Raw genomic sequence first — 56933 nt, forward strand, 5'->3', positions numbered from 1 at the left:
AAGTTCCACAACGGCAACTCCTTCACCGCTGACGACGTGATCGCTTCTCTGGAGCGGGTGACGCACGAGACCTCGCCGCTCAAGGGCAATTTGCCGGCCTACAAATCCTCGAAGAAGGTCGACGACTACACCGTCGAGATCGAGGTCAATGGCCCCTATCCGCTGCTGCTGAACGACCTGACCAACATCTTCATCTTCGACAAGGAGTGGATGGAGGCGAACAACAGCCTGTTGCCGACGGATTCCGGCAAGGGCGTCAAGGGCTACGCCACCGACAACGCCAACGGCACCGGCCCGTTCTCGGTCGAGAGCCGCCGCGCCGATTCCAAGACGGTCTACGTCAAGAACCCGGCCTGGTGGGACAAGCCGCAGCACAACATCGATCGCATCGAGTTCACGCCGATCACCTCGGCCTCGACCCGCGTCGCGGCGCTGCTCTCCGGCGAGATCGACTTCACCAACGTCGCGCCGCTGCAGGACCTGCCGAGGCTTTCGGCCTCGCCCGACGTCAAGGTTCTGCAGACCAACGAGCTGCGCTCGGTCTTCTTCGCCTTCAACCTCAAGGACTCGCTGTTCGAGAGCGATGTGAAGGACAAGAACCCGCTCAAGGACATCCGCGTCCGCGAGGCGCTCTACCGCGCGATCGATATCGATGCGGTCCAGAAGCGGGCGATGCGCGGCCTCTCGCGCAATACCGGCGCGCTCGTCGCCCCGGCTATTCCCGGTTACGAGCCCTCGCAGGATGTGCGGCTGCCTTTCGATCTCGACGGCGCCAAGAAGCTGCTCGCGGCGGCGGGCTATCCCAACGGCTTCTCCTTCCAGTTCAACTGCCAGAGCGACTCCCTCGTCAACGAGGAGGAGTTCTGCCAGGCGGTGGCCTCGATGTGGTCTCGCGCTGGACTCAAGCCCAATCTCAGCCTGGCGCCGCGCAGCCAGCAGGCTCCCAAGCGGGTGAAGGGCGATTTCGACGTCATCTCCTTCGGCTGGGCCAACGAGCCGATGATCGACGCCTATTCACTGCTGGTGCAGGTGCTGCGTTCCAGGAGCGGCACGGGCGGCGTGTTCAACTGGGGCAATTGGGGCGATCCGCGCATCGACGCGCTGATCGACAAGGCCGGCGTCGAGCTCGACACGCCCAAGCGCATCGCGATGATGCAGGAGGCGCTGAAGATCGCGAAGGCCGAGCACCTCTTCGTGCCGCTGCATCAGCAGCCGATGGCCTGGGCGATGCGCTCGACGGTGGCGAACACGGTGCAGGCCTCGGACAACAAGCCGCGGCTCTGGCTGACGACGATGAAGTGAGGCGCTGAAGAGCGCACCCCTCTCAGCCCGCATCCTTTGAGGCGCGCTTCTGCGAAGCGCTCCTCAGGATGGGGGCTGAGAGGAAAACCGGCCGACTGGGAGCAGACCCATGCCCGCCTTCCTCCTGAAGCGCCTGATCAACGCGGCCGGCGTCATGCTCGCCGTGGCGTTCATCGCCTTCCTGATCTTCCGCTTCGTCGGGGATCCGGTGGAGCTGATGCTGAACGAGCAGGCGAGCCAGCAGCAGCGCGACGAGCTGCGGGTCCGGCTCGGCCTCGACAAGGGCTTCGTGCTGCAGTTCGCGACCTTCGTCGGCAATGCCGTGCGCGGCGATTTCGGCATCTCCTACCGCAACCAGCAGGAGGTGTTCACGCTGATCGCCGAGCGCTTCCCGGCGACCTTCGAGCTCGTGCTGGTCGCAACCTTCCTCTCGCTGGCAGTCGGCATTCCGCTCGGCGTCTATACCGCGATCCGGCGCGACAGCGTCCTGGCCAGGACGCTGGAGTTCGTCTCCGTGCTCGGCGTTTCGCTCCCGAGCTTCGCACTCGGCATCCTGTTCATCCTGGTCTTCTCGGTCTCGCTGCAATGGCTGCCGGCCTTCGGCCGCGGCGAGATCGTCCAGATCGGCTGGTGGAGTACCGGCTTCCTGACGCCTTCGGGGCGCAAGGCGCTGATCCTGCCCTCGATCACGCTCTCGCTCTTCCAGATCACGCTGGTGATGCGCCTCGTGCGCGCCGAGATGCTGGAGACGATGCGCACCGACTTCATCCGCTTCGCCCGCGCCCGCGGCCTGCCGGCGCGCGCCGTCCATTTCGGCCATGCGCTGCGCAATTGCCTGATGCCGGTCATCACCGTCACCGGCCTGCAGATCGGCAACCTGATCGCCTTCGCGCTGGTCACCGAGACGGTGTTCCAGTGGCCGGGCATGGGCATGCTTTTTGTCCAGGCCGTGACCTTCGTCGATATCCCGGTGATGGCCGCCTATCTGATCGTCGTCTCCTTCATCTTCGTCTCACTCAACACACTGGTGGACCTGACCTATGCCTGGGTCGATCCGCGCCTGCGGGATGATGCCCTGACGGGAGCGGCCAATGCTCGCTGAGAAGATTCGGCCCGCTGAGACCGCGCCTCGCCAACCTGGCCGGCTGCGCCGCTTCCTCGACAGCGACATCGGCTGGAGCTTCCGCACCACGCCGGCTGCCTGGCTCTCGGCGCTGGTGCTGGCGTTGCTGGTGCTGACGGCCATCCTCGCGCCGCTGATCGCACCGCAGAACCCCTACGACCTCAGCCAGATCTTCATCGACAAAGCCGAGATCCCGCCGATCTGGCAGGATGGCGGCGAATGGCCCTTCCTGCTCGGCACCGATCCGCAGGGGCGCGACGTGCTCTCCGCCATCCTCTACGGCTCGCGCGTCTCGCTGATCATCGGCTTCGCCGCCGTCATCGTCTCGATGCTGGTCGGCGTCTCGATCGGGCTCGCGGCCGGCTTCTATGGCGGGCGCATCGACAACCTGCTGATGCGGCTGGGCGACACCGTGCTCTCGATCCCGACGCTGCTGATGGCGATCCTCGTCTCGGCGATCTTCCGCGAGATGCTGCCGCCCTCGCTGCGCGAGCCCTTTGCCGCGGTGGTGCTGGTGCTGTCGATCGCATTGACGAGCTGGGTGCAGTACGCCCGCACCGTGCGGGCGCTGACCATGGTCGAGCGCCGCAAGGAATATGTGCTCGCCGCCCGCATCATCCGCGTGCCGGCCTCGCGGATCATGGCCCGCCACATCCTGCCCAACACCATGACGCCGGTGCTGGTTGCGGCTACGCTCAATCTCGGCCTCGCCATCCTCTCGGAGGCGACGCTTTCCTTCCTCGGCGTCGGCATGCCGATCACCCAGCCCTCGCTGGGCACGCTGATCCGCATCGGCAACCAGTATCTTTTCTCCGGCTCCTGGTGGCTCGTCGTCTTCCCGTCGCTGCAGCTCGGGCTGATCGTGCTGAGCGTGAACCTGCTTGGCGACTGGCTGCGCGACGCGCTGAACCCGAAACTCCGCTGACAAGAAACGATGAGGATACGCCTGCGATGACCGCTTCCCTGCTGATCCGCAATGTCCGTCCCATGGCTGGTGCGACCGTCGACATCCTGGTCGAGAACGGCCGCATCGCCCGCATCGGCAAGGACCTCGCCGCGCCTGCCGGCGTGGCTGTCGAGGACGGGCGGGGCGAGATCGCCGTTCCCGGCCTCGTCGAGGCGCACACCCATCTCGACAAGAGCCTCTGGGGCCTGCCCTGGTATACCAACGAGGTTGGTCCCAGGCTGCTCGACAAGATCGACAACGAGCGTGAGAACAAGAAGCGGCTGAACATCGACCCCGCCCGCCAGTCGGCCCGGCAGTCGATCCAGTCCTCCCTGATGGGCTCGACCCATATCCGCAGCCATGTCGACGTCGATACCGAGCACGGGCTCTGGGGCGTCGAGGGCGTGATGCAGACCGCCGCGGACTACCGCGACATCGTCGACATCGAGCTGGTCGCCTTCCCGCAGTCCGGCCTGCTGCGCCGGCCGGGCACGCTAGAGCTGATGGACCAGGCGATGAAGGCCGGCTGCGAGATCGTCGGCGGGCTCGACCCCTGCACCATCGACCGCGACCCCAAGGGACATCTCGATGCGGTCTTCGGCCTCTGCCAGAAATACGGCAAGCCGCTCGACATCCATCTGCACGAGCCCGGCGAGATAGGGCTGTTTTCCTTCGACCTCATCATCGAACGCACCCGCGCACTCGGCATGAAGGGCAAGGTGACGGTCAGCCACGCCTTCTGCCTCGGCGTCGAGCCCGCGCTGGTCGATCCCGTCATCGAGCAATTGGCCGAGCTCGACATCGCCATCATGACGACCGCGCCGGCGAGCCGCCCCGCACCGCCGGTGAAGAAGCTGCTCGCCGCCGGTATCCGCGTCTGCTCGGGCTCGGACGGCATCCGCGACACCTGGGGGCCCTATGGCAATGCCGACATGCTGGAGCGTGCCGTGTTCGTCGGGCTGCGCAATAATTTCCGCCGCGACGACGAGCTGAAGCTCGCGCTCGACGTCTGCACCACGGAAGGCGCGCGGGTGATGGAGATCGCGGATTACGGGCTCGCCGAGGGCAAGGCCGCCGATCTCGTCCTCCTGCCGGGCGCGAGCTTGGCGGAAGCGATCGTCACCCGCTCGCCGAAGCGCCGCGTCGTCAAGCGCGGCAAGGTCGTCGCCCGCGACGGCGTCTCGATCAGGACGGCGCCGTGACGCTGCAGCCCGCCCGGCGCCCGGAAGGGCGCATCCTGATGACGGCGCGCTGGCTGGTGGGCCACGCGCAGGGCCGTCATCGGCTCTATGAGAACGGCGAGATCGTCTTCGAGGACGGCGCCGTGGTCTTCGTCGGCCATGGCTTTCCGGGCGAGGTCGCGCGCCGCATCGACTACGGCAACGCGCTGATCGGGCCGGGCTTCGTCGATTGCGACGCGCTCTCTGATCTCGACACGACCATCCTTGCCTACGACAACCAGCCGGCCTGGAAGAAGGGCCGCGTCTGGCCGCGCAGCTATCTCGATGCCGGCCCCTATGAGATGTATTCCCGCGAGGAGCTGGCTTTCCAGAAGAAGCACGCCTTCGCCTCGCTGATCCGCAACGGCATCACCACCGCCCTGCCGATCGCTTCGCTGTTCTACCGCGCCTGGGGCGAGACGGTGCAGGAGTTCGAGGATGCGGCGGAGGCCGCTGCATCGTTGGGCATGCGCGCCTATCTCGGCCCGGCCTATCGCACCGGCAACCAGCTCGTCGAGACGGACGGCCGCGTCGTCACCCATTACGACGAGCCGCGCGGCCTCGCCGAGCTCGATGCGGCCATCGACTTCGCGAAGCGCCATGAGGGCGCGGCCGGCGGATTGATCCGCGCCATGCTGGCGCCGGACCGCATCGAGACCTCGACGGCGGAGCTTTTGCGCCGCACGGCGGCCGCCTCGCGCGATCTCGACATCCCCGTGCGTCTGCATTGCTGCCAGTCGAAGATCGAATACGAACTCGTCCTGGCGCAGCATGGTCTCAGCCCGCCGGAATGGCTGCAGAGCCTCGGCTTCCTGAGCGAGCGCTCCCTGCTGCCGCATGGGACGGTCGTTTCGGGCAGCCGCCTGATCAACCGCCCGGGCCGCGATCTCGAGATCATCCGCGATGCGGGCGCGAGTATCGTCCACTGCCCGCTGGTCTCAGGCCGGCACGGCAACGCCATCGACCATTTCGGCCGCTACCGCGCCATGGGGCTCAACATCGCCATGGGCACGGACACCAGCCCGCCCGACATGGTGATGAACCTGCAGACCGGCATGATCCTCGCCCGCACCATGGCCGGCAATGTCGGCGCCGTCCGGTCCGAGGACTATTACGACGCCGCCACCGTCGGCGGCGCCGATGCGTTGCGCCGGCCCGATCTCGGCAGGCTTCAGCCGGGCGCCCGCGCCGATATCACCGTCTTCGAACTCGACCGGCCCCATAGCGGACAGGTCATCGACCCGGTCCAGACCATGATGCTGACCGGCCATGGCCGCGATTTCTCGACGGTGGTGATCGATGGCCGCTTCGTCATGGAGGATCGTGTCATCCCCGGCATCGACGAGGCGGCCGACAACGCCCGCGCCCAGCGCCAGTTCGAGGGCGTGATGGCGCGCTATCCCGAGCGGACGCTCGGCCATCCGCCGATGAGCGAGATCTTCTCGTCGAGCTACCCGATCGAACATTCCGGAGGGTCTGCATGAGCGCGCCGCTCCTTTCCGTCCGCGACCTGCGCATCGTCTTCGACGGCCGCCACGGCCCGCTGACGGCGCTGGACGGCGTCTCCTTCGACATCGCGCCGGGCGAAATCCTTGGCGTGGTCGGCGAGTCCGGCGCCGGCAAGTCGCTGACGGGGACGGCGGTGATCGGCCTGCTCGATCCGCCGGGCCGCATCGCCGGCGGCGAGATCCATCTCTCCGGCCAGCGCATCGACAATTTGCCGCCCGAGCCGATGCGCAGGCTGCGCGGCCGGCGCATCGGCGCGATCTTCCAGGACCCGCTGACCTCCCTGCATCCGCTGCTGACCGTGGGCGACCAGCTCGCCGAGACGATCACCACCCATCTGCCGGTCGGCCGCACTGAAGCGCGCCGGCGCGCGCTCGACCTGCTGAAGGAGGTCGGCATCCCGGCGGCAGAGACGCGCATCGACCACTACCCACATCAGTTCTCCGGCGGCATGCGCCAGCGCGTCGTCATCGCGCTCGCGCTCTGCGCCGAGCCCTCGCTCATCATCGCCGACGAGCCGACGACGGCGCTCGACGTCTCCATCCAGGCGCAGATCACCACGCTGCTGAAGCGGCTCTGCCGCGAGCACGGCACTTCGATCATGTTGGTGACGCACGACATGGGCGTCATCGCCGAGACAGCCGACCGGGTCGCGGTGATGTATGCCGGACGCATCATCGAGATCGGCCCGGTCGAGGAGGTGACGCGCCGCCCGCATCACCCCTACACCGCCGGGCTGATGGCCTCGATCCCGAGCGTCCACGCCCGCCACGCCACTCTCAACCAGATCGATGGCGCCATGCCGCGCCTCAACGCGATACCGCCCGGCTGCGCCTTCAACCCGCGCTGCGGCCGGGCCGACGACATTTGCCGCGAGCGCAAGCCCGGCCTGCCACCGTCAGCCCATGCCGCCGCCTGCCATTTCCCCTTGAAGGAACTGGTCCATGCGTGAGCAGATGGAGGCCGTCATGCCGAGCCCTCATCGGGACGAGCCGCGTAGCGGCGCAAAGGACGGGCCGGCGCAAGCCGGAACCGGCGACATCATCCTCGACGTCGCCGCAGCCTCCTGCCGCTTCGATGTCTCGGCCTCCGGCCTGTCCCGACTGATCGCCCGCCAGCCACGGCGCATCCTGCGGGCGGTCGAGGACGTGTCCTTCACCGTCCGGCGCGGCACCACCTTCAGCATCGTCGGCGAGTCCGGCTGCGGAAAGTCGACGCTGGCACGCATGGTCGTCGGCCTGCAGCGCCCGACCGAGGGGATGCTGAACTTCCGCGACATCCGCCGCGCCGATGGCTCCTTCGGTCCGCCGCGCGTGCAGATGATCTTCCAGGACCCCTATGCCTCGCTCAACCCGCGCTGGCGCGTCGGCGACATCATCGCCGAGCCGATCCGCGAGCTGAAGCTGAGGCCGGACGAGAACAGCACGAAGGCCCGCGTTGGCGATCTGCTGGAAGTCGTCGGCCTCTCGCGCAGCGATGCGAGCCGCTACCCGCATGCCTTCTCCGGCGGCCAGCGTCAGCGCATCTCGATCGCGCGTGCGCTTGCGACGGAGGCAGACTTCCTCGTCTGCGACGAGCCGACCTCGGCGCTCGACGTCTCGGTGCAGGCGCAGATTCTCAACCTGATGGTGAAGCTGCAGCAGGAATTCGGGCTGACCTATCTCTTCATCAGCCATAATCTCTCGGTCGTCCGGCACATGTCGGACGATCTCGCCATCATGTATCTCGGGCGCTTCGTCGAGGCCGGCCCGGCCGAGCAGGTTTTCACCCGGCCGCGCCACCCCTATACGCGTCTGCTGCTGGACACGATCCCCGATGTCGAGCGGCCGAACCGGGAGCGCCGGCCGATGTCGGGCGAGGTGCCGAGCCCGATTGCTCCGCCGCCGGGCTGCAGCTTCAACCCGCGCTGCTCGCTCGCCGCCGACATCTGCCGCGCCGAGCGGCCGGAGCTGAGGCAAATGGGCGAGGTCCGGATCGCCTGCCATTTCGCCTGAACCAGCCTTGTCATTCCGGGGCGCGCCACAGGCGCGAACCCGGAACCCACGACTGGGTGAGGCATTTGTCGCATGATTGGCCGGTCGCTCGCCCGGTCGTGGATTCCGGGTTCTTCGCTCTGCGAGGCCCCGGAATGACAAGGGTGGATTTGACCGGAGGCAGTCCGACGGCCGTCTACGCCAGCGTCGCGTCCAGCGTGATCGGTGCCTTGAACAGCTTCGAGACCGGGCAGCCGGCCTTGGCCTTGTCGGCGAGCGACTGGAAGGTCGCCTGGTCGGTGCCGGGCACCTTGCCCTTCAAGGTCAGGTGGATCGCGGTGATGGCATAGCCGTCATCAAGCTTGTCGAGCGTCACGCGCGCCGTGGTGTCGAGCGCATCGGCCTTGAGATTGGCCTCGCCCAGGATCAGCGACAGCGCCATGGTGAAGCAGGCGGCATGCGCCGCGCCGATCAACTCCTCGGGGTTGCTGCCGGGCTTGCCCTCGAAGCGGCTGGCGAAGCCGTAAGGGTAGGCGCTGAGCGCGCCGGTCTCGGTCGAGATCGTGCCCTTGCCGTCCTTGATGCCGCCTTCCCAATGGGCGGAGCCGTTCTTGTTGATCGCCATGACGCTTTCTCCTGTTCAGGTTTGGATGGGTACTTTGCTGCCGAGAAACGACCCTTTGACAACGGCCGAGTGCCGGTCGGGTTCATCGGCCTCTGGCCGTCAGGACGACAAACAAGTCGAATTGCCGTAAGGTCATCGATCTGGACGATGGAGGATGCCATGACTGCATTCAATGCCGTTCGCTTCAAGGTCAAACCGGGGATGGAGACCGCCTTTCTCGATGCTCATCGCGATGTTGCCGCGGACTGGCCGGGCTTGCGACACGCGAACATCATCGCGGCCGGCGATGGACGCTACTGCATCATCGCGGAATGGGAGAGCATGGAGGCGATGGCGGCGGCCCGACCGCAGATGATCACCACGCTCAATGGTTTCCGCCACACGCTCGATGATCTGGGCGGCGGGCTCGGTGCCACCGATCCGATCGCCGGCACGGTAGCCCTGGCGCTGAAATAGAGCGCCATCGGCTGGCCCGTGCCGAAGGCCGAGTGCTCGGGACAATAGAAAAAGCCCGCATCGATGGCTCGATGCGGGCCACATGTTGGGTCAGTGACGCGATCCGCTCACCGAAATAGCGCCAGCGACTTCGACAGCGTGATCCAGACGCCCCAGGCGATCGGCAGTCCGACCACGGCCCAGGCGGCGAGCGCAGCGCCGTTGAAGCCGCCCTTGCCGATGCCGTGGGAGCCGTACTGGATCGTAGCCCCCGCATTGGCCGTCCTGGCCTGGAGCGCCGCCACCTCGGCGTCCTTCATGAACCACTTCGTCGCGACGGGGCGCACCAGAAGATTGCAGAGGAAGCCCAGCACCAGCATGCCGGCGAGGATGTACATGGTGCGGTCATAGACCTGCGCACGCGGCACGCCGGCATTGATCTGCGCCTCGCGGATATAGTTCACCACCACCGGCCCGATGATGCCGGCACTGGACCAGGCCGTCAGCAGCCGGCCGTGGATGGCACCGACGAACTGCGTGCCGAACATGTCGGCGAGATAGGCCGGCACGGTGGCGAAGCCGCCGCCATACATCGACAGGATGATGCAGAAGAAGCCGACGAACAGCGCCAGCGACCCGGCATGCGCCGCCCAGGGCGAGAGCCCGTAGAGCAGGATGCCGAGGCCGAAGAAGGTGGCATAGGTCAGCTTGCGGCCGAGCTTGTCCGAGAGCGAGGCCCAGAAGAAGCGGCCCGCGATGTTGAACAGCGAGAGCAGGCCGACGAAGGCCGCCGCGATGGTCGCGATCTGCGTCTTCTGCGCGGCGTCGAGCGCTGCGAAGCCGATCTCCGGCTTGCCGATCAGCTTGCCCGCGAAAATCTCCTGCAGCATCGGCGAGGCCATGCCGAGCACGCCGATTCCGGCCGAGACGTTGAGGCAGAGCACCGCCCAGATCAGCCAGAACTGCTTGGTCTTGTGCGCATCCTTGAGATGGACATGGCCGGAGGTGATCATCTTGTTCTGCGTCGCCGGCGGGGTCCAGCCCTCGGGGCGCCAGTTGGCCGGCGGGATGCGGTAGCCGAAGGTGCCGGCCATCATGAAGACGAAGTAGATGACGGCCATCGCCACGAAGGTCTGCCAGACGCCGACCGAATCCGCCGTCTTGAAGGTGTTCATCAGCATGTCGGCCAGCGGCGAGCCGATCATCGCGCCGCCGCCGAAGCCCATGATCGCCATGCCGGTCGCCATGCCGCGCCGGTCCGGGAACCATTTCACCAGCGTCGAGACGGGCGAGATGTAACCCAGCCCAAGCCCGATGCCGCCGATCACGCCGGAGCCGAGCCACAGCATCCAGAGCTGGTGCAGATAGACGCCGAGCGCCGAGATCAAGAGGCCGCCGCACCAGCACAGCGTCGAGACGAAGGCGGCCTTGCGCGGGCCGGAGCGCTCGAGCCAGCCGCCCCAGATCGCGGCGGAGGAGCCGAGCAGCACGAAGAACAGCGTGTACATCCAGCCGAGATCGGCGACCTTCCAGTCGCAGGCCGTGGTGAAGAGCGAGCCGATCAGGCCGACATCGGGGCCGCAGGCGAGCGGCTTGCTGATGCCGATGGCCTGGCTGAGCGGCAGCCAGAACACCGAGAAGCCATAGGCCATGCCGATGCAGAGATGGATGCAGAGCGCCGCCGGCGGCACGAGCCAGCGGTTGAAGCCCGGCCTGGCGATGGTTCTCTCGCGGTCCAGCAGGCCGACCCCGCCGCCGATCTGTCCGATGTCCTGTGCGATGCTCATTGCCCGATTTCCTTTCCCCAAAGCTTCGCCATTCGGCCGGGTGTGCTCCCGGCTCGTTGCAATCCTCATGCGCGGTTGAAAACCGCGGCTCGCTCGCTAACCCCCTTGCCCCGGCCTGATCAGCGGCAAGGCGCGCCGCAGCAGGGGCGGGAGGTCTTCGGGCCGGGCGGTGAATGCGGCGCGGAAATCCTCGCGCATGCGCCCGGTCCAGAACTGGTTGATGTGGTCGGCGATGGAGGCGGCGGCCTCCTCCTCCGGATAGGACTTGAAGAAATCCGCGATCTGCCCGGCCATGCGCCGGAGCTTCGCGACGTTCTCGTCGTGATGGTCGCCTTCGGCGTGGCCGGCGGTCAGGAGAGCCTCCGTCATCGGGCGATTGTTTCCGGCGCGACGCTGAGCGCGCCGGTGAAGACGATGCAGCCGTCGCGCCGCGCGACTGCGGCGAGCGTCAGCCCCAGATGCCGCGCCCGCTCGATGGCGAGCGAGGTCGGCGCCGAGATCGCGACGAGCGTGCCAGCGCCGAAGATCGCCGCCTTCTCGACCATCTCGAAGGAGGCGCGGCTGGTGACGAGCAGGAAGCCCTCGCTCGCATCGGCCCCGGCGCGCAGCCGAGCACCGATCAGCTTGTCGAGCGCATTGTGGCGGCCGACATCCTCCCGCACCGCCAGGACCGCGCCGGCAGCGTCGCACCAGGCGGCGGCATGGACGGCACGGGTCAGCTGGTTCAGCGGCTGGTGCCGGTCGAGCGCGGCAAGCGCGCCCTCGATCGCCGAAGCGCCGACGGCGCGTTGAGCGCGCGTCGCGGCATCGGCCATCGGGATCTCCTCGATGGTCTCGACCCCGCATAGCCCGCAGGAGGTGCGGCCCGAGAGGTTGCGCCGCCGCGCCAGATGCTCGCGGAAGCGGCCGGGCGCGAGCTCGACGGTGACGATGACGCCCTCGTCCTTGGGCTCGACGGCGATGCCGCGGATCTCGTCTGCGCTGCGGACGATGCCCTCGGTCAGGCTGAAGCCGGTGACGAAGTCTTCCAGATCGGAGGGGCTCGCCATCATCACCGCATAGGGCATGTTGCCGTAGACGATGTTGATCGGCGTCTCGACCGCGACCTCGATCTCGCGCGCCTCCTCGGGCGCGACGCCGAAGCGCAGCGGCTGCGCCGTGACGGCAGCCGAGGCAGGGGGCTGGGCAGGCCTATTCCGCGGCATCGGGCAGGCGCTCCGCAATCCGCCGCAGGGTGACGTCTTCCTCGAAATTCTTCTCCTGCCACTGCGAGAAGTGGTTGGTGCGGCGCACTTCCACGGCCGTCACCTTGTATTCGGGGCAGTTCGTCGCCCAGTCGGAGAAGTCGGTGGTAATGACGTTGGCGCCCGTCTTGGCATGGTGGAAGGTGGTGTAGACCACGCCGGGCTGCATACGCTCCGAGATTTCCGCCCGCAAGGCGATGTCGCCGGAGCGGCTGGCGAGCGAGACGAGATCGCCCTCGCGGATACCGCGGCTCTCGGCGTCGAAGGGGTGGATCTCCAGCACGTCTTCGTCATGCCAGGCGCCGTTCTCGGTGCGCCGTGTCTGCGCGCCGACATTGTATTGCGAGAGAATGCGCCCGGTCGTGAGCAGCAGCGGGAAGCGCGGCCCGGTGCGCTCCTCTGTAGGCACGAACTCGGTGATCATGAACTTGCCCTTGCCGCGCACGAAGCGGTCGACATGCATCAGCGGCGTGCCGGCCGGCGCCTTCTCGTTGCAGGGCCACTGCACCGAGCCGAGCTTGTCCAGCTTGTCGTAGGAGACGCCCGCGAAGCTCGGCGTCAGCCGCGCGATTTCGTCCATGATCTCGCCGGGATGGGCGTATGACATCTCGTAGCCCAGCGCCCGCGCCAGCTCGATCGTGACCTGCCATTCGTCCTTGCCGGCCAGCGGCGCCATCACCTGCCGCACGCGGTTGATGCGCCGCTCGGCATTGGTGAAGGTCCCGTCCTTTTCCAGGAAAGAGGCGCCCGGCAGGAAGACATGGGCGTACTTGGCGGTCTCATTCAGAAAGATGTCCTGGATGACCACGCATTCCATCGCGGCCAAGCCGGCCGTGACATGCTGGGTGTTGGGGTCGGACTGGGCGATGTCCTCGCCCTGGACATAGAGGCCCTTGAAGGTGCCGCCGACGGCCTCGTCGAGCATGTTGGGGATGCGCATGCCCTGCTCGGCATCGAGCGGCACGCCCCAGAGCATCTCGAAGACCTGCCGCGTCGAATCGTCGGAGACGTGGCGATAGCCCGAGAATTCGTGCGGGAAGGAGCCCATGTCGCAGGAGCCCTGGACATTGTTCTGCCCGCGCAGCGGATTGATGCCGACGCCCTCGCGCCCGATATTGCCGGTCGCCATGGCGAGGTTCGCCATCGCCATCACGGTGGTCGAGCCCTGGCTGTGCTCGGTGACGCCCAGCCCGTAATAGATCGCGGCATTGCCGCCGGTGGCGTAGAGCCGCGCCGCCGCACGCACCTCGCCCGCCGGCACGCCGGTAAACTGCTCGCTGGCTTCCGGCGAGTTCTCCTCGCGGGCGATGAAGCGGGCCCAGTGCTCGAAGTCGACGAGATCGCAGCGCTCGCGCACATAGGCCTCGTCGATCAGTCCTTCGGTGACGACGACATGGGCGAGCGCGTTGACCAGCGCGACATTGGTTCCCGGCTTGAGCGGGAGGTGATGCTCGGCCTTGATATGCGGCGACTTGACGAGGTCGATGCGGCGCGGATCGGCGACGATCAGCCTCGCGCCCTCGCGCAGCCGCTTCTTCATCCGCGAGGCGAAGACCGGGTGGCCGTCGGTCGGGTTGGCGCCGATGACGAGGATGACGTCCGACTGGGCGACCGACTTGAAGTCCTGCGTGCCGGCAGAGGTGCCGAGCGTGGTCCGCAGGCCGTAGCCGGTCGGCGAATGGCAGACGCGGGCGCAGGTATCGACATTGTTGTTGCGGAAGGCGGCACGCACCAGCTTCTGGACGAGGAAGACCTCCTCATTGGTGCAGCGCGACGAGGTGATGGCGCCGACTGACTCGCGTCCGTATTTGGCCTGGATGCGCTTGAACTCGCTGGCCGCCTTGCCGATCGCCTCCTCCCAGGAGACTTCGCGCCAGGGGTCCGTGATCCTGTCGCGGATCATCGGCTTGGTGATGCGATCCTGATGGGTGGCGTAGCCCCAGGCGAAACGGCCTTTTACGCAGCTATGGCCCTCATTGGCCTGCCCGTCCTTGTAGGGCACCATGCGGATGACGCGGTCGCCCTGCATCTCTGCCTTGAAGGAGCAGCCGACGCCGCAATAGGCGCAGGTCGTCACCTTGGAATGCTCCGGCTGGCCGTACTCGATGACCTTGTTCTCGATCAGCGTCGCGGTCGGGCAGGCCTGCACGCAGGCGCCGCAGGAGACGCATTCGGAGCCGAGGAAATCGGTCGGGCCCGCTGCCACGCGCGACTCGAAGCCGCGTCCCGTGATCGTCAGCGCGAAGGTGCCCTGCACCTCGGCGCAGGCCCGCACGCAGCGGTTGCAGACGATGCATTTCGACGGGTCGTAGGTGAAATAGGGGTTGGAGGTGTCCTTCGGCAGCCAGTTCTCGTTGGCGAGTCCATCGCCGCCCTTGGCGAAGACGTGGTTCTCGCCCTCATAGCCGTAGCGCACCTCGCGCAGGCCGACCGCGCCGGCCATGTCCTGCAATTCGCAATCGCCATTGGCCGAGCAGGTCAGGCAGTCGAGCGGGTGGTCGGAGATGTAGAGCTCCATCACGCCCTTGCGCAGGCCGGACAGGTTCTCCGACTGGGTGCGGACGATCATTCCGTCTTCTGCTGGAGTCGTGCAGGAAGCCGGCGTGCCGCGCCGTCCCTCGATCTCGACGAGGCAGAGCCGGCAGGAGCCGAAGGGTTCCAGCGAGTCGGTGGCGCAGAGCTTCGGGATGGCGGTGCCCATGCTCATCGCCGCTGCCATCACCGAGGTCCCGGCCGGCACCGTGACGCTCTGGCCGTCGATGGTCAGCGTCACGGTCTTGTCCGCGACCCGGATCGGCGTGCCGAAGTCGATTTCCTTGATCAGGCTCATCTCAGCCTCCTCACTCGGCCGCTAGGGGCAGCTGAGGACGGTCGAAATCCTCGGAGAAATGGTTGAGCGCGCTCAGCACCGGCATGGGGGTCAGGCCGCCCATGGCGCAGAGCGAGGCGTCGATCATCAGCTTGGAGAGGTCGCGCAGCACCGCGATGTTCTTGGGCACCTCGCGGCCGGAGATGATGCGGTCCATCACCTCGACGCCGCGCGTCGCGCCAATGCGGCAGGGCGTGCACTTGCCGCAGCTTTCCTTAGCGCAGAACTGGAAGGCGAAGCGCGCCTGCTTTGCCATGTCGACGCGATCGTCGAAGACGACGATGCCGCCATGACCGAGCATGGCGCGCATCGCGGCCAGCGCTTCGTAGTCCATCAGCACGTCGAGCTGTTCGGCGGTGAGATAGGCGCCGAGCGGCCCGCCGACCTGCACGGCCCGGATCGGCCGGCCCGAGCGCGTGCCGCCGCCCATGTCCTCGATGATCTCGCGCAGCGAGATGCCGAAGGCGAGCTCGATCAGCCCGCCGCGCTTGACGTTGCCGCCGAGCTGGACGGGCAGCGTGCCGCGCGAGCGGCCCATGCCGAAATCGGCATAGGCCTGCGCGCCATGCTCCATGATCCAGGGCACGGCGGCGAAGGAGAGCACGTTGTTGACGACGGTCGGCTTGCCGAAGAGGCCCTCCAACGCCGGCAGCGGCGGCTTGGCGCGCACGATCGCGCGCTTGCCTTCCAGGCTTTCGAGCAGCGAGGTCTCCTCGCCGCAGATATAGGCGCCGGCGCCAAGCCTGACTTCGAGATGGAAGGGGTGGCCGGTGCCGAGGATGGAGGCACCGATCAGCCCGGCCGCCTCCGCCTTCAGGATCGCGCGCTGCAGCGTGCGGTGGGCATGCGGATATTCCGAGCGCAGATAGATGTAGCCGCGCGTCGCGCCGACGGCGACCGCGGCGATCGCCATGCCCTCGATCGTGAGATAGGGGTCGCCCTCGAACAGCATCCGGTCGGCAAAGGTGCCGCTGTCGCCCTCGTCGGCATTGCAGACGATGTATTTCTGGTCGGCTCGCGCATCGTGGACGGTCTGCCACTTGATGCCGGTCGGGAAGCCGGCGCCGCCCCTACCACGCAGTCCCGAGGCCTTGATGGTCTGGACGATCTCGGCGCCGGTCAGCGCGAGCGCTTTCTGCAGCCCCTTGAAGCCGCCATGGGCGCGGTAATCGGCGATGGAGAGCGGATCGGTGACGCCGACGCGGGCGAAGGTGAGCCGCTGCTGGCGCTTCATCCAGTCGAGCTCTTCGGTGAGGCCGAGCCGCAGCGGATGCGCCCCACCTTCGATCAGCCCGGCCTCGATCAGCCCCGGAACGTCCTTCTCTGTGACCGGCCCGTAGGCGACGCGCCCTTCAGCCGTCTCGACTTCGACCAGCGGCTCGAGCCAGAGCATGCCGCGCGAGCCGTTGCGGACGATCTCCACGGGCAGAGCGCGGTTGGCGGCCTCCCGCGCCACGGCCTCGGCGACGGCTTCGGCCCCGACCGAGAGCGCGGCGGCGTCGATCGGCACGAAGATCCGGATGGGTGTGAGGGCGCTCATGAGTCGCGCCTTCCATGGTCGCAGAGTCGGGCGATGCGGGCGGCGTCGACGCGGCCGATCAGCTCGCCATCGACCAGTGCCGACGGCCCGAGCGCGCAATTGCCGAGGCAGTAGACCGTCTCGATGATGGCATCGCCATGGGCCGCGCCGTCGACGACGATGCCGTGGTCCTGCGCCAGCTCATCGACCAGCGTCTCGCAGCCGAGCGACTGGCAGGCCTCGGCCCGGCAGAGCTTGATGACGCGCCGCGGCGGCGGGGCGGTCCTGAAGTCATGGTAGAAGGAGATCGCGCCATGCACCTCGGCGCGGGAGAGGTTCAGAGCTTCGGCGATCAGCGGCACCGCCTGCGGGTCGACATGGCCGAACTCCTCCTGCAGCGCATGCAGGATCGGGAGGGTCGCGCCTTCCAGATGGGCGAGCCCGGCGATGATCGACTGCGCGCTGTCCTGATCCCAGGCGGGGTATCCGGCCATCTTTCCTCCATCCGGCCCTGTTCCCGGGCACTTGGAAGAAAAGTGGGGTTTCCTGGAATAATTTCAAATCGTTTGTTCCGACTATTTGATAGGTATTGGCTATCAAATAGCTTCGCATCCGCCGCCTCACGCCAATTCATGCGAATTCAGGTCGTCGAAAATTTCGTGCAGAGGCCATTTTGCGCTGCACAATGTGGCATCGGCCCTACGACGATAGGCGAAGACTATCGGACGATGGGGCGGCGCGGCAGTCGCGCATCCGTGACCGGCTTGGTCATCATCAGCAGGTTGCGGGCGAGCGGCGCGACCGGCTGCCGGTCGGCGACGATGAGGCCGATCATGCGCCGGGCTTCCGGCTCCACCAGATCGAGCGCTTTCGTCCCGATCGGCACGCCGAAGAATTCGAGCAGCTGCAGCGAGACGATGCTGGCGATGCCCTCGATGCCGGCATGGGAGCAGAGGTTGAAAATCGAGTTGGTCTCGATCGCCGGCCGCGGCACGGTGCCGACCGAGCGGAAGATGCCATCGATGATGCGCCGGTTCTGCATGTCGCCGGTGAGCAGGCAGAGCTTGTGCTCGGCCGCCTCCGCCCAGGTGATCGTCTCGCGCGCTCCGAGCGGCCCGTCCTCGCGCGTCAGCAGCACATAGGATTCCTGGTAGATCGGCTTGGAGATCACCCGGTCGAGCGGCTCGTTGTCGAGATAGGTCAGGCCGACATCGAGCTCGAAATTGTCGATCCCCTTCTGGATCTCCTGCGAGGTCATCGACAGCACGGTGAGCGAAACCGCGGGATAGCGCGCCGAGAAGGGCGCGGTGATATGGGCGATCATCGGCAGCGCCGTGGGGATCGCGCCAAGCCGGATGCGCCCGCCGACGCCCTCGCGCAGTTCGGCGATCGAATCCTTCATCACCTCGGCTTCGGCCAGGATGCGCCGCGCATGGGCGAGCACGACCTCGCCCTCCTTGGTGAAGCCCTGGAAGCGGCGCCCCCGCTCGACGATCATCACGCCGAGCTCCTCCTCTAGCTGCACGATCGCGGCCGAGAGCGTCGGCTGCGAGACATGGCAGGCCTCGGCCGCGCGGCGGAAGTGCTTCTCGCGGGCGAGCGCGTCGAGATAGACAAGCTGGCGGATGATCATGCTGCGCCCAGCATCTTCATGCTTTGGCGGCGCTGGCAAGCGTCGCGGTTGCAGTCCTGCAAACAGGCTGTTGCCCGGGGAGGAACGCCGGAACATTGCATGAGCGCCGCCGCCTCCCTAACTGCGACGCGCCGGGCTTGCCGGCGGGCAACGGGCCATGGCGGCCCCAAGAGATGGTGATGGCACAGGAACTGGAATTCGGGCTCGACACTTTCGGCGACGTCACTCATGGCGCGGACGGAAAGCCGCTTGCGCATGCGCAGGTGATCCGCAACCTCGTCGAGGAAGCGGTGCTGGCGGATAGTCTCGGCATCGATTTCATCGGCGTCGGCGAGCATCATCGCGCCGATTTCGCCGTCTCTTCGCCCGAGACGGTGCTCGCTGCCATGGCCGCCCGCACCAGCCGCATCAAGCTCGGCTCCGCCGTCACGGTGCTGTCCTCGGACGATCCGATCCGCGTCTTCCAGCGCTTCGCGACGGTCGATGCCGTCTCGAACGGGCGCGCCGAGGTCATTCTCGGTCGCGGCTCCTTCACTGAATCCTTCCCGCTCTTCGGCTTCGATCTCAGCCAGTACGAACAGCTCTTCGAGGAGAAGCTCGATCTCTTCGCCGCGCTGCTGCCGCAGGAGCCGGTGAACTGGGAAGGTTCGATCCGCCCGCCGCTCAAGGACCAGCTCGTCTATCCGCCGGTCGAACACGGGCCGCTCAAGACCTGGATCGGCGTCGGCGGCAGCCCTGAATCGGTCGTCCGCGCCGCGCGCTACGGCCTGCCGCTGATGCTCGCCATCATCGGCGGCGAACCGCTGCGCTTCAAACCCTTCGTCGATCTCCACCACCGCGCCTATGCGCAGCTCGGCAAGGCGCCGCAGCCCATCGGCGTGCATTCGCCGGGCTATGTCGCGGCGACGGACGAGCAGGCGAAGGAGGAGTTCTTCCCGGCCTTCAAGGCGAACCGGGACCGCATCGGCGCCGAGCGCGGCTGGCCCCCCATGGGCCGCGCCGAGTTCGATCTGGAGGTCGCGGTAGGCTCGCTCTATCTCGGCTCGCCCGAGACGGTCGCCCGCAAGATCGCCGCGACTGCGAAGGGCCTTGGCCTGTCGCGCTTCCAGTTGAAGTACAGCGCCGGCCCGCTGGCGCACGAGCGGATGATGGAATGCATTCGGCTCTATGGCGAAAAGGTGATCCCGCTGGTGCGGGAGATGTTGGGGTAAGGGGGCTGGTCGAGCTCTGATGCCGCGACGCTTCTTCCTTCTCCCGGATGGGAGAAGGTGGCCCGGAGGGCCGGATGAGGGCCCGCCCTCACCACCGAGGGCGCGCCGGCGCCGGCTGCATTTCATCGATTAGCGGCAGGCCCTCACCCCTGCCCCTCTCCCACCCGGAAGAGGGGTTCCCCGCGCCTGTCATCGAAGACACTGCTCAAGGCACCTGCAGCGGATCGACGGACAGCGTCCGCTTCAGCGTCCTCAGCCCGAAGGTCGTGCGGGTCTGGCGCACGCCGGGTATGCGGTAGACGGTCTCGCGCAGGAAGCGCTCGTAATGGTCGGTGCCGCTGACCACGACCTTGGCGAGATAATCGTATTCGCCGGTCACCAGATGCGCCTCGACCACCTCCGGTGCGCGGCTCAGCGCTTCGCCGAACTGGTCCAGCACCTTGTCGTCATGCTTGTCGAGCGTGATCTCGACGAAGACGACGTTGTTGAAGCCGAGCGCGCGATGGTCGAGCAGCGCGACGTATTTCTCGATCGCGCCCGATTCCTCCAGCCGCTTCACCCGCGTCCAGCAGGGCGAAGGCGAGAGCCCCACCTTCTCGGCCAGCGCCTGCGTGGTCAGCCGTCCGTCATCCCGCAGCGCAGCGAGAATCTTGCGATCGATCAGATCGAGAGCAGGACCATTCTGGCTTTTCCGGTTCATCGGACGATATTTCCGCATTTCTGTTAATTTGCAGAAGTATCTTCTGCAACATTCCTGTGCGGCGGGCAAATTCGGAAGGAACCTCCGCCCGGGCGGAGCTAGCGTTGGTTACAAGGGGAACGATCTGCACATCGCACCGTTACGGCATCTTGCCGGATGCGCGCGATGGCGGAATGCTGGCGGCGACAGGGATGGAGGCGCTCATGAGCAGCGACAAGGCCGGCGGCGAGCCGGCGGCAACCCAGCCACTGCAGTTCCACGTCCCCAGGCCCGCGAGCCGTCCTGGCGAGAAGCCCGACTTCTCCCATGTGGTGATCCCCAAGGCGGGCTCGGTCGCCCGCCCGCCGGTCGATGTCGACCCCAAGGACATCCGCGACCTCGCCTATTCGATCATCCGCGTGCTGAACCGCGAGGGTGAGGCGGTCGGCCCCTGGGTGCCGGACCTCTCGCAGGAGGATCTGATCCGGGGCCTGCGCCACATGATGACGCTGCGCACCTTCGACGGGCGCATGCAGATGGCCCAGCGCCAGGGCAAGACCTCGTTCTACATGCAGCACACAGGCGAGGAGGCGGTGAGCTGCGCCTTCCGCATCGCGCTCCAGCCCGGCGACATGAATTTCCCGACCTATCGACAGGCGGGCCTGCTCATCGCGCACGACTATCCGCTCGTCGACATGATGTGCCAGATCTACTCGAACGAGCGTGACCCGATGAAGGGCCGGCAACTGCCGGTGATGTACTCATCGAAGGAGCACGGCTTCTTCTCGATCTCGGGCAATCTCGCGACGCAGTACGTCCAGGCGGTCGGCTGGGCCATGGCCTCGGCGATCAAGAACGACACCCGCATCGCCGCCGCCTGGATCGGCGACGGCTCGACGGCGGAATCGGATTTCCACGCCGCACTGGTCTTCGCCTCGACCTACAAGGCGCCGGTCGTGCTGAACGTCGTCAACAACCAGTGGGCGATCTCGACCTTCCAGGGCATCGCGCGCGGCGGCTCCGGCACTTTCGCCGCGCGCGGCCTCGGTTTCGGCATCCCGGCTCTGCGCGTCGACGGCAACGACTACCTCGCAGTCTATGCCGTGGCGCAATGGGCGATCGAGCGGGCGCGCCGCAATCTCGGACCGACGCTGGTCGAATACGTCACCTATCGCGCCGGCGCCCATTCCACCTCGGACGATCCGTCCGCCTATCGCCCCAAGCACGAATCCGACGACTGGCCGCTGGGTGACCCGCTGATCCGTCTGAAGCAGCATCTGATCGCGGTCGGCGCCTGGACGGAGGAGCGCCACAAGCAGGCGGAGGCGGAGATTCTCGCCACCGTGATCGCCGCGCAGAAGGAGGCCGAGAGCTTCGGCACGCTGCATTCCGGCGGCAAGCCCTCGGCACGGGACATCTTCGAGGATGTCTATGCCGAGCTGCCCCCGCATCTGCGCCGCCAGCGCCAGCAGATCGGAGTCTGACGCGATGCCCCGCATGACGATGATCGAGGCGATCCGCTCCGCCATGGACGTCTCCATGGGCCGCGACGACAATGTCGTGGTCTTCGGCGAGGATGTCGGCTTCTTCGGCGGCGTCTTCCGCTGCACGCACGGCCTGCAGCAGAAATACGGCGTCTCCCGCTGCTTCGACGCGCCGATCAGCGAAGCCGGCATCGTCGGCACCGCCATCGGCATGGCGGCCTATGGCCTCAGGCCCTGCATCGAGATCCAGTTCGCCGACTACATGTATCCGGCCTATGACCAGATCGTCTCGGAGGCCGCGCGCCTGCGCTATCGTTCGGCCGGGGACTTCACCTGCCCGCTGGTGATCCGCATGCCGACCGGCGGCGGCATCTTCGGCGGCCAGACCCACAGCCAGAGCCCGGAGGCGCTCTTCACCCATGTCTCGGGGCTGAAGACGGTCGTGCCGTCCAACCCTTACGACGCCAAGGGCCTGCTGATCGCCGCGATCGAGGACCCCGACCCGGTGATCTTCCTGGAGCCGAAGCGGCTCTATAACGGCCCCTTCGACGGCCATCATGACCGGCCCGTAACAGCCTGGTCGAAGCATGAGCTCGCCGAGGTGCCGGAGGGCCATTTCACCGTGCCGCTCGGCAAGGCGGTGACGCGGCGCGAGGGCAGCGCGGTCACCATCCTCGCCTATGGCACCATGGTCCATGTCGCGCTGGCGGCGGCCGAGGACACCGGCATCGACGCCGAGGTCATCGACCTGCGCACCCTCGTCCCGCTCGATCTCGACGCCATCGTCGCCTCGGTCTCCAAGACCGGCCGCTGCATCGTGCTGCACGAGGCGACGCTGACCTCGGGCTTTGGCGGCGAACTGGCCTCGCTGGTGCAGGAGCACTGCTTCTATCATCTGGAGGCCCCGGTGATGCGCGTCACCGGCTGGGACACGCCCTATCCGCATGCGCAGGAATGGGACTACTTCCCCGGCCCCGCCCGTCTCGGACAGGCGCTGCGCGACATTATGGAGGCACGCTGATGGCCGAGCGCATCATCAAGCTGCCCGATGTCGGCGAGGGCATCGCCGAGGCGGAGCTCGTCGAGTGGCACGTCAAGGTCGGCGACATCGTCCGCGAGGACGAACTGCTCGCCGCGGTGATGACCGACAAGGCGACGGTCGAGATCCCATCCCCGGTCGAGGGCGAGGTCACCTGGATCGGTGCCGAGGTCGGCGACACCGTCGCGATCGGCTCGGCCATCGTGAAGTTGAAGGTTGCAGGGGAGGGCGGCGCGGCGGTGGAGGAGACCGCTGCGGACGAGAGCGCGCAAGACGCTCCGGCTGAGAAAGCCGCGCCGCCAGCTCCGGCGAAGCCCGAAAAGCCATCCACTCCCGCCGCTCCGCCGAAGCTGCCAACCCCGAAGCCGGCAGTGCCTGCGCTGCGCCTAGCAACTGCCCCCGCCGCCCGCCGCGCGCCCGGCGAGAAGCCGCTCGCCTCGCCGGCCGTGCGCCTCAAGGCCCGCGAAGCCGGGGTCGATCTGCGGCAGGTGCCCGGCACCGGCCCGGCCGGGCGCATCACCCATGAGGATATCGACGCCTTCCTGCTGCACGGGCCGGAGCCGGTTCGCGGCGGGGGGCTCGCGCAGCGGACCGACGTCACCGACATCAAGGTCGTGGGCCTGCGCCGCCGCATCGCCGAGAAGATGGCGCTGTCGAAGTCGCGCATCCCGCACATCACCATCGTCGAGGAGGTCAATGTTTCGCCGCTGGAGGATCTGCGGGCGACGCTGAACAAAAAGCCGACGCCGGAGCGGCCGAAGCTGACCCTGCTGCCCTTCCTGATGCGCGCCATGGTCAAGGCCATCGCCGAGCAGCCGAACCTCAATGCGCTCTATGACGACGATGCCGGCATCATCCACCAGCACGCCGGCGTCCATATCGGCATCGCGACACAGACACCGTCCGGCCTGATCGTCCCGGTCGTGAAGCACGCCGAGGCGCGCGATATCTGGGGCTGCGGCATCGAGCTCGGCCGCCTCGCCGAGCGCGGCCGCGACGGCACCGCGACCCGCGACGAGCTGACCGGCTCGACCATCACCATCACCTCGCTCGGCGCGTTGGGCGGTATCGCGACGACGCCGGTCATCAACTACCCGGAAGTCGCCATCGTCGGCGTCAACAAGATGATGGTCCGCCCGGTCTGGGACGGCACCACCTTCGTGCCGCGCAAGATGATGAACCTGTCCTGCAGCTTCGACCACCGCGTCATCGACGGCTGGGACGCCGCCGTCTTCGTGCAGCGGCTGAAGGAGCTGCTGGAGAACCCCGCCACGCTCTTCGTGGATATGTGAGGAGCGCGCCATGACCGAAATCACCTGCAAGCTCCTCGTCATCGGCGCCGGCCCCGGCGGCTATGTCTGCGCGATCCGCGCCGGCCAGCTCGGTATCGACACGGTCATCGTCGAGAGCACCAAGCTCGGCGGCAGCTGTCTCAATGTCGGCTGCATCCCGTCCAAGGCGATGATCCATGTCGCTGAGGAATTCGAGAAGGCGGCGGACGCCGCCGCGGGCCGCACGCCCTTCGGCCTGACGGCCGGCGCGCCGGCACTCGACCTGAAGCAGGCCGTCGCCTGGAAGGACGGCATCGTCCAGCGCCTCAACAACGGCGTCGCGGCGCTGCTGCGCAAGGCCAAGGTCAAGATCGTCCATGGCCGCGCCCGCTTCCGGGACGGCAAGACGGTCGTCGTCGAGACCGAGACCGGCCCGAAGACGATCCAGGCCGAGGCCATCGTCATCGCCACCGGCTCCGCGCCGGTCGAACTGCCTTTCCTGCCCTTCGGCGGCGATGTCATCTCCTCGACCGGCGCGCTGGCGCTGACCGAATTGCCGAAGCGCCTCGTCGTGGTCGGCGGCGGCTATATCGGGCTCGAACTCGGCACGGCCTTCGCCCGCATGGGCAGCAAGGTCACGGTGGTCGAGGCGCAAGGAAACATCCTGCCGCTCTACGACACCGAGCTGACCGGCCCCATCTCGAAGCGCCTGACCGCGCTTGGCGTCGAGGTGCTGACGGGCGCCAAGGCGCTCGGCCTGACGCCCAAAGGCGACGGGCTGCGCATCGAGACGGCGGACGGCAAGGAGCGCAGCCTGCCGGCCGACAAGATCCTGGTCACGGTCGGCCGCAAGCCCGTCACCGACGGTCTCGGACTCGAGAACCTTGTCCTCGACATGGACGGTCGCTTCATTCGCATCGGCGAGCGTTGCGAGACCGCGATGCGCGGCATCTACGCCATCGGCGACGTTACCGGCGAGCCGATGCTGGCGCATCGCGCCATGGCGCAGGGCGAGATGGTGGCGGAGATCGTCGCCGGCCTGCCGCGCGCCTGGGACAAGCGCGGCATCGCGGCGATCTGTTTCACGGATCCCGAGATCGTCTCGGTCGGCCTCTCGCCGCAGGAGGCGAAGGCCGCCGGCCACGAGCTGAAGATCGGCCAGTTCCCCTTCGCTGCGAATGGCCGGGCTATGACCCGCCATGGCGAGGCGGGCTTCGTGCGGGTGGTGGCGGACGCGCGCAGCGAACTGGTGCTCGGCATCCAGGCGGTGGGGCAGGGCGTCTCGGAGCTTTCGGCCGCCTTCGGCCTCGCCGTCGAGATGGGCGCTACGCTGCAGGACATCGCCGGCACGATCCACGCGCATCCGACGCTGGGCGAGGCCTTCCCGGAGGCCGCGATGAAGGCGCTCGGCCACGCGCTGCATATCTGAGGGCGGTTTGGAGCATAGCCGGCGCGGCGTTTCCGCGCAGCGACACGATGGCGCCTTGCCGCGCGCCGGCGCAGGGACGATCTGAAGCCCGCCGCCGTTATGGCGACTCGTTCCACGAGTGACATCCATGTCGAGTGATTCAACCGGCCGGAACTGGCCGACGCTTTCCCCGCTGCAGACCGGTCTGCGCGGCCGCTGCCCCCGCTGTGGGCAGGGCCACATCTTCGAGGGCTTCCTGAAGATCAGGCCGAAATGCGAGGTCTGCGAGCTGGACTATTCCTTCGCCGACCCGGCGGATGGCCCGGCCTTCTTCGTGATGATGTTCATCTGTGTGCCGGCAGTGGCTTTTCCGCTCTGGCTGGAGCTGACCTACAATCCGCCGACCTGGGTGCATCTGGTGACGACGCTGCCGCTGATCCTGGCGACCTGCATCCCGCCGCTGCAGCCGCTCAAGGGCTGGTTGATCGCCTCCCAATACATCCACAAGGCCGAGGAAGGGCGCCTCGCCCGCCCGGTCCCCGTGGCACCCCCGGCCGGCTGACGCTCAGCCTGCTCTGGCGGCGCGGTCCCTCTTCTGCAAAAGGATGGGACCGCAGCATTTTCGAGCGAAGTGGATACCGGTTCGCGTGAAGAAAATGCGATAACGCAGGCTCTTGCCGCTGCCGGAGAACAGGGATGGCCCGCCCGCGCCTCGATGCGCTCGACCGCAAGATCATCGCCGAACTGCAGATCAATTCGCGCCTTTCGGTGCAGGATCTCGCCCAGCGTATCGGGCTCTCGGCCTCGCCCTGCGCGCGGCGCATCCGCATGCTGGAAGAGGCGGGCGTCATCACCGGCTATGCCGCGATCATCGACCAGACCAAGGTGGGCCTGCCGATCAGCGTCTTCGCCTCGGTCAAGCTGGAGCGGCAGCGCGAGGACGAGCTCGACCGATTCTCGCAGGCCGTGGCGCGCTGGCCCGAGGTGGTCGACTGCTACCTGATGACCGGCCAGCGCGACTATCTGCTGCGCATCGTCGTCGGCGACCTGCCGGCCTATGAGCGCTTCCTCAAGGACAAGCTGACCCGCCTCGACGGCGTCGCCTCGATCGAGTCGAGCTTCGCGCTGGGCCAGGTGAAGCGCTCCAGCGCGCTGCCGATCGCAGCGATGCCGGAGGAGGATTGAGGCAGGCCGACATTCTCGGGCGCCGCGTAGCACCGCCCAGCCCGTCATTGCGAGCGTAGCGAAGCAATCCAGGGGCGGCAGTGCTCTACGTCCCCCTGGATTGCTTCGTCGCTTCGCTCCTCGCAATGACGGTCGCGGTTCTTACCGCTCCGCCGAAGCCGCCCAGATGTTGACGCCGCCATCGGTGGCGTGCCTGTCGATCTGGGCTAGCTCTTCCGCGGTGAAATCCGGGTTCTTCAGCGCCGCGACGCAGTCGATGACCTGCTCGGGCCGGCTCGCGCCGATCAGCGCCGTGGTGACGCGGCCGCCGCGCAGCACCCAGGCGATCGCCATCTGGGCGAGGCTCTGGCCGCGCGCCTTGGCGATGTCGTTCAGCGCCGCGATGCGCTTGATGTTGTCGTCGCTGAGGAAGCCGTCGCGGAAGGACGGCGCCTTCTTGTCGGCGCGGCTGCCAGCAGGCACGCCCTTCAGATACTTGTCGGTCAGCATCCCCTGCGCCAGCGGCGAGAACACGATCGAGCCGATGCCCTCCTGGTCGAGTGTGTCGAGCAGCTTGTCCTCCTCGATCCAGCGATTGAGCATCGAATAGCTCGGCTGGTGGATCAGGCAGGGCGTTCCGAGCCGGCGCAGGATGGCGGCCGCCTCCTGCGTGCGCTTCGAATTGTAGGAGGAGAGGCCGACATAGAGCGCCTTGCCCTGACGCACGATGGCGTCGAGCGCGCCCATCGTCTCCTCCAGCGGCGTGTTGGGGTCGAAGCGGTGCGAATAGAAGATGTCGACATAGTCGAGCTTCATCCGCTTCAGGCTCTGGTCGAGGCTGGAGATCAGATACTTGCGGCTGCCCCATTCGCCATAGGGGCCGGGCCACATCCGGTAGCCGGCCTTGGTCGAGATCACCATCTCGTCGCGATGGCCGGCGAAGTCCTGGGCGAGGATCTCGCCGAAGGCGGTCTCGGCCGAGCCGGGCGGCGGGCCGTAATTATTGGCGAGGTCGAAATGGGTGATGCCGAGGTCGAAGGCGGTGCGGCAGATCTCGCGCATGTTGGCGCGGTTGCCGGGCTCGCCGAAATTCTGCCAGAGGCCGAGAGAGAGCGCCGGCAGCATCAGCCCGCTGCGGCCGCAGCGGTTGTAGCGCATCTCGTCATACCGGTTCGGATTGACCATGGCGTTCCCCTCTAATCGATTGAAGTGTTCTGAAAACAAGAGTCCGATAGCCCTCCCGGGCTATCGGACTCAAGCGGCTTCGACGTGGGCCGATCGAACTCAGGCGGCCGCGTAGCCGACCGTGCCCTTGATCTCGAGGAATTCCTCGAGGCCGAAATCGGCGTATTCGCGGCCGTTGCCGGACTGCTTGTAGCCGCCGAAGGGCGCGCCGGCATCCCAGGCCGGGTAGTTGATGTAGACATTGCCCGAGCGCATCTGCGAGGCGATCTTGCGGGCGCGGTCCTGCGAGCCGGATTGGACGTAGGAAGCCAGGCCGTAGGGCGTGTCGTTGGCGCGCGAGACGACCTCGTCATCGCTCTTGTAGGGCAGGATCGAGAGCACAGGCCCGAAGATCTCCTCGCGGGCGATGGTCATCTCGTCGGTGACGCCGCCGAACACGGTCGGGCGGACATAGTAACCGCGGTTGAGCCCTTCCGGACGGCCGGGGCCGCCGGTGACGAGCGTCGCGCCTTCCTTGATGCCGGCCTCGATCAGGCGCTGGATCTTCTCGTACTGCACTTCGCTGACGACCGGGCCGAGGAACACGCCGTCAGCCGACGGAGCACCGACCTTGAGCGGCTCGGCGACCTGCTTGGCGATGGCGAGGGCTTCCTCATGCAGCTTCTCCGGCACGAACATCCGGGTCGGCGCGTTGCAGGACTGGCCGGAGTTGCGCATCACGCTCTCGACGCCGAGCTTCACGGACTTCTTCAGGTCCGCATCGTCGAGGATGATGTTGGCCGACTTGCCGCCGAGCTCCTGATGCACGCGCTTGACGGTGTCCGCCGCCGCCTTGGCGACGAGGATGCCGGCGCGCGTCGAGCCGGTGAAGGAGACCATGTCGACGCCCGGATGGCGCGAGATGGCTTCGCCGACCGTGGGGCCATCGCCGTTGACGAGGTTGAACACGCCCTTCGGCACGCCGGCCTCATGCATCGCCTCGGCGAAGATGATGGCGTTGAGCGGGGCGATCTCGGAGGGCTTCAGCACCATGGTGCAGCCGGCGGCGAGCGCCGGCGCGACCTTGCACATGATCTGGTTGAGCGGCCAGTTCCAGGGCGTGATCATGCCGACGACGCCGATCGGCTCCTTGGCGATGAGGGTGGTGCCGCGCAGCTCCTCGAACTCGAAGTTCTCGAGCGTCTCGATCATCTTGGCGAGATGGGCGGTGCCCATCGCGGCCTGCGCCCGGTGCGCCAGCTCCTTCGGCGCGCCCATCTCGCGCGAGAGGATGTCGGCGATGTCGTCGTAGCGCTTCTTGTAGGCCTCGGCGAGGCGGCGCATCAGCGCCAGGCGCTCGGCCTTCGAGGTCGCGGCGAAGGCCGGGAAGGCGGCGCGCGCAGCGGCGACCGCCTTGTCGACATCGGCCTGCTCGCCGAGCGCGATGGTCGCGAACACCTCCTCGTTGGAGGGGTCGATCACGCCGAGCGTGCGCTTGCCGGAGGGCTGCACCCACTGGCCGTCGATATAGAACTCAAGCTCATGCGCCATGATCTGTCTCCTGGTCTCGTCTTGTTGATCTGGTCTTGGCCGCGAGACGGGAGCCAGCCGGAAAGCGGCTGGCGATCCGTGTCCCCGGCGGGAGCTGGAATGCCGGGAACCGTGGGCGCGATCATGCATCGCTCGCCGCCATCGGCGCTGTTTCCGGCAGGCGCGACGTTAGGGCCCGCAGGCACGGCTGTCACCCGGGGGCGGGGTGCATTTCGGGATGGTGGCCATGCAGTGGCGCCGCTTGTGGCAAGTGTCGGGTGTCTGGCTTCCGCCGGATTCTCGACGTCGTCCCGGACAAGCCGCGAGGCGGCGCCGATCCGGGAGCCATGCCTGAACGTTCATCGGGCAGCGTTCCGGAATGGATCACGCGTCTTCGCTTCGCTTCGCCCGGGATGGCCCGTTGCTACAGCCTTGCCTTGACGCTGCGCGCCGTCGCCAGCAGCAGGCTCGTCTCGCTGTTGGTGACGCCGGGAATGAGGCGGATGCGCCGCAGGACCTGGTCGAACGCGATCAGGTCGGAGGTGCCGAGCTCCACCACCAGGTCCCAGTTGCCGTTGGTGGTGTGGACGCTGGAGACTTCTGTGAAGCCGCTCAGCGCGGCGATGACCGAATCCGCGGCCTGGCCGGCGATCTCGATCATCGTGATGCCACGCACCGGCAGATCGATTGCATCCGAGCGCAGGATCACGGTGAAGCCGATGATCTCGCCCGACTGCTCGAGCTTCTCCAGCCGCGCCCGCACGGTCGCCCGCGTCAGGCCGAGATCGGCTGACAGGTCCGAGATGCTGCGGCGCCCATCGTGGCGCAGAAGGGTGATGAGCTTCCGGTCGATATCATCCATTGCTCAAAATGGATAATATGCTTGACCGTTTCGATCAATATCGGCGTCGATTCTGACAATCTGGCTTCTATCGGCTGCCGGCAAAAGCAGGTGAAATGGTCCTTCGACAAGAACAGCGGGGACCTATGATTCAGCAGCTCAACGTCGTGCCTTTCGTGAGTGTCGACCACATGATGAAGCTGGTCCATGTGATCGGCATCGAGCGGATGCTGTCCGACATCGCGGGCTATATCGAGGACGACTTCCGCCGCTGGGAAATCTTCGACAAGACGCCGCGCATCGCCTCCCATAGCCTCGAAGGCGTGATCGAGCTGATGCCGACCAGCGACGGCAAGCTCTACGGCTTCAAATACGTCAACGGCCATCCCCGGAACATGAAGGCGGGGCTGCAGACCGTCACCGCCTTCGGTCTGCTCTCCGACGTCGCGACCGGTTACCCCGTACTGCTTTCCGAGATGACTTTCCTGACCGCGCTGCGCACGGCGGCGATGTCGGCGGTGGCGGCGAAGCACCTGGCGCCGCGGAATGCCGCGACCATGGCGATCATCGGCAATGGCTGCCAGTCGGAATTCCAGGCCTTCGCCTTCCGCGCGCTGCTCGGCATCGAGAACCTGCGGCTTTACGACGTCGATCCTGCTGCGACTGAGAAATGCGCCCGCAATCTCGCGCGGCACGGCTTTAGGATCACCCGTTGCGCAACGGCGATGGAAGCGGTCGAGGGCGCCGAGATCGTCACCACCGTCACCGCAGATAAGCAATACGCCACGATCCTGACCGACAACATGGTCGGCGCCGGCGTGCACATCAACGCGGTCGGGGGCGACTGCCCGGGCAAGACCGAGATCCACCGCGACGTGTTGCTGCGCGCCTCGATCTTCGTGGAGTATCCGCCGCAGACCCGCATCGAGGGCGATATCCAGCAACTCGATCCCGACCATCCGGTCGAGGAGCTTTGGAAGGTCATCGCCGGCACGGCGCCGGGCCGCACCGATCAGCGCCAGATCACGCTGTTCGACTCCGTCGGCTTCGCCATCGAGGATTTCTCGGCGCTGCGCTACGTCCATGAGCGCATCCGCGAGGCCGGCACCTATGCCGAGCTCGACCTGATCGCCGACCCGGATGATCCACGAGATCTCTTCGGCATGCTGATGCGCGCCGCGCCGAGTTCCGTCGCGGCCGCTTGAGGGCCTGGCGACATGTCGTGGCCCGCCATCTCGATCGTCGATGAGGTGTGAAGCGCGGAGTGGCCCATGCCGGCCATGCGCCTTGCGGGATTGCCAGCCGCCGGGAAGCGCGCCAAAGGGGCTCTGAAACAAGGCGCCGGACGACGCGCCATTCAGAGGTGGAGAGCAGAATGAGCTGGGGCAATCGCGATTTCATGGTGCCGGGCCGTCCGGTGACGGTCGGCGACCGCGGCATGGCCGCGACCTCTCACCCCGCCTCGACGCTGGCCGCTGTCGACATCCTGCGCGCTGGCGGCAACGCCATCGACGCCGCCATCGCGGCGGTCGCGGTCCAGGCCGTGGTCGATCCGCACATGACCGGCATCGGCGGCGACTGCTTCGCCATCTATGCGCCGGCCGGCGGCAAGATGGTTGCGCTCAACGGCTCGGGCCGCGCGCCGGCCAAGGCCGAGCTCGGCTGGTTCCTCGGCCAGGGCATGACCTCGATCGCTCCCGATTCGCCCCACGCCGTCACGGTGCCGGGCGCCATCGACGCCTGGTGCCGCCTCGTCGCCGATCATGGCAGCAAGAGCCTCGACGATATCTTCGCCGCGGCGATCAAGGCGGCCGAAGAAGGCTTCGTGGTGACGCCGCGCGTTGCCCATGACTGGAACCTCTACAAGGGCCGCATCGAGAAGCACGGCCTTGGCAATGAAGTCTATCTGCCGGGCGGCAAGGCGCCGGCCGTCGGCGACAAGATGGTCCACCCCGCGCTGGGCAAGACGCTGCGCCGCGTTGCCCGCGAAGGCCGCGCGGCCTTCTACGAGGGCGAGATTGCCGAGGACATCGTCGCCACGCTGAACAAGGTCGGCAGCGTGATGGCGCTGGATGATCTCGCCGCCAACAAGCCGGATTATGTCGACCCCATCGGCGCCGATTATCGTGGCCACCGCCTCTGGGAATGCCCGCCGAATGGCCAGGGCATCGCGGCGCTGCTGATCGCGCGCATCCTCGAAGGCTACGATCTCAAGGGCGATAAGCTCAGCGAGGCCGACCGCATCCACCTCCTCGCCGAGGCGAGCAAGGCGGCCTATCGCCAGCGCGACACGCTGGTGGCCGATCCGGCCTTCAGCCCCTTCGACACGCAGGCTTTCCTGTCCGATGCCTTCGTCTCTCGCATTCGCGCCGAGATCAGCCTCGAGAAGGCGGCGAAGCCGGAAGTCTTCGACATGCCGCTGCACAAGGACACGATCTATCTCTGTGTCGTTGACCGCGACGGCAACATGGTCTCCTTCATCAACTCGCTGTTCTCCGCCTTCGGCAGCGGCGTCTATGCGGCGAAGGCCGGCGTCATGCTGCAGAACCGCGGCTCGGGCTTCCGCCTGATCGACGGGCACCCCAACGCCATCGCACCGCGCAAGCGGCCCTTCCACACCATCATCCCCGGCATGCTGGCCAAGGACGGCAAGGCGGTGATGACCTTCGGCGTGATGGGCGGCCAGTACCAGGCGACCGGCCATGTCCATTTCATCTCGGGGATTCTCGATCGCGGGCTCGACCCGCAGCAGGCATCGGACGCAGCCCGCAGCTTCGCCTTCGACGGCAAGCTCCAGCTCGAGCCGACGATCGCCGAAAGCGTCGCGGCCGATCTGAAGAAGCGCGGCCATGACGTCACCTGGGCCGAGGAGGCGCTTGGCGGCTGCCAGGCGATCTGGCTCGACCATGCGCGCGGCGTGATGTTCGGCGCCTCCGACCACCGCAAGGACGGCTTCGCGCTGGCGGTTTGATCAGGCGGTAGACGAGGAACCACTCCGTCATTCCGGGCTCAGGCCTTCGGCCTGCCCCGGAATGACGGCAGATTCCCGCGGCTTGCGACTAAGCGGCGCCGATGGCGTTCGAGGGCGTCTGCCTATCGGTGATCTGCTGGCCGAACAGGCTGCCCGCCAGCTCGACCGAGAGCCGCGCCGTCTGGCCGCGGTCGTCGAGGAAGGGGTTGAGCTCGACGATGTCCATCGAGCGCACCAGCCCTGAATCGTGCAGCAGCTCCATCACGAGATGCGCCTCGCGATAGGTCGCGCCGCCCGGCACGGTGGTGCCGACGCCGGGCGCCAGCGGCGGGTCGAGGAAATCGACGTCGAAGGAGACGTGAAGCACGCCATTGGCGGCGCGCACCTTCTCGATGACCTTGCGGATCAGCACGCCGACGCCATGCTCGTCGATGGCGCGCATGTCGGCGATGTCGATGCCGCGCGCCTTCACGGCGGCCTTTTCAGCGGGGTCGATCGAGCGGATGCCGAAGAGGCTGAGCTGTTCCGGGCTGATCGAGGCGCGGGGCTCCGCGCCCAGCAGGTCGTCGAGGCCGCTCTCGCCGCAGAGGAAGGCCGAGGACATGCCGTGCATGTTCCCCGAGGGCGAGATCGCGGGCATGTTGTAGTCGGCATGGGCGTCGAGCCAGAGCACGAACAGCTTGCGGCCCTGCTCCTGCCAGTGCCGCGCCACGCCGTTGACCGAGCCCATCGACAGACTGTGGTCGCCGCCGAGGAAGATCGGCGTCGCCCCGCTCCGCGCCAGCTCATAGGCGCGGCCCGAGAGCGCGCGCATCCAGCTCGCGATCTCGTGGTAAAAGCGGGCGTTCTCCGGCGCCGGCCCTTCGACCGGCGTCAGGTCGCGCGGCAGGATGTCGCCATGGTCCTCGACCTTGTAGCCGAGCTCCTCCAGCATCCGCGCGAGTCCGGCGGTGCGCAGGCCCGCCGGCCCCATCAGCGCGCCCCGGCGCGATGCGCCGACCTCGATCGGCGCGCCGATGAGCGCGATGCGCCCCTGGGGGGAGGGAGTGTCGGCCATGACGGTGATCCGTGGTTCAGCGGCGCTTCAGCAGGATCATCTTCTCCTGCGTCATGTCGCGCATGGTGTAGGGAATGCCGCCGATCCCGTAGCCCGAGACGCGCCGTCCCGCAAACGGCATCCAGTCGGTGCGGAAGGTGGTCGGGTCGTTGACCATCACCGCCGAGGCCTCGAGCCGGTTCGCCGCCCGGAGCGCGACGTCGATGTCCTGCGCGAAGATGCTGGACTGGAACGAGACCGGCAGGGAGTTGGCGCGCGCGATGGCGTCGTCGAGATCGCGATAGCGATAGATGTTCACCACCGGCCCGAACACTTCCTCGCGCGAGATCCGCGCTTCCGGCGAAGGGTCGATCAGCACTGCCGGCTCCAGCGTCGTCTCCGAGAGGCGCTTGCCCCCGGTCGCGAGCTTGGCGCCACCCTTCACCGCCTCCTCGATCCAGGAGGAGACGCGGTCGGCTTCCTTCGGCACGATCAGCGGGCCGACCTCAGTGTCCTTCAGCGTCGGGTCGCCGGTGCGCAATGTCTTGACGCGGGCGATGAGGCGCTCGGTGAAGTCGTCGGCGATGGCCTCGTGCACATAGATGCGCTGCGTCGACACGCAGACCTGGCCGGCATGGTAGAAGCCGCCCTTCACCATCGGTTCGATGATCGCGTCGAGATCGGCGCTCTTGTCGACAATGGCCGGGGCCACGCCGCCATGCTCCAGCGCCGAGCGGGCGCCATGCGCGAGCTTGGAATGCAGGTGCCAGCCGACCTTGGCCGAGCCGATGAAGCTCAGGAAGGCGATGCGCGGATCGGTGGCGAGCTTCTCGGCCAGCGCCGTCTCGGCCGGGATGAAGCTCTGGCACCAGGGCTCGGGCAGCCCGGCCTCATGCACCAGCTTGACGAATTCGATGCAGGAGAGCGGAGTCGTGCCGGCGGGCTTGACGATGACGGGGCAGCCTGTCGCGATCGCCGGGGCGACCTGATGCACGATCAGGTTGAGCGGGTGATTGAAGGCCGAGATCGCCGCGACGATGCCGATCGGCTCCTTCGTGGTGAAGGCCCAGCGCCCGTCGGCCGCGGCCGAGAGGCCCATCGGGATCTCACGCCCGGCGAGGTTGCGCAGCTCGTCGGCGGCGTTGTGGACGCCGTCGATGGCGCGGTTGGCCTCGACGATGGCGTCCGGCAGAGGCTTGCCGCCTTCGCGGGCGATCTGCATGGCGAGATGGTCGCGCTTGCCCTCCAGCAGCCCTGCGAGCTTGCGCAGGATGGCGATGCGCTGATGCGGCTTCAGCCAGTTGTCGCGGTCCTTGAAGGCCTTCTGGGCGGCAGCCAGCTTGCGTTCGAGCGCGGCTTCGTCATCGGTCGGCACCTCGCTGATCGGCGCGCGGTCATAGGCCTGAACAACCTGGAGCATGGTCGTCTCCTTGCAAATGCTATCGACGTGAAGGGGAGAGGCTGTTCGACAACTCGCTGTGGTGAGGCAACTGGCGGTGTTTTCGAGAACCGGAGCGGAGCGTACGTCCGTACGTGAGCACCGGAAGCGCAGAAAACGCCGTCAGTTGCCCGCCGCAGTAGAGTTGGCGGGCAGTCTCTCAAGCCAGATCGACATCCGGCACACGGTTGCGCAGCTCCTCGACGAGGACGCGCGTGTTCTCGGAATAATCGATCGGGCAATCGACGAGGTGGACGCCGCCGCCCTTGAAGGCGGCCTCAAGCGTCGGCACCAGCGCCTCCGCCGAAGTCACGCGCGAGCCCTTGGCGCCATAGGCCTCGGCATAGCGGACGAAATCCGGGTTGCCGAAAGTCATGCCATAGTCGGGGAACTTGTCGACGGCCTGCTTCCAGCGGATCATGCCATAGGCGCCGTCGTTCAGGATCAGCACGACCAGGTTGAGCTTGAGCCTCACCGCCGTCTCCATCTCCTGCGAATTCATCATGAAGCCGCCATCGCCGCAGACGGCCATGACGCGCCGCTCAGGATGCAGCATCGCCGCCATCATCGCCGAGGGCAGGCCTGCGCCCATCGTCGCCAGCGCGTTGTCGAGCAGCAGCGTGTTGGCGACATGGGTGCGGTAGTTCCGCGCGAACCAGATCTTGTACATGCCGTTGTCGAGGCAGACGACGCCGTCCTCGGGCATCACGGCGCGGACGTCATGGACGAGCCGCTGCGGCGTCACCGGGAAGCGGTCCTCCTCAGCCCGCGCATTGATCTTGGTCAGGATGCGCTGTCGGAGTTCCAGCGTCTTCGTCTGCTCCGGCAGCTTGCCCAGCCGCTCGGCGAGGCCCGTGACGGTCGCGCCGATGTCTCCGATCACCTCCGCGTCGGGATGGTAGACCTGTTCGACGTTGGCCGACTGGTAGCCGACATGGATTACCTTCGGCCCGCCGGCGCTGCGCATCAGGAAGGGCGGCTTCTCGACGGTGTCGTGGCCGATGGCGAGGATCAGGTCGGCGAGCGCCACCGCCTCATGGACATAGTCGCCCTCCGAGAGCGCGGCAGTGCCCATATAGAGGTTGGAGCCGCCCGTGACGGCGCCCTTGCCCATCTGCGTGTTGAAGAAGGGCAGGCCGGTCCTGCGCACGAAATCGGAGAGCGGCTCGACGAGGCGCGGCCGGTTGCCGGCGGCACCGATCATCACCAGCGGGCGCTGCGCCGCGCGGATCATCTCGGCCGCCCGGTCGAGCGCCGCCGCCGGCGCGACCGGCCGCTCCAGCGCATGAACCGGGATCAGCGGCACGTCCTCGATCTCCTCGGCCGCGATATCCTCGGGCAGCTCGAGATGGACCGGCCCCGGCCGCTCCTCCATGGCGACGCGGAAGGCGTCGCGCACGATCGAGGGGATGCTGGCGGGGCTGACGATCTGGCGCGTCATCTTGGTCAGCGGGCGCATCGAGGCGACGACGTCGACGATCTGGAAGCGCGCCTGCTTGGCGGTCATGATCGCCTTCTGCCCGGTAATCAGGATCATCGGCATGGCGCCCAGATGGGCATAGGCCGCGCCCGTCGAGAAGTTGAGCGCGCCCGGCCCCAGCGTCGCGATGCAGACGCCGGGCTTGCCCGTCAGCCGGCCATGCGTCGCGGCCATGAAGGCGGCCGCCTGCTCGTGGCGCGTGAGCACCAGTTCGATCTTCGACTTTCGCAATGACTCGACGACGTCGAGATTCTCTTCGCCGGGAACGCCGAAGACGCGGTCGACGCCCTCGTTCTCCAGCGCTTCGACCAGAAGATCGGAACCCTTCTTCATCGCCTGCCGCCTTTCCCTGGATGCGTCCGTCTGGACGCAAGGCTAGGCGACCGACGTAGGAAGGCAACCGGGGACGTGAAAGGGCGCAGGGTGCATGGCTGTCCTGTCCGGCCACGGCTTGAAGCGAGCCTGCGATGCCGGCTCAGGCCGCCTGCTTCAGCGCGATTTCGAAGGGCGAGAAGGTGACGGCTCCGCCCTGCACCGTGACCAGCGTGTTGCAAGGCAGGGCCTGCCAGCATTCGCGTGCGGCGTCGACCGGCTCGGAGGCGACGACGACGCTGTCCGGCCGCTCGCAGACATAGAGGCTCGGCGGCTTCGTATCGGAGGACCAGCGTATAGCGTGGATAGTGTCGCCATCGGCCAGCGCGGCCGCGCAGCGCAACGGCTCGCGGACGCCGGCCTGTGTCATCAGCGACAGCGCATCAGACAAGGCGGCGGCGAGCGCTTGGCCTGGCGCCATCCCCCCCGCCAGATGGGCGAGGGCGAGCAGGAACAGCGCTTCCGAGTCGGTCGTGCCGGCGCGTGCGCCATACAGCGAATCCGGGATTAGCGCCTCCAGCCGGCGGCGGATCGTGCCATAGCCGCCGATCTGGCCGTTATGCATGAAGAGATAGCGGTCGTGAACGAAGGGGTGGCAGTTCGCGCGCGTCGTGGCGGTGCCGGTCGCGGCGCGGACATGGGCGAAGAACAGATGCGAACGCACCTGCCGCGCGATCGAGAGCAGGTTCTCGTCGGACCAGGCCGGGCGCACCTCGCGATACTGGCCGGGCTCGGGCCGCCCGCCATACCAGCCGATCCCGAAGCCATCGCCATTCGTGCCGGTCTTGGCCTCCTCGGCATGCAGCGACTGGTGGATGAGCGAATGACAGGGCGAGGCGACGAAGTCCTCGAGGAAGACGGGAGCCCCGGAATAGGCGAGGAAGCGGCACATCGGCGCCTCGAATCGATCATGCAAAAGCGGGTCGGAGAATTCTGTTCTCCGAAGGTGAATGCAAGCATAACGATTTTTCTCCGCGCCGGGCGAGCCGCGATCCTGGGCGTTCTGCCGCAAAATCAGGCGGCCGCGCCCTTCGCCTTTCATCCAATGGACTAAGGCCTCCACCGTCTTGCGTGTCGCGCATCGGTCCTATACCGATCCGAGGCATAAACAGCGCATAGTCACTGCTGGCGCAGAAGTATCCGACGCATAGCGTCAGCACGGGAGCGGGAATTTGAAGGGCCTCCTCGCAATCAGCCGGGTCATCGACGCGGTCAACAGCTTCATCGGCCGCAAGGTCGCTTGGCTGATCCTGGCGGCGGTCATCGTCGCAACGGTCAACGCGATCATCCGCAAGGTCTTCAACGTCTCGTCGAACGCCTGGCTCGAACTGCAATGGATGCTGTTCGGCGCAGTGTTCCTGATGTGCGCCTCCTGGACGATGCAGGTGAAGGAGCACATCCGCATCGACATCGTGAACAGCATGCTGCCGCAGCGCGTCCGCCAGTGGATCGAGCTGCTCGGCCACCTGCTCTTCCTGATGCCGTTCTGCCTGCTGATCGTCTACCATTCCTGGCCGTTCTTCTGGCGGTCCTACGCCATCAACGAGCAGTCGCTCTCGGCCGGCGGCCTGCCGCAATGGCCGGCCAAGGGTCTGGTCGTCATCGGCTTCGTGATGCTGACCTTCCAGGGCATTTCCGAGATCATCAAGCAGATCGCGATCATGCGCGGCGATCTCGAGGATGCCGAGATGGCTCTCGGCCATGCCGCTGCGGCCGAGGCGGAAGCCCAGCGCCTGCTCGACCAAGCCAAGGAACAGGGTCTCGCCTCGTGAGCGGCCTGCCAGAAGTCCGGAAACGCCCCATGACCGCTCATCGCCTCCCGCGCCTCGCCGGCTTGCTGCTCGCGCTCAGCCTTCTCGCCTTCTTCGGCCTCCACACCGGCGACGCCCACGCCGCCGGCATCGGCGATTTCCTGCGCGTCAACATGGCGCCGGTGATGTTCGCCGCCCTCGTCGTCTTCCTGCTGCTGGGCTATCCGGTCGCCTTCGCGCTTGCCGCCAACGGTCTGCTCTTCGCGATCATCGGCATCGATCTCGGCATGTTCCAGGAGAACTTCCTGCAGGCGCTTCCGGAACGCATCTACGGCACGATGAACAACGACGTGCTGCTGGCGATTCCGTTCTTCACCTTCATGGGGCTGATCCTGGAACGCTCCGGCATGGCGGAGGATCTGCTCGACACGATCGGGCAGCTCTTCGGGCCGATCCGCGGCGGTCTCGCATACGCGGTCATCTTCGTCGGCGCGCTGCTCGCCGCGACCACCGGCGTCGTGGCCGCCTCGGTCATCTCGATGGGCCTGATCTCGCTGCCGATCATGCTGCGTTACGGCTATGACAGGCGCCTTGCGTCGGGCGTCATCGCCGCCTCCGGCACGCTCGCACAGATCATCCCGCCCTCGCTCGTCCTGATCGTGCTCGCCGACCAGCTCGGCCGTTCGGTCGGCGATATGTACGAGGGCGCCTTCATCCCCGGCCTCGTACTCGCCTCGATGTATGCCGGCTATGTCTTCATCATCACGATGATCGCGCCTGGCCGGGCGCCCGGCCTGCCGCCGGAGGCGCAGACGCTGCGCGATGCCGACGGCACGACGCGCCGCCGCTCGCTGCTCGTCGTCGCCGTGCTCTCCTGGGCGTTGGCCTACGCCTATATGAAGCTCTTCACCAAGGTGACCGCTGGCGCTGACTTCGTCGTGCTGACGATGTCGCTGATGGTCGGCATCTCCTTCGTGATCGCGCTGGTCAACAAGTTCCTGAAGCTCAACCTGCTCTCGCGCATGACCGAGCAGGTCATCTTCGTGATGGTGCCGCCGCTGGCGCTGATCTTCCTGGTGCTCGGCACGATCTTCATCGGCGTCGCGACACCGACCGAGGGCGGCGCCATGGGCGCGGCCGGCGCGATCCTGCTGGCCTACGGCAAGAAGCGCATGACTTTCGACCTGCTGCGGCAGGCGACGGAGTCGACCGCCAAGCTCTCGGCCTTCGTGCTCTTCATCCTGGTTGGCGCGCGCGTCTTCTCGCTGACCTTCTACGGCGTCAACGGCCATGTCTGGGTCGAGCATCTGCTGGTCGGTCTGCCGGGCGGCGCGACGGGCTTCCTGATCGTCGTCAACGTGATGGTCTTCCTGCTCGCCTTCTTCCTCGATTTCTTCGAGCTGGCCTTCATCGTCGTCCCGCTGCTCGGACCGGCGGCGGAGAAGCTGGGCATCGACCTGATCTGGTTCGGCGTCATCCTCGGCGTCAACATGCAGACCTCGTTCATGCACCCGCCCTTCGGCTTCGCCCTGTTCTTCCTGCGCTCGGTTGCACCGAAGAACGCCTACAAGGATCGTGTCACCGGTCGGATGATGGAACCCGTCACCACCGGCCAGATCTACTGGGGCGCTGTGCCCTTCGTGGTGATCCAGTGCATCATGGTCGCTCTTGTCGTCCTCTTCCCGAGCATGGTGATGCACTACAAGGCTTCCGCGGTTCAGCTCGACCAGAAGGCGATCGACAAGCAGTTCGACTCGATCCAGATCCCCGGCCTCGGCGGGCCGGGCGGGCTGCCGGGCGGCTTTGATTTCAATGCGCCGCCCTCGATCGGTGCGCCGCCCAAGCCGTAAGGGACGATCTCCATGACGAAGTGGCTGGTGGCGCTCGGCGCCGGGGCGGGCGTGTTCCTGGCGCCGGCAGCGGCCTGGGCGGCTGGCGACATCGGCGGCGCCTCGATGGGCGTCGCATGGGCCTTGCCCTTCGCCGGGATGCTGCTGTCGATCGCGCTCGGCCCTGTCCTCTTCCCCCACTTCTGGGAGCACCACTACGGCAAGTTTGCGGCCTTCTGGTCGCTGCTGCTGCTCGTGCCGCTCGTGCTGAGCCGCGGCTCCGATGCGGCGCTGGGCGCGCTCCTGCATACGGCGCTGCTCGAATACCTGCCCTTCATCATCCTGCTGTTCGCGCTGTTCACCATCGCCGGCGGCATCCTGGTGAGCGGCAACCTGCATGGCTCGCCCGCCACGAACACCGTCCTGCTCGCGATCGGCACGGCCATGGCCAGCGTCGTCGGCACGACGGGCGCCTCGATCATCATGATCCGCCCGGTGCTGCGCGCCAATGACGAGCGGCGCCACAACGTCCATGTCGTCGTGTTCTTCATCTTCCTGGTCTCGAACATCGGCGGCTCCCTGACGCCGCTGGGCGACCCGCCGCTGTTCCTCGGCTTTCTGCGCGGCGTCGACTTCTTCTGGACGACGAAGCATCTCCTGCCCATGACCGGCTTCGCCGTCGTCGTGCTGCTGGCCGTGTTCTACGCGCTCGACAGCTGGCTCTATCGCAAGGACGACGGCCTGCCGCCGTTGAAGGACCCGACGCCGGACCGCGCGATCAAGCTCTGGGGCAAGGTCAATATCCCGCTGCTCGGCGGCGTCATCGCCGCGATCCTGCTCTCGGCGAGCTGGAAGCCGGGCGTGACGTTCGATCTCCACGGCGTGCACGTCGAGCTTCAGAACGTCGTGCGCGACGTGATCCTGCTCGTCCTCGCGGGCCTGTCCCTCAAGCTCACCCCGCGCCCGGTGCGCGCCGGCAACGAGTTCAGCTGGGGGCCGATCAAGGAGGTCGCCAAGCTCTTCGCCGGCATCTTCGTCTGCATCATTCCGGTGCTGGCGATGCTGCAGGCGGGCCGCGACGGTGCCTTCGCGCCGCTGGTCGCGCTCGTCACCAATGCCGACGGCAGCCACAACACGGTCGCCTATTTCTGGCTGACCGGAGCGCTCTCCTCCTTCCTCGACAACGCGCCGACCTATCTCGTCTTCTTCCAGCTCGCGGGCGGCGATCCGCAGGCGCTGATGACGACGGGCGCGCTGACGCTGACGGCGATCTCGGCCGGCGCGGTCTTCATGGGCGCCAATTCCTATATCGGGAACGCGCCTAACTTCATGGTCTACGCCATTGCCAAGGATCGGAAGGTCGCGATGCCGAGCTTCTTCGGCTACATGCTCTGGTCCGGCGCGATCCTGATCCCGCTCTTCATCGTCCAGACCTTCCTGTTCTTCAGGTAAATCAAGGCCGCATCCCCGTGCGCGCTGCAGCATGTGAATGCTGCCGCGCAGGCACGGGACCGGTCGACGGAAGGCGCGCCTTTTTCTGCACGCGGTCCCGTGTCTGCGCAGCGGCGCTTCGCGCCGCAGCGCACGGGATGACAGCGGGGGCTACGGCCGCCCGGCCGGCACGCCTTCCCGGATCTTCGCCGAGAAATCCGGATCGTCCAGCGAGAGCGTCCGTGCCCGTTCGCTGATGCGGCCGAGCCGCACGAGCTCCGCCAGCGGGATATCCTGCCGGACCGCGCCGATCTGCTGGAGATAGCCCGGCAGGAAGCCCGAGAGCAGCACGCGCGGATCGAGCGGCGCCGAGAAGGTCCAGCCCGGCGCGACCTTGCGCACGAGATGGAAGACCACCGTCGTGCAGTTGGTCGTGAAGGTGTTGTACCAGCGCGGCTTCAGTGCAAGCCGGTTGATGTCGGTGATGTAGGCGAGCAGCAGATCGCGCGCCTGGCTCGGCGAGGCGGCGATGCGGAAGAGCCGCGTGTCTTCCCCGCGGGGATGGGTGCGCAATCCGACCACGTCGCGCTCGTCCGAGGCGACATAGGCCATCTCGTAGCTGCGGAAGAAGCCGGCCAGCGCCGACCATTCCTCGCCCTGCTCGCGCCGGACCTCGATCGAGAAGGTCAACGGCACCGAATCCGAGAAGGTGAAGCTGACCAGCAGATGCGCGATCGCCTCGCCGGACCAGTAGCTCAGGAAGACGTCGACGCCGTTGAGGGCGGCGAGGTTGTAGCTTCGCGTCTCCCAATGCTGGTCGTAGTCCTGCTCCGTGCGCCAGCGGAAATGCCGCAGGTTCGAGACCGTCAGCGTCTCGCCCTCCTGCGTGATCATCGGCAGCCGCGCCAGCTCCGGAATCCAGTCGCGGTCATGCGAGGGGTGGAAGCTCCCCCACCAGGTGAGGAGCCCGCAGAAGAGCACGGCGAAGCTCAGCGGAAGCCTGGCCTCCCGCGTCCAGATGCCGACCGCCCCGGCAAGGCCCGCGAGCCCGAAGCCGATGGCTCCGGCGCCTCCCAGGTTGTCTGGCGCGCGGAAATAGATGAAGCCCGCGCCCCATAGCGCCGCACCCAGCAGTGCGAGCGTCAGGACGAGCTTGAGCAGGAACAGAAAGAGGCGGCGCATGGCCGCCTCTTCGTAGCTTAATTTCGAGCAGTCCCAAACCCCATGTTTCGGGGGCGGGCCGGGGAGCCCTCAGGCCGCCAGCGAGTTGGACGGCGCCGCCGCCTTCACCGCATCGTCGACATGATCCTCGAACTTGGCGAAGTTCTTGGCGAACATGCCCACGAGGTTCTTGGCCGTCTCGGCGAAGGCCGCCTTATCCTGCCAGGTCTTCACCGGATAGAGGATGTGTGGCTCGACGCCCGGAACCGAGGTCGGAACCGCAAACCCGAAATAGGGGTCGCGGCGGAAGTCGGCGCGGTTGAGCGAGCCGTCGAGCGCGGCCGAGAGCAGGCGGCGCGTGACGCGGATCGGCATGCGCCGGCCGGTGCCGTACTGCCCGCCGGTCCAGCCGGTGTTCACCAGCCAGCAATCGACCGAGTGCTTGGCGATGAAGTCCCGCAGCAGGTTGGCGTATTCCGACGGGTGGCGCGGCAGGAAGGGCGAGCCGAAGCAGGTCGAGAATTCCGGCTGCACGCCGGTCAGCCCGCGCTCCGTGCCGGCGACCTTGGCGGTGTAGCCGGAGAGGAAGTGGTACATCGCCTCGGCCGGCGTCAGCTTGGCGATCGGCGGCATCACGCCGAAGGCGTCGGCGGTCAGCATCACGATGTTCTTCGGGATGCCGGCGCGGCCGCTGCGGGATGCGTTGGGGATGAAGTCGAGCGGATAGGCCGAGCGGGTGTTCTCGGTCTTCGACTCGTCGTCGAAATCGACCTCGCGCGTGATCGGGTCCATCACGATGTTCTCGAGCACCGTGCCGAAGCGCAGCGAGGCTGCATGGATCTGCGGCTCGGCTTCGGCCGAGAGGCGGATCGTCTTGGCGTAGCAGCCGCCCTCGAAGTTGAAGATGCCTTCCTTCGACCAGCCATGCTCGTCATCGCCGATCAGCGTGCGCTCGGGATCGGCCGAGAGCGTCGTCTTGCCGGTGCCGGAAAGGCCGAAGAAGATCGCGGAATCGTCCTTCGGGCCGACATTGGCCGAGCAGTGCATCGGCACCACGCCCTTGGCCGGCAGCACGTAGTTCAGATAGGTGAAGACCGACTTCTTCATCTCGCCGGCATAGGCCGAGCCGCCGATCAGCACGATCTTGCGCGAGAAGTCGATGGCGACCACCGTCTCGCTGCGGCAGCCATGGCGGGCCGGATCGGCCTTGAAACTCGGCAGGTCGACGATGGTGAGCTCCGGCACGTAGGTATCGATCTCGGAGCGTGCCGGACGGATCAGCAGGTTGCGGATGAAGAGCGAGTGCCAGGCCATCTCGGTATAGACCCGGGCCCGCACGCGATGGGCCGGATCGGCGCCGCCATGGAGGTCCTGCGCGAAGAGCTCCTTGCCTTCGACATGGGCCAGGAAGTCGGCGAGCAGCGTCTCGAAATGCTCCGGCGACATGGCGTTGTTGTTGTCCCACCAGACGGTGTTCTCGGTGAGCGCGTCGCGCACCGTGAACTTGTCCTTGGGCGAGCGGCCGGTATGGGTGCCTGTGTCGGCGCAGATCGCGCCGCCGCGCGCGAGCTGGGATTCACCGCGGCGCAGCGATTCCTCGTAGAGCTGTGGCGCTTCCAGGTTCCAGTGCACGGCCTTGAGCTTGCGGAAGCCGAAGCTCTCGGCGCCCTGGGCGGCGTTGAACTGACCGATCGTGTCCACTGAATACCTCCGGGAGCGGCCGCTGCCGTCGGCGGCCGTTTGACGAAACGAATACGCGCCGGTCCTTGGAAAGGTCCGGGCGTCGCGGTGGCCCAGTCTCCTCCAAGGCCATGACTGCTTTAGGGCCATGCTGGCCCCGGCTCAAGCCATTGAAAAGACGGGCCCTCCGGCAGAGGCGCCCTAAATCGATTGAAATGTGGAGCGTGGTAAACGGCGAAAGCCGGTCTCGCCGACGGCTATGGACGTTTCACGCAGCCCGGCTGCGCGCCGTGCCGGCAAGCTCCGCGAGCACCCGCCGCAGCGCGCCCGGCCCGTCGACTGAGACCGGGAAGGGTAGTCTCAATCGGGCGCTGCCGAGCGCCATGTCGAGCCCGTCCGGGTCCAGCCCGACCGCCCGCCAGCCGCCGGGCTCGGCGCCGAGCAGGACAGTCGCGTAAAGGCTGATCGCGTCGGCATGATCCTCGTTCATATGCGCGACGGCACCCTCCTCGACCTCGGCGAGGGCGGCGGCGTGGGCCGGGTCGCTCTTGAGATCGGCCGGAGTGGGCGCGAAGGCGCGGGCGAAGCCGCCGTTCAGGCTCGCAGCCTCGATGTCGAGCGCGACGAAGGTGAAATCGGGGAAGTCGGCGTAGAGCGCGGATTTCGGCTGGCGCGCCAGATAGCGGCGGCGGATGCGGGCGCCTTCCTCGCTGGCGCGCTCGACCGTGCGGGCGCGAACCTTCAGCGTGATCCGGCCATGGGCCAGCGGGTCGCCCTTGCCGCCGGGCGAGATCAGGAGAGAGGCGCGCGGATCGGCCGCGAGGTGGCCGGTATGGGATGCAAGCTGCGAGATCAGGATCACCGGAGTGCTGTCGATGTCGGTGGCGAGCCCGACGAGGCTCGCCGAAGGGTGGCCGTCGGGTCCCAGCGTCGCCAGCGCGGCCGAGCGCGCCTCGCGCAGCAGCGCCTTTGCCTCGGCCCGGACCGCCTCGTCCATGGGCTGGATGACGTCTTTGGCCATGGAACCTCTCCCCCGCTTTCGGCTTGTCCGTACAGGGACATAGGCAAATCGCCACGCCCCGGCTAGATTGCCGCCACGCTTTGGCCGCTCTCGCGGGAGAGTGGAACCCGTTTCCGCAACGTGACCAAGAGATAAAAGCCTGATGCCAACGATTGCGCTGGTCGATGACGACCGTAACATCCTGACGTCGGTCTCGATCGCCCTCGAAGCCGAGGGCTATCGCATCATGACCTACACGGACGGAGCCTCCGCGCTGGACGGGCTGAAGCAGAACCCGCCGGACCTCGCCATCTTCGACATCAAGATGCCGCGCATGGACGGTATGGAGCTGTTGCGTCGGCTGCGGCAGAAATCCGACCTGCCGGTCATCTTCCTGACCTCGAAGGACGAGGAGATCGACGAGCTCTTCGGCCTGAAGATGGGCGCCGACGACTTCATCCGGAAGCCATTCTCGCAGCGCCTGCTGGTCGAGCGCGTCAAGGCGATCCTGCGCCGTGCCGGCGCCAAGGACGCCACCGTCTCGCCCCGCACGGAGGATGCCAAGGCGCTCGAGCGCGGCCTGCTGCGCATGGACCCGGAGCGCCACACCTGCACCTGGAAGGGCGAGGCGGTGACGCTCACCGTCACGGAGTTCCTGATACTGCAGTCGCTGGCGCAGCGCCCCGGCGTGGTGAAGAGCCGCAACGCCCTGATGGATGCGGCCTATGACGACGAGGTCTATGTCGACGATCGTACGATCGACAGCCACATCAAGCGCCTTCGCAAGAAGTTCAACCAGGTCGACGCCGAGTTCGACATGATCGAGACGTTGTATGGCGTGGGCTATCGCTTCAAGGAAAGCTGAGGCAAAAGGTAGGGGCCGGTACCGGATCGGGGGCGCGCTGCGGGCGCCGGCTTTCGGAAAGTAAGCAGCAGCCATGGCAACCATGGATAACGAAGCTCGTGCGCCGAGGCCGGCCGGCGGCTGGCGGGCTGCGCTCGGGCGCCGCTTCGGGCCGTTCTGGCGTCGCTTCGCGCGCGCCGTCTCGCTGCGTGCCGCCTCCAGCCTCACGCGCCGCATCCTCGTCCTCAATCTCGGCGGCCTCGTCGCGCTGCTGCTCGGCTTCCTCTACCTCAACCAGTTCCGCGAGGGCCTGATCGAGGCCCGCGTCCAGAGTCTGCTCACGCAGGGGGAGATCATCGCCGGTGCGATCGCCTCCTCGGCCACGGTCGAGATCGACTCGATCACCATCGACCCGGACAAGCTGCTGCAGCTTCAGGCCGGCGAGAGCGCCGGCATCGCCGAGGACCCGCTCGACTTCTCGATCAATCCCGAGAAGGTCGCCCCGCTGCTGCGCCGCCTCGTGACGCCGACCAAGACCCGCGCTCGGGTCTACGACAAGGACGGCATGCTGACGCTCGACTCGCGCAGCCTCTATTCGCGCGGCGACATCCTGCGCCTCGACCTGCCGCGCGTCGGAGAGCCGGACGAGCCGCCGTTGCTGGAGCGCACCTGGAACATGCTGCGCAACCGGCTGGGCCGCGCCGACGTGCCGACCTATGACGATTTCGAGAACGCCAACGGCAAATCCTATCCCGAGGTCGCCCGCGCTCTGAGCGGGGCTCCCGCCAGCGTGGTGCGCGTCAACACCCGCGGCCAGACCATCGTCTCCGTGGCGGTGCCGGTGCAGCGCTTCCGCACGGTGAAGGGCGCGCTGCTGCTCTCGACCCAAGGCGGCGACATCGACGCGGTCATCGCCTCCGAGCGCTTCGCCATCTTCCAGGTCTTCGCCGTCGCGGCAGGCGTGATGATCGTGCTTTCCGTACTGCTCGCCGGCACCATCGCCGAGCCGATCCGCAAGCTCGCCGACGCCGCCCAGCGCGTGCGCAAGGGTGTGAAGTCGCGCGAGCAGATCCCAGATTTCAGCAGCCGCCATGACGAGATCGGCCACCTCTCGGGCACGCTGCGCGACATGACCAAGGCGCTCTACAGCCGCATCGAGGCGATCGAGAGCTTCGCGGCCGATGTCGCCCATGAGCTGAAGAACCCGCTGACCTCGCTGCGCAGCGCCGTCGAGACGCTGCCGCGGGCCAAGTCGGACGAATCCCGCACGCGGCTGCTATCCGTGATCCAGCACGACGTCCGCCGGCTCGACCGGTTGATCTCCGACATCTCGGATGCTTCGCGGCTCGATGCCGAGCTCGCCCGCGCCGATTCCGCGCCGGTCGATGTCGCCCAGGTGCTGGAGGCGGTCGTCAACCTCCAGAACGAGACGCGCCGCCAGGGCCGGCCGACCATCGAGTTTGCGCGCGACCTTCGCACCCAGCGGCCGGGCAACGACGCCTTTCTCGTCATGGGTCACGATTCCCGCATCGGCCAGGTGATGGTCAACCTGATCGACAACGCCCGTTCCTTCTCGCCGCCCGGCAAGACCGTGAAGGTGCTGCTCTCGCGCGTCGCCAACGACGTTCTGGTCACGGTCGAGGATGAGGGGCCGGGCATCGAGCCGCATGCGCTGGAGCGCATCTTCGAGCGCTTCTACACCGACCGCCCGAGCGAGGGCTTCGGCCAGAATTCGGGCCTTGGCCTGTCGATCTCGCGCCAGATCGTCGAGGCCCATCGTGGCACCATCCGCGCCGAGAACCGGCTCGGCCCCATTGGGCCCGATGGCGAGGCGACGCGGCTCGGAGCGCGCTTCATCGTCTGCCTGCCGGCAGCCTATACGCATGTCGCCTGAAGGCGGGGCGCCCCGGCAGCCGGGGGAGACAAGGGTTCACGCAACGGTCGTCGCGATCGGCGAGGCGGGCGTGCTGCTGCGCGGCGCGTCCGGCAGCGGCAAGTCGACGCTGGCATTGGCGCTGATCGGGCTTGCCCATCAGCGCGGCCGCTTCGCAAGGCTGGTCGCGGATGATCGGGCCGCCCTTTCAGCCGCCGGCGGCAGGCTGGTCGCCCGCCCGGTGGCCCCGCTCGAAGGCATCGTCGAGCGACGCGGCCTCGGCCTGACGCCGGAGCCTTTCACGGGCGCGACGGTGGTCAGGCTTCTCGTCGACCTCACAGGCGAGGAGCCGGCGCGCATGCCGGAGCCTGAGGATCTTGTCGACAATCTCGGCGGCATCGACCTGCCGCGCCTCAGCGTCGCAGGCCGGATCGGGGACGAACGGCTGGTCCTCGCGGCGCTCGATCTGTTCACGGAATCAGGCTGAGGACCACGATTTTGACATATTTGAGCGCGACCCGCTTGCGCTTGCTTCGCACCTGCCGCATAAACCGCGACCTTGTCCGGGCGCCGAAGGGCGCTCTCCGGTGCTGGATTGTATGATCGGACTGGTCCTTGTGACTCATGGGCATCTGGCGACGGAGTTCCGCGCCGCGCTCGAACATGTCGTCGGCCCACAGGCGCAACTCGCCACCATCGCCATCGCCCCCGATGACGACATGGAGAGTCGCCGCCGCGACATCATCGCCGCCGTTGAGGCAGTCGAGAACGGCAGCGGCGTCATCATCCTCACCGACATGTTCGGCGGAACGCCCTCCAACCTCGCAATCTCCGTGATGGAGCCCGGCCGCGTCGATGTCGTTGCCGGCGTCAACCTGCCGATGCTGATCAAGCTCGCCAGCGTCCGCGAGGAGAAGACCCTCGACGAGGCCGTGACCAGCGCGCAGGATGCGGGGCGCAAATACATCACGGTTGCCAGCCGCGTGCTGGCCGGCAAATAAGAACCCGACCGGAGAGCGGCGTGGACGAGGATTGTGGCTGCCCCGAGGTCGAGATTCCTGCCGGGGCCATCCATGGCGAGTTCGAGATCGTCAACAAGAAGGGGCTGCACGCCCGCGCCACGGCGAAATTCGTGCAATGCGCCGCCCGCTTCGAAGCCGACATCACGGTCAGCCGCTGCGGCGAGACGGTCGGCGCCACCTCGATCATGGGCGTGCTGACGCTCGGCGCCGGCATCGGCTCCACGATCACCATCGTCGCCAAGGGCTCAGAGGCGCAAGCAGCGCTCGATGCCCTCGCCGCCCTCATCGCCGACAGGTTCGGCGAGGGGGAGTGAGGCTGCTTCCTGTGGCGCGATGCGCAGGGTGCTGTCGCTCGCTAAGGCGGTCTCTGTCGCCCTAGCTCTCGGCTGGTTCCTCGTTCGGCTTTTCAGGGGACGAATTTCGTTTCGCGCCATGCGTGAACGCTGGCGCCGAAAGTGTAGCTTCCGACGTCATGGCCGGGCTTGCCCCGACCATCCACGCCGATGCTCAAGACGGGGATGCGCTCCACAGGGCGAGCACGACGGCCGCATCGTTCGACACATAAAGACATCTTTATATCTTTGATTGCCTTCCGCTCCGCTCGCTGCTAGAGAGCCCGCCATCATCAGGCGCAACAGCGATTGGAGCCCCCCGTGTCGGATTACATCGTCAAGGACATCAGCCTCGCGGATTATGGCCGCAAGGAAATCAACATGGCCCAGGACGAGATGCCGGGCCTGATGGCGATCCGCGCCGAGCACAAGGGCAAGTTCCCGCTCAAGGGCGCCCGCATCGCCGGCTGCCTGCACATGACCATCCAGACCGCCGTGCTGATCGAGACTCTGAAGGATCTCGGCGCCGACGTCCGCTGGTCGTCCTGCAACATCTTCTCGACCCAGGACCACGCCGCCGCCGCGATCGCCGCGTCCGGCACCCCCGTCTTCGCCATCAAGGGCGAGACGCTGGAGGAGTACTGGGAGTACGTTCTGAAGACCGCGACCTGGGGCGACGGCGGCACGCCGAACATGATCCTGGACGATGGCGGCGACCTGACCATGCTGATCATCCTCGGCGCCGAAGCCGAGGCCGGCAAGGCCGAGTTCCTCGACAAGCCGGGCAATGAGGAAGAGACGATCTTCTTCAAGCTGATCAAGCGCGAGCTCAAGGCCAATCCGGGCTGGTTCACCAAGACCCGCGCCGCGATCAAGGGCGTCTCGGAAGAGACCACCACGGGCGTTCACCGCCTGTATGAGCTGGCCAAGGCCGGCCGCATGCCCTTCCCGGCGATCAACGTCAACGACTCCGTCACCAAGTCGAAGTTCGACAACCTCTATGGCTGCCGCGAGTCGCTGGTCGACGCCATCCGCCGCGGCACCGACGTCATGATGTCGGGCAAGGTCGCGACGGTGTGCGGCTATGGCGACGTCGGCAAGGGCTCGGCCGCCTCGCTGCGCCAGGCCGGCTGCCGCGTGCTCGTCACCGAGATCGACCCCATCTGCGCGCTGCAGGCGGCGATGGAGGGCTACGAGGTCGTCACGATGGAGGAGGCCGCCCCGCGCGCCGACATCTTCGTGACCGCCACCGGCAACCTCGACGTCATCACCGTCGAGCACATGCGCGCGATGAAACACCGCGCCATCGTCTGCAACATCGGCCACTTCGACTCGGAGATTCAGGTCGCCGGCCTGAAGAACTTCAAGTGGGACAACGTTAAGCCGCAGGTTGACGAGGTCGAGTTCCCCGACGGCAAGCGCATCATCCTGCTCTCGGAAGGTCGCCTGGTGAACCTCGGCAACGCGACCGGCCACCCGTCCTTCGTGATGTCCTGCTCGTTCTCGAACCAGACGCTGGCCCAGGTCGAGCTCTGGAACCACCACGCCAAGTACGAGAACAAGGTCTACACGCTGCCCAAGCACCTCGACGAGAAGGTCGCCGCGCTCCATCTGGCCAAGGTCGGCGCGAAGCTGACTGTGCTCAACGATGCGCAGGCCAAGTATCTCGGCCTGGCGCCGACCGGCCCGTTCAAGCCCGAGCTCTACCGCTACTGACAGGCCAAGCCTGCTGAAGACCCCAAGGCCCGGCAACCGCCGGGCCTTTTTTCTTGGGTATGCCTTGGATGAAATCATGCCCGTCACCACTACCCGTTGTGGTTGGGGCGGGTGCGGGACTCAATTTCTAGATCGCTGTCGATATCCGGGCGCATTGTCCCGAAAATCGCGTCGTTTACCGGCGATTAAGCACTTCCTGACGGAGTCCACGGATGATTAGAGTGGGGCTGATTCGGGCCTTCGCCATGATGCGGTCCTGATCGAAGCTCTGAAGTGATTGGCGTTGCGACGAGCGTATCGGACCCCGGAGACGGCGGTTCCGCCGGCGCTGCGATGCGGATTCCGGCGGGCTTGATGGACAGGGCGGCGAAAAGCCGCCGAGAAAAGACGGGCGCAGGATGAGACGAACGGTGGGAGAGGAACGGGGTGATGGCTGGCGCCCGCGAGCGCTGCTCTCCGGTCTCGGCCTCAATCTCGTATCGGCTCCGGCCTTCGCCCAGAGCGGGTGGCTCTCCCCGGTCAGGCTCGACCTGACGAGCACGGCGGCGCTGTCCATGATCCTCGCAGGGCTGACGGTCTTCGCCACCACGACCTCGCTCTTCTATGTGCGGGAGCGCGCGCGCTGGCAGCGGCGTGAGGCCAGGTTCGCGGCTGATTTGGAGGCGGCGCGCAGCCATCAGGAGCGGCTGTCGATCCTGCTGGCTGCCGATCCGCAGGTCGTGGTGAGCTGGAATGGCCGCGATGCGCAGCCCGTCTTCGAGGGCGACAGCGGCTTTCTCGGCACCTCCGGCACGATGCTGGCGCTGGCTTATGGCAGCTGGGCGGCGCCCGCCGACGCCAAGCGCCTGGAACTGGCGACCGACGCGCTGAAGGATCGCGGCGAGGCCTTCAACCTGACGCTGCGCAGCAAGGCGGGACCCTTCGTCGATGTCGAGGGGCGCCCGGTCGCCGGCCGTGCCGTGATCCGCTTCCGCGAGGTGACGGGCGAGCGCGCGCAGGTGATGACGCTGCGTGGCGAGCTCGAACGGGTCACCGGGGATCATGCCGCGCTGGCTTCCCTGTTCTCCGGGCTGCCGCACCCGGCCTGGATGCGCAATCCCGATGGCAAGCTGATCTGGGCCAACGAGGCCTATGCGCGCGCCGTCGAGGCGGCGGATGCGGCCACGGCGGTCAAGGGCGGGCTCGAGCTGCTCGACCGGGCGGAGCGTGAGACGGCCGCTCGCGCCAGGCGAGAGGGCGGCAGCTTCGCGGCGCGTGCGCCGGCGGTCGTCGCCGGCCAGCGGCGCACGCTCGACATCGTCGAGCTGCCGGTCGCGACGGGCTTCGCCGGTTTCGCCACCGACATGAGCGAGCTGGAAGCCGTGCGCGCCGATCTCCAGCGCCAGATGGATGCCCATGTCCGCACGCTGGACCGGCTGAAGACGGCGGTGGCGGTGTTCGACGGCACGCAGCGCCTCGTCTATCGCAATTCCGGCTTCGATACGCTCTGGTCGCTCGATCCCGGCTTCCTCGACGGCCTGCCCAGCGACGGCGAGATCCTCGACCGGCTGCGCGCCGAGCGGCGCCTGCCGGAGCTAGGCGACTACCGCAGCTGGAAGGCCGGGGTCCACGCGGCCTACACCGCGACGCGCGCCGGCGAGGACTGGTGGTATCTGCCCGACGGGCGCACCGTCCATGTCGTCGCCAGCCCCAACCCGCAGGGCGGCGTCACCTATCTCTATGACGACGTCACCGAACGCTTCACGCTCGAATCCCGCTTCAACGCGCTCTCCCGCACCCAGCGCGAGACGCTGGATTCGTTGCGCGAGGGCGTCGCCGTGTTCGGCTCGGACGGCCGCCTGCGGCTGTCCAACCCGGCCTTCGCCCAGGCCTGGCGCATCCAGGGCGGCGATCTCGCCGCGAGCGCGCCGCATATCGACGAGGTCATCCGGCTCTGCCGGCCGCTCTATCCGCAGGACGACGTCTGGGGCGAGCTGCATAGCGTCGTCACCGGCGTGCGCGACGCCCGGGAGGACTATAATTGCCGCATGGAGCGGCGCGACGGCACGGTGCTCGACATGGCGGCGGCCCCGCTTCCGGACGGCGCGACGCTGATCTCCTTCGCCGACGTCACAGCAAGCGTGAACGTCGAGCGGGCGCTGACCGACAAGAACGAGGCGCTGGAGACGATCTCGCGGCTACGCGAGGACTTCGTCCACCACGTCTCCTACGAGCTGCGCTCGCCGCTCACCAACATCATCGGCTTCGCCCAGCTTCTCGGCACCGAGACGGTCGGTTCCCTTAACGAGAAGCAGCGCGACTACACCGCCCATATCGTGCGCTCGTCGGGCGCGTTGCTGGCCATCATCAACGACATCCTCGACCTCGCCACCATCGACAACGGCGCGCTGACGCTCGAGATCCAGGATGTCGATGTCGCCGACACCATCGCCCAGGCCACAGCCGGGCTGCATGACCGGCTGATCGACTCCAAGCTCGACCTCAAGGTCCAGATCGACCCGCTGACCGGCCCGTTGCGCGCTGACGGCAAGCGCCTGCGGCAGGTGCTGTTCAACCTGCTCTCCAACGCCATCGGTTTCTCGTCGCCCGGCCAGACCATCACGGTCGGCGCCACGCGGACGGGCGGCGATATCCGTATCGTCGTCGCCGATCAGGGGCGTGGCATCCCGGCCGAGGTCGTCGAGAAGGTGTTCGAGCGCTTCGAAAGCCATTCGCTGGGCTCCAGCCATCGCGGCGTCGGCCTCGGCCTCTCCATCGTGCGCTCCATCGTCGAGCTGCATGGCGGCCGCGTGGAACTCGATTCCGAGCCGGGCCGTGGCACGCGCGTTACCGCCGTCTTCCCGGCTGAGGGCGTTTCGCTCTCGGATGCGGCCGAATGACGGAGGAGGCCCGCAAGGCCGGCATGCACCGGCTCGTGCTGGCCGACGAGGCGGCGACGCTGAGGTTGGCCGCCGACATCGCGGCGATCCTCAAGCCGGGCGATATCGTTGCGCTCTCCGGCCATCTCGGTTCCGGCAAGTCGTTCCTGGCGCGCGCCATCCTCCGCACGCTCGCCGACGACCCGACGCTCGACGCTCCGAGTCCGACCTTCACCCTCGTGCAGAGCTACGACACGCCGCGCGGCACCGTGCTGCATGCCGATCTCTATCGCGTGCGCTCGCCCGACGAACTCGACGACATCGGGCTGATCGAGGACATCGAGCAGCTCGTCACGCTGGTCGAATGGCCGGACCGGGCCGGCACGCGCCTGCCGGCCGGGCGTCGCCTCGACATCCTTCTCGACGTGGACCCCGATAATCCCGAGACCGGCCGCATCGCGGACCTGTCAGGCGGCGTGCTCTGGAAGCAGCGCCTCGCCATCGCGGTCGCATCGCGCAGGCTGATAGACGCCGCCGGCTGGGGCGAGGCGAAGCGCGACTTCATGCTCGGCGACGCTTCGACGCGCGCCTATGAGCGCCTGACCCGGGCCAACGGCGAAACATCCGTGCTGATGATCTCGCCGCCGCGCCCGGACGGGCCGCCGATCCGCCTCGGCAAGCCCTATAGCGCGCTCGCCCATCTCGCCGAGAACGTCGAGGCCTTCGTCGCGATGGATCACGGCCTCCGTTCGCTCGGCTATTCGGCCCCTGAAATCTTCGCCGAGGATCTCTCGACCGGCCTGCTGCTGATCGAGGACCTCGGGGGCGGCGGCGTGCTCGACGCGGAACGCCAGCCCATCGGCGAGCGCTACGAGGCCGCCGCGCTGCTACTGGCCGATCTCCACCGCCACACCCTGCCTGCGATCCTGCCCGTCGCGGAGGGGCGCGACCATGCCATCCCCGTCTATGACCGGCAGGCGCTCGCCATCGAGACGGAGCTGATCCTCGAATGGTATGCGCCGCACATCGCGGGCGTGACGCTGCCGGCCGTGACGCAGGCCGAATTCGGGCGCATCTGGAACCGGCTCTTCGACGAGATCCTGGCCGCGCCCACGACCTGGACGCTGCGCGATTTCCATTCGCCGAACCTGATCTGGCTGGAGAAGCGCGAGGGTCTCGCGAAGCTCGGCCTGATCGATTTTCAGGACGCGCTGCTCGGCCACCCGGCCTATGACCTCGCCTCGCTGGGGCAGGATGCGCGCGTCGATGTCCCTGCCTCGCTGGAATTGCGGCTGCTCGCCGCCTATGGCGCGGCGCGGCGGGCGGATACGCCGGATTTCGCGCTGGCCGATTTCGCCCGTGCCTATGCGATCCTCGGCGCCCAGCGCACCACCAAGATCGCCGGCATCTTCGCGAGGCTCGACAAGCGCGACGGCAAGCCGGGCTATCTCAAGCACCTGCCGCGCATCGAGGCCTATCTGCGCCGCAACCTCGAGCATCCGGCGCTGGCCGAGATGAAGGGCTGGTATCAGCAGCATATGCCGAAGCTGTTCGAGGCGGGGTGAACCTCCTCGTCATGCTCGCCCTTGCGGCGAGCATCCACGTCTTGAACACAAGCCTTCTCGCAGTAAGACGTGGATGGTCGGGACAAGCCCGACCATGACGCGCTAAGCATGATTCATGGCCGGCCGCTTAGGGAGATTCGCGTGACCTCGACCGCTTCGCTGCCGATCCGCCGGGCGATGGTTCTGGCGGCCGGGCTCGGGCAGCGCATGCGCCCCATCACTGACACCCTGCCGAAGCCGCTGGTGACGATCGCCGGCAGGACGATGCTGGATCATATGCTCGACCGGCTGGCTGACGCCGGCATCGAGGAAGCGGTCGTGAACGTCCATCATCTCGCCGGCAAGGTCGAGGCCCATCTCGCCGGCCGCGCCCGCCCGCGCATCACCATCTCCGACGAGCGTGCCGAATTGCTGGAAACCGGCGGCGGGGTGAAGAAGGCGCTGCCTCTGCTCGGCTCCGCCCCCTTCTTCCACACCAATTCCGATGCGCTCTGGCGCGAGACCGGCCGGCCGGCGCTGGCCGCCTTGGCGCAGGCCTGGGACCCGCAGCGCATGGACATCCTCCTGCTGCTGGCGGACCGCGAAACCAGCCTCGGCTTCG

The 56933-nt window shown here is 67.1% G+C and carries 48 protein-coding genes (2 of these 48 running past the window's edge); 29 read left to right on the forward strand and 19 right to left on the reverse strand.

The annotated features are described in order from the left end of the window. The 7 genes from BoBH3_RS19015 to BoBH3_RS19045 form a co-directional block, all read left to right on the forward strand. On the forward strand, positions 1-1302 hold the 3' portion of the coding sequence (locus BoBH3_RS19015) for an ABC transporter substrate-binding protein (RefSeq protein ID WP_262332406.1). The gene continues 267 nt to the left of window position 1, outside the view; 1302 of the gene's 1569 nt are visible here — the last part of the coding sequence; the start codon falls outside the window, past its left edge; its stop codon occupies positions 1300-1302. A 109-nt stretch (positions 1303-1411) separates the two neighbouring features. Beyond that, positions 1412-2404: an ABC transporter permease gene (locus tag BoBH3_RS19020; RefSeq protein WP_262332407.1), complete on the forward strand. Its 993-nt coding sequence runs from the start codon at positions 1412-1414 to the stop codon at positions 2402-2404. Further along, positions 2394-3350 (forward strand): ABC transporter permease, encoded by a 957-nt coding sequence (locus BoBH3_RS19025; protein ID WP_262332408.1) that lies wholly within the window; start codon positions 2394-2396, stop codon positions 3348-3350. The genes BoBH3_RS19020 and BoBH3_RS19025 overlap by 11 nt, the downstream gene beginning before the upstream one ends. A gap of 26 nt (positions 3351-3376) precedes the next feature. Beyond that, positions 3377-4573 carry an amidohydrolase family protein gene (locus BoBH3_RS19030; RefSeq protein WP_262332409.1) on the forward strand — a complete coding sequence of 399 codons (1197 nt, stop codon included), beginning with the start codon at positions 3377-3379 and terminating at the stop codon, positions 4571-4573. A gap of 38 nt (positions 4574-4611) precedes the next feature. Beyond that, positions 4612-6075 (forward strand): amidohydrolase family protein, encoded by a 1464-nt coding sequence (locus BoBH3_RS19035; RefSeq protein WP_262332560.1) that lies wholly within the window; start codon positions 4612-4614, stop codon positions 6073-6075. Further along, the gene (locus BoBH3_RS19040; RefSeq protein ID WP_262332410.1) at positions 6072-7049 is read left to right on the forward strand and encodes an ABC transporter ATP-binding protein; all 978 of its coding nucleotides are present in this window, start codon (positions 6072-6074) and stop codon (positions 7047-7049) included. Before BoBH3_RS19035 ends, BoBH3_RS19040 begins: the two co-directional genes overlap by 4 nt. Beyond that, positions 7042-8091 (forward strand): ABC transporter ATP-binding protein, encoded by a 1050-nt coding sequence (locus BoBH3_RS19045; RefSeq protein WP_262332411.1) that lies wholly within the window; start codon positions 7042-7044, stop codon positions 8089-8091. Before BoBH3_RS19040 ends, BoBH3_RS19045 begins: the two co-directional genes overlap by 8 nt. 175 nt (positions 8092-8266) lie before the next feature. Here BoBH3_RS19045 and BoBH3_RS19050 read toward each other — a convergent pair whose 3' ends face one another. Further along, positions 8267-8695: an OsmC family protein gene (locus BoBH3_RS19050; RefSeq protein WP_262332412.1), complete on the reverse strand. Its 429-nt coding sequence runs from the start codon at positions 8693-8695 to the stop codon at positions 8267-8269. A gap of 147 nt (positions 8696-8842) precedes the next feature. Here BoBH3_RS19050 and BoBH3_RS19055 point away from each other — a divergent pair, with 147 nt between their 5' ends. Beyond that, the gene (locus BoBH3_RS19055) at positions 8843-9151 is read left to right on the forward strand and encodes an antibiotic biosynthesis monooxygenase (RefSeq protein WP_316045119.1); all 309 of its coding nucleotides are present in this window, start codon (positions 8843-8845) and stop codon (positions 9149-9151) included. A gap of 107 nt (positions 9152-9258) precedes the next feature. On the opposite strand, the gene BoBH3_RS19060 is transcribed toward BoBH3_RS19055, so the two are convergent. From BoBH3_RS19060 to BoBH3_RS19090, 7 genes are all read right to left on the reverse strand, one after another. Then, a complete protein-coding gene (locus tag BoBH3_RS19060; RefSeq protein WP_262332413.1) occupies positions 9259-10917 on the reverse strand; it encodes an OFA family MFS transporter in 1659 nt (552 codons plus the stop codon). 96 nt (positions 10918-11013) lie between these two features. Then, positions 11014-11286 carry a formate dehydrogenase subunit delta gene (locus BoBH3_RS19065; RefSeq protein WP_410050621.1) on the reverse strand — a complete coding sequence of 91 codons (273 nt, stop codon included), beginning with the start codon at positions 11284-11286 and terminating at the stop codon, positions 11014-11016. Beyond that, entirely contained in the window at positions 11283-12122 is an 840-nt protein-coding gene (fdhD, locus tag BoBH3_RS19070; RefSeq protein WP_262332414.1) for a formate dehydrogenase accessory sulfurtransferase FdhD, read from the reverse strand. Before fdhD ends, BoBH3_RS19065 begins: the two co-directional genes overlap by 4 nt. Beyond that, positions 12109-14991: a formate dehydrogenase subunit alpha gene (gene fdhF / locus BoBH3_RS19075; RefSeq protein ID WP_262332415.1), complete on the reverse strand. Its 2883-nt coding sequence runs from the start codon at positions 14989-14991 to the stop codon at positions 12109-12111. Before fdhF ends, fdhD begins: the two co-directional genes overlap by 14 nt. Before the next feature lie 10 nt (positions 14992-15001). Next, positions 15002-16570 (reverse strand): formate dehydrogenase beta subunit, encoded by a 1569-nt coding sequence (locus BoBH3_RS19080; RefSeq protein ID WP_262332416.1) that lies wholly within the window; start codon positions 16568-16570, stop codon positions 15002-15004. Further along, positions 16567-17043 carry an NAD(P)H-dependent oxidoreductase subunit E gene (locus BoBH3_RS19085; RefSeq protein WP_262332417.1) on the reverse strand — a complete coding sequence of 159 codons (477 nt, stop codon included), beginning with the start codon at positions 17041-17043 and terminating at the stop codon, positions 16567-16569. Before BoBH3_RS19085 ends, BoBH3_RS19080 begins: the two co-directional genes overlap by 4 nt. 224 nt (positions 17044-17267) lie before the next feature. Then, positions 17268-18182: a LysR family transcriptional regulator gene (locus tag BoBH3_RS19090; RefSeq protein ID WP_262332418.1), complete on the reverse strand. Its 915-nt coding sequence runs from the start codon at positions 18180-18182 to the stop codon at positions 17268-17270. A 179-nt stretch (positions 18183-18361) separates the two neighbouring features. Here BoBH3_RS19090 and BoBH3_RS19095 point away from each other — a divergent pair, with 179 nt between their 5' ends. Then, positions 18362-19393, forward strand: coding sequence for an LLM class flavin-dependent oxidoreductase (locus BoBH3_RS19095; protein ID WP_262332419.1), 1032 nt, complete (start codon positions 18362-18364; stop codon positions 19391-19393). A 205-nt stretch (positions 19394-19598) separates the two neighbouring features. On the opposite strand, the gene BoBH3_RS19100 is transcribed toward BoBH3_RS19095, so the two are convergent. Further along, positions 19599-20093: an Lrp/AsnC family transcriptional regulator gene (locus BoBH3_RS19100; protein ID WP_262332420.1), complete on the reverse strand. Its 495-nt coding sequence runs from the start codon at positions 20091-20093 to the stop codon at positions 19599-19601. A gap of 203 nt (positions 20094-20296) precedes the next feature. Here BoBH3_RS19100 and BoBH3_RS19105 point away from each other — a divergent pair, with 203 nt between their 5' ends. The 6 genes from BoBH3_RS19105 (at position 20297) to BoBH3_RS19130 (ending at position 26459) form a co-directional block, all read left to right on the forward strand. After that, positions 20297-21556 carry a 3-methyl-2-oxobutanoate dehydrogenase (2-methylpropanoyl-transferring) subunit alpha gene (locus tag BoBH3_RS19105; RefSeq protein WP_262332421.1) on the forward strand — a complete coding sequence of 420 codons (1260 nt, stop codon included), beginning with the start codon at positions 20297-20299 and terminating at the stop codon, positions 21554-21556. Positions 21557-21560: 4 nt separating this feature from the next. Then, positions 21561-22577, forward strand: a complete 1017-nt coding sequence (locus BoBH3_RS19110; protein ID WP_262332422.1) for an alpha-ketoacid dehydrogenase subunit beta — start codon at positions 21561-21563, stop codon at positions 22575-22577. Beyond that, positions 22577-23887 (forward strand): dihydrolipoamide acetyltransferase family protein, encoded by a 1311-nt coding sequence (locus BoBH3_RS19115; protein WP_262332423.1) that lies wholly within the window; start codon positions 22577-22579, stop codon positions 23885-23887. Before BoBH3_RS19110 ends, BoBH3_RS19115 begins: the two co-directional genes overlap by 1 nt. A 10-nt stretch (positions 23888-23897) precedes the next feature. Continuing rightward, the gene (gene lpdA, locus BoBH3_RS19120) at positions 23898-25295 is read left to right on the forward strand and encodes a dihydrolipoyl dehydrogenase (RefSeq protein WP_262332424.1); all 1398 of its coding nucleotides are present in this window, start codon (positions 23898-23900) and stop codon (positions 25293-25295) included. Between the two features lie 127 nt (positions 25296-25422). Then, entirely contained in the window at positions 25423-25836 is a 414-nt protein-coding gene (locus BoBH3_RS19125) for a DUF983 domain-containing protein (RefSeq protein ID WP_262332425.1), read from the forward strand. A 134-nt stretch (positions 25837-25970) separates the two neighbouring features. Further along, entirely contained in the window at positions 25971-26459 is a 489-nt protein-coding gene (locus BoBH3_RS19130; RefSeq protein ID WP_262332426.1) for an Lrp/AsnC family transcriptional regulator, read from the forward strand. Positions 26460-26600: 141 nt separating this feature from the next. Here the strand turns inward: BoBH3_RS19130 and mgrA are convergent, their stop codons facing one another. The 3 genes from mgrA to BoBH3_RS19145 all read right to left on the reverse strand — a co-directional run bounded on the left by mgrA (position 26601) and on the right by BoBH3_RS19145 (position 29994). After that, the gene (gene mgrA, locus BoBH3_RS19135) at positions 26601-27623 is read right to left on the reverse strand and encodes an L-glyceraldehyde 3-phosphate reductase (RefSeq protein ID WP_262332427.1); all 1023 of its coding nucleotides are present in this window, start codon (positions 27621-27623) and stop codon (positions 26601-26603) included. Between the two features lie 99 nt (positions 27624-27722). Next, positions 27723-29153 (reverse strand): aldehyde dehydrogenase family protein, encoded by a 1431-nt coding sequence (locus tag BoBH3_RS19140; protein ID WP_262332428.1) that lies wholly within the window; start codon positions 29151-29153, stop codon positions 27723-27725. A 403-nt stretch (positions 29154-29556) separates the two neighbouring features. Further along, positions 29557-29994, reverse strand: a complete 438-nt coding sequence (locus BoBH3_RS19145; RefSeq protein WP_262332429.1) for an Lrp/AsnC family transcriptional regulator — start codon at positions 29992-29994, stop codon at positions 29557-29559. Between the two features lie 125 nt (positions 29995-30119). On the opposite strand from BoBH3_RS19145, the gene BoBH3_RS19150 reads away from it, so the two are divergent. Then, positions 30120-31178 carry an ornithine cyclodeaminase gene (locus BoBH3_RS19150; protein ID WP_262332430.1) on the forward strand — a complete coding sequence of 353 codons (1059 nt, stop codon included), beginning with the start codon at positions 30120-30122 and terminating at the stop codon, positions 31176-31178. A 170-nt stretch (positions 31179-31348) separates the two neighbouring features. After that, positions 31349-32944 carry a gamma-glutamyltransferase gene (gene ggt, locus BoBH3_RS19155; RefSeq protein ID WP_262332431.1) on the forward strand — a complete coding sequence of 532 codons (1596 nt, stop codon included), beginning with the start codon at positions 31349-31351 and terminating at the stop codon, positions 32942-32944. Between the two features lie 88 nt (positions 32945-33032). Here the strand turns inward: ggt and rocF are convergent, their stop codons facing one another. The 4 genes from rocF to BoBH3_RS19175 all read right to left on the reverse strand — a co-directional run bounded on the left by rocF (position 33033) and on the right by BoBH3_RS19175 (position 38162). Beyond that, positions 33033-34001 carry an arginase gene (gene rocF / locus BoBH3_RS19160; protein ID WP_262332432.1) on the reverse strand — a complete coding sequence of 323 codons (969 nt, stop codon included), beginning with the start codon at positions 33999-34001 and terminating at the stop codon, positions 33033-33035. Between the two features lie 16 nt (positions 34002-34017). Then, positions 34018-35400: an aldehyde dehydrogenase family protein gene (locus tag BoBH3_RS19165; protein WP_262332433.1), complete on the reverse strand. Its 1383-nt coding sequence runs from the start codon at positions 35398-35400 to the stop codon at positions 34018-34020. A 178-nt stretch (positions 35401-35578) separates the two neighbouring features. Then, positions 35579-37231, reverse strand: a complete 1653-nt coding sequence (locus BoBH3_RS19170; protein WP_262332434.1) for an acetolactate synthase large subunit — start codon at positions 37229-37231, stop codon at positions 35579-35581. 142 nt (positions 37232-37373) lie between these two features. After that, positions 37374-38162 carry a class II glutamine amidotransferase gene (locus tag BoBH3_RS19175; RefSeq protein ID WP_262332435.1) on the reverse strand — a complete coding sequence of 263 codons (789 nt, stop codon included), beginning with the start codon at positions 38160-38162 and terminating at the stop codon, positions 37374-37376. A gap of 280 nt (positions 38163-38442) precedes the next feature. Between BoBH3_RS19175 and BoBH3_RS19180 the strand changes: the two genes are divergently transcribed. The 3 genes from BoBH3_RS19180 to BoBH3_RS19190 all read left to right on the forward strand — a co-directional run bounded on the left by BoBH3_RS19180 (position 38443) and on the right by BoBH3_RS19190 (position 42302). After that, entirely contained in the window at positions 38443-39042 is a 600-nt protein-coding gene (locus BoBH3_RS19180; protein WP_262332436.1) for a TRAP transporter small permease subunit, read from the forward strand. A gap of 128 nt (positions 39043-39170) precedes the next feature. Next, a complete protein-coding gene (locus BoBH3_RS19185; protein ID WP_262332563.1) occupies positions 39171-40871 on the forward strand; it encodes a TRAP transporter large permease in 1701 nt (566 codons plus the stop codon). A 12-nt stretch (positions 40872-40883) separates the two neighbouring features. Further along, positions 40884-42302 carry a sodium:proton antiporter gene (locus BoBH3_RS19190; protein WP_262332437.1) on the forward strand — a complete coding sequence of 473 codons (1419 nt, stop codon included), beginning with the start codon at positions 40884-40886 and terminating at the stop codon, positions 42300-42302. Positions 42303-42452: 150 nt separating this feature from the next. Here the strand turns inward: BoBH3_RS19190 and BoBH3_RS19195 are convergent, their stop codons facing one another. From BoBH3_RS19195 to BoBH3_RS19205, 3 genes are all read right to left on the reverse strand, one after another. Then, positions 42453-43463 carry an Lnb N-terminal periplasmic domain-containing protein gene (locus tag BoBH3_RS19195; protein ID WP_262332438.1) on the reverse strand — a complete coding sequence of 337 codons (1011 nt, stop codon included), beginning with the start codon at positions 43461-43463 and terminating at the stop codon, positions 42453-42455. Between the two features lie 69 nt (positions 43464-43532). Further along, complete coding sequence (locus tag BoBH3_RS19200; protein ID WP_262332439.1) at positions 43533-45143, reverse strand: phosphoenolpyruvate carboxykinase; 1611 nt, start codon at positions 45141-45143, stop codon at positions 43533-43535. Between the two features lie 247 nt (positions 45144-45390). After that, on the reverse strand, positions 45391-46143 hold the full coding sequence (locus BoBH3_RS19205; RefSeq protein ID WP_262332440.1) for a HugZ family pyridoxamine 5'-phosphate oxidase: 753 nt from the start codon (positions 46141-46143) through the stop codon (positions 45391-45393). Positions 46144-46285: 142 nt separating this feature from the next. Here BoBH3_RS19205 and BoBH3_RS19210 point away from each other — a divergent pair, with 142 nt between their 5' ends. From BoBH3_RS19210 to BoBH3_RS19250, 9 genes are all read left to right on the forward strand, one after another. Continuing rightward, positions 46286-46987 (forward strand): response regulator transcription factor, encoded by a 702-nt coding sequence (locus BoBH3_RS19210; protein WP_262332441.1) that lies wholly within the window; start codon positions 46286-46288, stop codon positions 46985-46987. An 82-nt stretch (positions 46988-47069) separates the two neighbouring features. After that, complete coding sequence (locus tag BoBH3_RS19215) at positions 47070-48860, forward strand: stimulus-sensing domain-containing protein (RefSeq protein WP_262332442.1); 1791 nt, start codon at positions 47070-47072, stop codon at positions 48858-48860. After that, a complete protein-coding gene (locus BoBH3_RS19220; RefSeq protein WP_262332443.1) occupies positions 48850-49326 on the forward strand; it encodes an HPr kinase/phosphorylase in 477 nt (158 codons plus the stop codon). The genes BoBH3_RS19215 and BoBH3_RS19220 overlap by 11 nt, the downstream gene beginning before the upstream one ends. Positions 49327-49438: 112 nt before the next feature. Continuing rightward, entirely contained in the window at positions 49439-49840 is a 402-nt protein-coding gene (locus BoBH3_RS19225) for a PTS sugar transporter subunit IIA (RefSeq protein WP_262332444.1), read from the forward strand. Positions 49841-49860: 20 nt separating this feature from the next. Next, a complete protein-coding gene (locus BoBH3_RS19230; protein ID WP_410050622.1) occupies positions 49861-50175 on the forward strand; it encodes an HPr family phosphocarrier protein in 315 nt (104 codons plus the stop codon). A 327-nt stretch (positions 50176-50502) separates the two neighbouring features. Then, positions 50503-51909 carry an adenosylhomocysteinase gene (ahcY, locus tag BoBH3_RS19235; RefSeq protein WP_410050623.1) on the forward strand — a complete coding sequence of 469 codons (1407 nt, stop codon included), beginning with the start codon at positions 50503-50505 and terminating at the stop codon, positions 51907-51909. 398 nt (positions 51910-52307) lie between these two features. Next, a complete protein-coding gene (locus BoBH3_RS19240; protein WP_262332446.1) occupies positions 52308-54788 on the forward strand; it encodes a sensor histidine kinase in 2481 nt (826 codons plus the stop codon). Next, a complete protein-coding gene (tsaE, locus tag BoBH3_RS19245) occupies positions 54785-56332 on the forward strand; it encodes a tRNA (adenosine(37)-N6)-threonylcarbamoyltransferase complex ATPase subunit type 1 TsaE (protein ID WP_262332447.1) in 1548 nt (515 codons plus the stop codon). Before BoBH3_RS19240 ends, tsaE begins: the two co-directional genes overlap by 4 nt. A 177-nt stretch (positions 56333-56509) precedes the next feature. Further along, positions 56510-56933: the 5' portion of a nucleotidyltransferase family protein gene (locus tag BoBH3_RS19250; protein ID WP_262332565.1), read on the forward strand. It continues 281 nt past the right edge of the window; 424 of the gene's 705 nt are visible here — the first part of the coding sequence; it begins with the start codon at positions 56510-56512; its stop codon lies beyond the right edge, outside the window.

Origin of the sequence: Allobosea sp. BH3 (assembly GCF_025499465.1) — a bacterium.
In the GTDB taxonomy this organism is placed as follows: domain Bacteria; phylum Pseudomonadota; class Alphaproteobacteria; order Rhizobiales; family Beijerinckiaceae; genus Allobosea.

Excerpts from the sequence above, each read along its gene's own strand:
- fdhD (WP_262332414.1), bottom strand. The coding sequence starts at position 12,122 with ATGCCGCGGAATAGGCCTGCCCAGCCCCCTGCCTCGGCTGCCGTCACG.
- BoBH3_RS19050 (WP_262332412.1), bottom strand. The coding sequence starts at position 8,695 with ATGGCGATCAACAAGAACGGCTCCGCCCATTGGGAAGGCGGCATCAAG.
- BoBH3_RS19065 (WP_410050621.1), bottom strand. The coding sequence starts at position 11,286 with ATGACGGAGGCTCTCCTGACCGCCGGCCACGCCGAAGGCGACCATCAC.
- BoBH3_RS19115 (WP_262332423.1), top strand. The coding sequence starts at position 22,577 with ATGGCCGAGCGCATCATCAAGCTGCCCGATGTCGGCGAGGGCATCGCC.
- BoBH3_RS19045 (WP_262332411.1), top strand. The coding sequence starts at position 7,042 with ATGCGTGAGCAGATGGAGGCCGTCATGCCGAGCCCTCATCGGGACGAG.
- BoBH3_RS19020 (WP_262332407.1), top strand. The coding sequence starts at position 1,412 with ATGCCCGCCTTCCTCCTGAAGCGCCTGATCAACGCGGCCGGCGTCATG.
- ggt (WP_262332431.1), top strand. The coding sequence starts at position 31,349 with ATGAGCTGGGGCAATCGCGATTTCATGGTGCCGGGCCGTCCGGTGACG.
- BoBH3_RS19150 (WP_262332430.1), top strand. The coding sequence starts at position 30,120 with ATGATTCAGCAGCTCAACGTCGTGCCTTTCGTGAGTGTCGACCACATG.
- BoBH3_RS19205 (WP_262332440.1), bottom strand. The coding sequence starts at position 46,143 with ATGGCCAAAGACGTCATCCAGCCCATGGACGAGGCGGTCCGGGCCGAG.
- BoBH3_RS19035 (WP_262332560.1), top strand. The coding sequence starts at position 4,612 with ATGACGGCGCGCTGGCTGGTGGGCCACGCGCAGGGCCGTCATCGGCTC.
- BoBH3_RS19175 (WP_262332435.1), bottom strand. The coding sequence starts at position 38,162 with ATGTGCCGCTTCCTCGCCTATTCCGGGGCTCCCGTCTTCCTCGAGGAC.
- BoBH3_RS19110 (WP_262332422.1), top strand. The coding sequence starts at position 21,561 with ATGCCCCGCATGACGATGATCGAGGCGATCCGCTCCGCCATGGACGTC.
- BoBH3_RS19220 (WP_262332443.1), top strand. The coding sequence starts at position 48,850 with ATGTCGCCTGAAGGCGGGGCGCCCCGGCAGCCGGGGGAGACAAGGGTT.
- mgrA (WP_262332427.1), bottom strand. The coding sequence starts at position 27,623 with ATGGTCAATCCGAACCGGTATGACGAGATGCGCTACAACCGCTGCGGC.
- BoBH3_RS19025 (WP_262332408.1), top strand. The coding sequence starts at position 2,394 with ATGCTCGCTGAGAAGATTCGGCCCGCTGAGACCGCGCCTCGCCAACCT.
- BoBH3_RS19090 (WP_262332418.1), bottom strand. The coding sequence starts at position 18,182 with ATGATCATCCGCCAGCTTGTCTATCTCGACGCGCTCGCCCGCGAGAAG.
- BoBH3_RS19240 (WP_262332446.1), top strand. The coding sequence starts at position 52,308 with ATGAGACGAACGGTGGGAGAGGAACGGGGTGATGGCTGGCGCCCGCGA.
- BoBH3_RS19130 (WP_262332426.1), top strand. The coding sequence starts at position 25,971 with ATGGCCCGCCCGCGCCTCGATGCGCTCGACCGCAAGATCATCGCCGAA.
- BoBH3_RS19060 (WP_262332413.1), bottom strand. The coding sequence starts at position 10,917 with ATGAGCATCGCACAGGACATCGGACAGATCGGCGGCGGGGTCGGCCTG.
- BoBH3_RS19195 (WP_262332438.1), bottom strand. The coding sequence starts at position 43,463 with ATGCGCCGCCTCTTTCTGTTCCTGCTCAAGCTCGTCCTGACGCTCGCA.
- BoBH3_RS19105 (WP_262332421.1), top strand. The coding sequence starts at position 20,297 with ATGAGCAGCGACAAGGCCGGCGGCGAGCCGGCGGCAACCCAGCCACTG.
- rocF (WP_262332432.1), bottom strand. The coding sequence starts at position 34,001 with ATGGCCGACACTCCCTCCCCCCAGGGGCGCATCGCGCTCATCGGCGCG.
- BoBH3_RS19095 (WP_262332419.1), top strand. The coding sequence starts at position 18,362 with ATGGCACAGGAACTGGAATTCGGGCTCGACACTTTCGGCGACGTCACT.
- BoBH3_RS19080 (WP_262332416.1), bottom strand. The coding sequence starts at position 16,570 with ATGAGCGCCCTCACACCCATCCGGATCTTCGTGCCGATCGACGCCGCC.
- BoBH3_RS19055 (WP_316045119.1), top strand. The coding sequence starts at position 8,843 with ATGGAGGATGCCATGACTGCATTCAATGCCGTTCGCTTCAAGGTCAAA.
- BoBH3_RS19145 (WP_262332429.1), bottom strand. The coding sequence starts at position 29,994 with ATGGATGATATCGACCGGAAGCTCATCACCCTTCTGCGCCACGATGGG.
- BoBH3_RS19100 (WP_262332420.1), bottom strand. The coding sequence starts at position 20,093 with ATGAACCGGAAAAGCCAGAATGGTCCTGCTCTCGATCTGATCGATCGC.
- lpdA (WP_262332424.1), top strand. The coding sequence starts at position 23,898 with ATGACCGAAATCACCTGCAAGCTCCTCGTCATCGGCGCCGGCCCCGGC.
- BoBH3_RS19210 (WP_262332441.1), top strand. The coding sequence starts at position 46,286 with ATGCCAACGATTGCGCTGGTCGATGACGACCGTAACATCCTGACGTCG.
- fdhF (WP_262332415.1), bottom strand. The coding sequence starts at position 14,991 with ATGAGCCTGATCAAGGAAATCGACTTCGGCACGCCGATCCGGGTCGCG.
- BoBH3_RS19140 (WP_262332428.1), bottom strand. The coding sequence starts at position 29,153 with ATGGCGCATGAGCTTGAGTTCTATATCGACGGCCAGTGGGTGCAGCCC.
- BoBH3_RS19225 (WP_262332444.1), top strand. The coding sequence starts at position 49,439 with ATGATCGGACTGGTCCTTGTGACTCATGGGCATCTGGCGACGGAGTTC.
- BoBH3_RS19030 (WP_262332409.1), top strand. The coding sequence starts at position 3,377 with ATGACCGCTTCCCTGCTGATCCGCAATGTCCGTCCCATGGCTGGTGCG.
- BoBH3_RS19125 (WP_262332425.1), top strand. The coding sequence starts at position 25,423 with ATGTCGAGTGATTCAACCGGCCGGAACTGGCCGACGCTTTCCCCGCTG.
- tsaE (WP_262332447.1), top strand. The coding sequence starts at position 54,785 with ATGACGGAGGAGGCCCGCAAGGCCGGCATGCACCGGCTCGTGCTGGCC.
- BoBH3_RS19190 (WP_262332437.1), top strand. The coding sequence starts at position 40,884 with ATGACGAAGTGGCTGGTGGCGCTCGGCGCCGGGGCGGGCGTGTTCCTG.
- BoBH3_RS19040 (WP_262332410.1), top strand. The coding sequence starts at position 6,072 with ATGAGCGCGCCGCTCCTTTCCGTCCGCGACCTGCGCATCGTCTTCGAC.
- BoBH3_RS19085 (WP_262332417.1), bottom strand. The coding sequence starts at position 17,043 with ATGGCCGGATACCCCGCCTGGGATCAGGACAGCGCGCAGTCGATCATC.
- BoBH3_RS19165 (WP_262332433.1), bottom strand. The coding sequence starts at position 35,400 with ATGCTCCAGGTTGTTCAGGCCTATGACCGCGCGCCGATCAGCGAGGTG.
- BoBH3_RS19215 (WP_262332442.1), top strand. The coding sequence starts at position 47,070 with ATGGATAACGAAGCTCGTGCGCCGAGGCCGGCCGGCGGCTGGCGGGCT.
- BoBH3_RS19170 (WP_262332434.1), bottom strand. The coding sequence starts at position 37,231 with ATGAAGAAGGGTTCCGATCTTCTGGTCGAAGCGCTGGAGAACGAGGGC.